This is a genomic window from Bacillus sp. 179-C3.3 HS (genome assembly GCF_047229225.1).
Lineage (GTDB): Bacteria > Bacillota > Bacilli > Bacillales > Bacillaceae > Bacillus.
The window spans coordinates 288357-332404 of record NZ_JBFEFT010000001.1 but is presented as its reverse complement, the minus strand read 5'-3'; the positions used below and the strand labels follow the sequence as shown (position 1 = coordinate 332404).

Annotated in this window: 37 protein-coding genes and 1 pseudogene (1 of these 38 only partly in view); 19 read left to right on the top strand and 19 right to left on the bottom strand. The window is 40.4% G+C overall.

Annotated elements, in window-relative coordinates:
• Nucleotides 1-92: 92 nt before the first annotated feature.
• The 6 genes from tagH to tagD all read right to left on the bottom strand — a co-directional run bounded on the left by tagH (nucleotide 93) and on the right by tagD (nucleotide 9094).
• The gene (gene tagH / locus AB1K80_RS01670) at nucleotides 93-1694 is read right to left on the bottom strand and encodes a teichoic acids export ABC transporter ATP-binding subunit TagH (protein ID WP_412854873.1); all 1602 of its coding nucleotides are present in this window, start codon (nucleotides 1692-1694) and stop codon (nucleotides 93-95) included.
• Between the two features lie 19 nt (nucleotides 1695-1713).
• Entirely contained in the window at nucleotides 1714-2541 is an 828-nt protein-coding gene (locus tag AB1K80_RS01665; RefSeq protein ID WP_412854872.1) for an ABC transporter permease, read from the bottom strand.
• A 126-nt stretch (nucleotides 2542-2667) separates the two neighbouring features.
• Nucleotides 2668-4011: a glycosyltransferase family 2 protein gene (locus tag AB1K80_RS01660; protein WP_412854888.1), complete on the bottom strand. Its 1344-nt coding sequence runs from the start codon at nucleotides 4009-4011 to the stop codon at nucleotides 2668-2670.
• A 223-nt stretch (nucleotides 4012-4234) separates the two neighbouring features.
• Entirely contained in the window at nucleotides 4235-6493 is a 2259-nt protein-coding gene (locus AB1K80_RS01655; protein WP_412854887.1) for a CDP-glycerol glycerophosphotransferase family protein, read from the bottom strand.
• A gap of 72 nt (nucleotides 6494-6565) precedes the next feature.
• A complete protein-coding gene (locus AB1K80_RS01650; RefSeq protein WP_412854871.1) occupies nucleotides 6566-8575 on the bottom strand; it encodes a glycosyltransferase in 2010 nt (669 codons plus the stop codon).
• Between the two features lie 129 nt (nucleotides 8576-8704).
• The gene (tagD, locus tag AB1K80_RS01645; protein WP_008343212.1) at nucleotides 8705-9094 is read right to left on the bottom strand and encodes a glycerol-3-phosphate cytidylyltransferase; all 390 of its coding nucleotides are present in this window, start codon (nucleotides 9092-9094) and stop codon (nucleotides 8705-8707) included.
• A 368-nt stretch (nucleotides 9095-9462) separates the two neighbouring features.
• Here tagD and AB1K80_RS01640 point away from each other — a divergent pair, with 368 nt between their 5' ends.
• Both AB1K80_RS01640 and AB1K80_RS01635 read left to right on the top strand, forming a co-directional pair.
• A complete protein-coding gene (locus AB1K80_RS01640) occupies nucleotides 9463-10233 on the top strand; it encodes a WecB/TagA/CpsF family glycosyltransferase (protein ID WP_412854870.1) in 771 nt (256 codons plus the stop codon).
• 11 nt (nucleotides 10234-10244) lie between these two features.
• On the top strand, nucleotides 10245-11432 hold the full coding sequence (locus AB1K80_RS01635) for a CDP-glycerol glycerophosphotransferase family protein (RefSeq protein WP_412854869.1): 1188 nt from the start codon (nucleotides 10245-10247) through the stop codon (nucleotides 11430-11432).
• Nucleotides 11433-11449: 17 nt separating this feature from the next.
• Here AB1K80_RS01635 and AB1K80_RS01630 read toward each other — a convergent pair whose 3' ends face one another.
• From AB1K80_RS01630 to AB1K80_RS01615, 4 genes are all read right to left on the bottom strand, one after another.
• Nucleotides 11450-14080: an SPOR domain-containing protein gene (locus tag AB1K80_RS01630; protein ID WP_412854868.1), complete on the bottom strand. Its 2631-nt coding sequence runs from the start codon at nucleotides 14078-14080 to the stop codon at nucleotides 11450-11452.
• A 222-nt stretch (nucleotides 14081-14302) separates the two neighbouring features.
• Nucleotides 14303-14908, bottom strand: coding sequence for a bifunctional 4-hydroxy-2-oxoglutarate aldolase/2-dehydro-3-deoxy-phosphogluconate aldolase (locus AB1K80_RS01625; protein ID WP_412854867.1), 606 nt, complete (start codon nucleotides 14906-14908; stop codon nucleotides 14303-14305).
• The gene (locus AB1K80_RS01620) at nucleotides 14880-15896 is read right to left on the bottom strand and encodes a sugar kinase (RefSeq protein ID WP_412854866.1); all 1017 of its coding nucleotides are present in this window, start codon (nucleotides 15894-15896) and stop codon (nucleotides 14880-14882) included. The genes AB1K80_RS01625 and AB1K80_RS01620 overlap by 29 nt, the downstream gene beginning before the upstream one ends.
• Before the next feature lie 85 nt (nucleotides 15897-15981).
• Nucleotides 15982-16992, bottom strand: a complete 1011-nt coding sequence (locus AB1K80_RS01615; protein ID WP_412854865.1) for a LacI family DNA-binding transcriptional regulator — start codon at nucleotides 16990-16992, stop codon at nucleotides 15982-15984.
• 254 nt (nucleotides 16993-17246) lie between these two features.
• On the opposite strand from AB1K80_RS01615, the gene kduI reads away from it, so the two are divergent.
• The 6 genes from kduI (at nucleotide 17247) to AB1K80_RS01585 (ending at nucleotide 23338) form a co-directional block, all read left to right on the top strand.
• Entirely contained in the window at nucleotides 17247-18074 is an 828-nt protein-coding gene (gene kduI, locus AB1K80_RS01610; RefSeq protein ID WP_412854864.1) for a 5-dehydro-4-deoxy-D-glucuronate isomerase, read from the top strand.
• A 4-nt stretch (nucleotides 18075-18078) separates the two neighbouring features.
• Nucleotides 18079-18852, top strand: a complete 774-nt coding sequence (gene kduD / locus AB1K80_RS01605; protein WP_412854863.1) for a 2-dehydro-3-deoxy-D-gluconate 5-dehydrogenase KduD — start codon at nucleotides 18079-18081, stop codon at nucleotides 18850-18852.
• A 278-nt stretch (nucleotides 18853-19130) separates the two neighbouring features.
• Nucleotides 19131-19415: an LCI fold-containing protein gene (locus AB1K80_RS01600; protein ID WP_412854862.1), complete on the top strand. Its 285-nt coding sequence runs from the start codon at nucleotides 19131-19133 to the stop codon at nucleotides 19413-19415.
• A 210-nt stretch (nucleotides 19416-19625) separates the two neighbouring features.
• Complete coding sequence (locus tag AB1K80_RS01595; RefSeq protein ID WP_412854861.1) at nucleotides 19626-21092, top strand: spore germination protein; 1467 nt, start codon at nucleotides 19626-19628, stop codon at nucleotides 21090-21092.
• A gap of 3 nt (nucleotides 21093-21095) precedes the next feature.
• A complete protein-coding gene (locus tag AB1K80_RS01590; protein WP_412854860.1) occupies nucleotides 21096-22196 on the top strand; it encodes a GerAB/ArcD/ProY family transporter in 1101 nt (366 codons plus the stop codon).
• A complete protein-coding gene (locus AB1K80_RS01585; RefSeq protein WP_412854859.1) occupies nucleotides 22193-23338 on the top strand; it encodes a Ger(x)C family spore germination protein in 1146 nt (381 codons plus the stop codon). The genes AB1K80_RS01590 and AB1K80_RS01585 overlap by 4 nt, the downstream gene beginning before the upstream one ends.
• Before the next feature lie 57 nt (nucleotides 23339-23395).
• Here the strand turns inward: AB1K80_RS01585 and AB1K80_RS01580 are convergent, their stop codons facing one another.
• Both AB1K80_RS01580 and AB1K80_RS01575 read right to left on the bottom strand, forming a co-directional pair.
• Entirely contained in the window at nucleotides 23396-24781 is a 1386-nt protein-coding gene (locus AB1K80_RS01580) for a glycosyltransferase (protein ID WP_412854886.1), read from the bottom strand.
• A 139-nt stretch (nucleotides 24782-24920) separates the two neighbouring features.
• Nucleotides 24921-26285, bottom strand: a pseudogene (locus AB1K80_RS01575) (sugar porter family MFS transporter).
• Between the two features lie 269 nt (nucleotides 26286-26554).
• On the opposite strand from AB1K80_RS01575, the gene AB1K80_RS01570 reads away from it, so the two are divergent.
• A complete protein-coding gene (locus tag AB1K80_RS01570) occupies nucleotides 26555-27520 on the top strand; it encodes an LCP family protein (RefSeq protein ID WP_412854858.1) in 966 nt (321 codons plus the stop codon).
• Nucleotides 27521-27693: 173 nt separating this feature from the next.
• Entirely contained in the window at nucleotides 27694-28554 is an 861-nt protein-coding gene (locus AB1K80_RS01565) for a Cof-type HAD-IIB family hydrolase (RefSeq protein WP_412854857.1), read from the top strand.
• 71 nt (nucleotides 28555-28625) lie between these two features.
• On the opposite strand, the gene AB1K80_RS01560 is transcribed toward AB1K80_RS01565, so the two are convergent.
• The 5 genes from AB1K80_RS01560 to pgsB form a co-directional block, all read right to left on the bottom strand.
• Entirely contained in the window at nucleotides 28626-29846 is a 1221-nt protein-coding gene (locus tag AB1K80_RS01560; protein ID WP_412854856.1) for a C40 family peptidase, read from the bottom strand.
• Nucleotides 29847-29947: 101 nt separating this feature from the next.
• The gene (locus AB1K80_RS01555) at nucleotides 29948-30118 is read right to left on the bottom strand and encodes a hypothetical protein (protein ID WP_412854855.1); all 171 of its coding nucleotides are present in this window, start codon (nucleotides 30116-30118) and stop codon (nucleotides 29948-29950) included.
• Complete coding sequence (locus AB1K80_RS01550) at nucleotides 30115-31284, bottom strand: CapA family protein (RefSeq protein WP_412854854.1); 1170 nt, start codon at nucleotides 31282-31284, stop codon at nucleotides 30115-30117. The genes AB1K80_RS01555 and AB1K80_RS01550 overlap by 4 nt, the downstream gene beginning before the upstream one ends.
• A gap of 18 nt (nucleotides 31285-31302) precedes the next feature.
• Nucleotides 31303-31752: a poly-gamma-glutamate biosynthesis protein PgsC gene (gene pgsC / locus AB1K80_RS01545; RefSeq protein WP_007497520.1), complete on the bottom strand. Its 450-nt coding sequence runs from the start codon at nucleotides 31750-31752 to the stop codon at nucleotides 31303-31305.
• Between the two features lie 15 nt (nucleotides 31753-31767).
• Entirely contained in the window at nucleotides 31768-32949 is a 1182-nt protein-coding gene (gene pgsB / locus AB1K80_RS01540; protein ID WP_412854853.1) for a poly-gamma-glutamate synthase PgsB, read from the bottom strand.
• A 746-nt stretch (nucleotides 32950-33695) separates the two neighbouring features.
• Here pgsB and AB1K80_RS01535 point away from each other — a divergent pair.
• The 9 genes from AB1K80_RS01535 to rbsB all read left to right on the top strand — a co-directional run bounded on the left by AB1K80_RS01535 (nucleotide 33696) and on the right by rbsB (nucleotide 43135).
• Nucleotides 33696-35177 (top strand): spore germination protein, encoded by a 1482-nt coding sequence (locus tag AB1K80_RS01535; protein ID WP_412854852.1) that lies wholly within the window; start codon nucleotides 33696-33698, stop codon nucleotides 35175-35177.
• Complete coding sequence (locus AB1K80_RS01530; RefSeq protein ID WP_412854851.1) at nucleotides 35167-36264, top strand: GerAB/ArcD/ProY family transporter; 1098 nt, start codon at nucleotides 35167-35169, stop codon at nucleotides 36262-36264. The genes AB1K80_RS01535 and AB1K80_RS01530 overlap by 11 nt, the downstream gene beginning before the upstream one ends.
• A complete protein-coding gene (locus AB1K80_RS01525; protein WP_412854850.1) occupies nucleotides 36254-37396 on the top strand; it encodes a Ger(x)C family spore germination protein in 1143 nt (380 codons plus the stop codon). Before AB1K80_RS01530 ends, AB1K80_RS01525 begins: the two co-directional genes overlap by 11 nt.
• A gap of 106 nt (nucleotides 37397-37502) precedes the next feature.
• The gene (locus AB1K80_RS01520) at nucleotides 37503-38483 is read left to right on the top strand and encodes a LacI family DNA-binding transcriptional regulator (RefSeq protein WP_412854849.1); all 981 of its coding nucleotides are present in this window, start codon (nucleotides 37503-37505) and stop codon (nucleotides 38481-38483) included.
• Nucleotide 38484: 1 nt separating this feature from the next.
• On the top strand, nucleotides 38485-39363 hold the full coding sequence (rbsK, locus tag AB1K80_RS01515; protein ID WP_412854848.1) for a ribokinase: 879 nt from the start codon (nucleotides 38485-38487) through the stop codon (nucleotides 39361-39363).
• Nucleotides 39360-39752, top strand: coding sequence for a D-ribose pyranase (gene rbsD, locus AB1K80_RS01510; protein ID WP_412854847.1), 393 nt, complete (start codon nucleotides 39360-39362; stop codon nucleotides 39750-39752). Before rbsK ends, rbsD begins: the two co-directional genes overlap by 4 nt.
• 15 nt (nucleotides 39753-39767) lie before the next feature.
• Entirely contained in the window at nucleotides 39768-41249 is a 1482-nt protein-coding gene (locus AB1K80_RS01505) for a sugar ABC transporter ATP-binding protein (protein WP_412854846.1), read from the top strand.
• A 1-nt stretch (nucleotide 41250) separates the two neighbouring features.
• A complete protein-coding gene (gene rbsC / locus AB1K80_RS01500; protein WP_412854845.1) occupies nucleotides 41251-42204 on the top strand; it encodes a ribose ABC transporter permease RbsC in 954 nt (317 codons plus the stop codon).
• Between the two features lie 13 nt (nucleotides 42205-42217).
• A complete protein-coding gene (gene rbsB / locus AB1K80_RS01495) occupies nucleotides 42218-43135 on the top strand; it encodes a ribose ABC transporter substrate-binding protein RbsB (protein ID WP_412854844.1) in 918 nt (305 codons plus the stop codon).
• 41 nt (nucleotides 43136-43176) lie between these two features.
• Here rbsB and AB1K80_RS01490 read toward each other — a convergent pair whose 3' ends face one another.
• Both AB1K80_RS01490 and alsR read right to left on the bottom strand, forming a co-directional pair.
• Nucleotides 43177-43779 carry a flavin reductase family protein gene (locus AB1K80_RS01490; protein ID WP_412854885.1) on the bottom strand — a complete coding sequence of 201 codons (603 nt, stop codon included), beginning with the start codon at nucleotides 43777-43779 and terminating at the stop codon, nucleotides 43177-43179.
• 73 nt (nucleotides 43780-43852) lie between these two features.
• Nucleotides 43853-44048: the end of an acetoin biosynthesis transcriptional regulator AlsR gene (gene alsR / locus AB1K80_RS01485; RefSeq protein WP_412854843.1), read on the bottom strand. Its footprint extends 692 nt past the window's final position; only the last 196 of its 888 coding nucleotides appear in the window; the start codon falls outside the window, past its right edge; its stop codon occupies nucleotides 43853-43855.

Below are 44048 nucleotides of genomic sequence, written 5' to 3'. Positions count from 1 at the left end.
ACGCACCAAAAACATTTGGTAGCATGTCAGCCTAATAAGGGTGTTTTATTTGTGTCTCATTCTGCTATGTCAGTCTAAGCCTCGGCAGCTTTTTATTGAATCATGGATACTGACAGCGTGTGCTGTTCATTATCAACGACATATAGATTGTTTTCGCCCTTTATCACGAATTTCGTCTGTTTCTCGTTCATCATGACATTCTGATCAGATAACCCAAGTGTAGAAGGGGATATTGTCATCAACTCATGGAACACAATGGTATCCGCACGACCATCTCGAATGACATAATCCGTTTTTTCTGTAGTCAATCGTTGAACAGTGTCTCCTTGATCGCTTTTTACAGAGATCAGTGTTGGCATTCTTTGCTCGAGTACAGATTCCTCTTTTCCAAGGAAAGAGAGTAAATACTGATAGGAAGATGCTGATGCAGGTGATACATAAGAACTGAACTGATCTACTCCAATCGATAACGACTTCAGTTCATCAGCATTTTGCAGGCCATCAGGCTTCACATAATACGTGTCCGAGGCGATTTTGATTTGAACGGTTTTTTTATTTTCAGCCATCGCTTGAACTTCTTGTCCAAAAGATAGAGTAGCAGTTGCCTTTTTCATGTCTTGATCTTGAAAAGCAGTTATTGAATCCACTACAACAATCGCTCGTCTGTCAATTTTCTTTAGATCAGAGGCACCTTTCGTCTGAGAATTCGTTGCTTGCTCGGGTGTCTCTATTTTATTTGGTGAAATGGCACCAAATGTTGCGAGTGTACGAAGCAGGTGATCCGAAAACATTGACAGCGCAAGTAAGATGGTCAAGACTGTTAAAACCGCTACTTGAAACGCTGGTCCAAAAAATGTGCGTCTTTTCCCGCTATCTTCATACCGCGTGAGTTTTTCGGTCTTTTGGACACCTTTTCGGCCTTCCTTATGCTTCCGTTGATATTCTTTTTTCTCTTTCTTAGAAAGCTTGTTAAACCATTCAACAAACTCTTTGTACTCTTTTACTACCTTTTTTGTTTCATCAAACATACGCAACTCGCCATAATGCATCCAAGCGACCCGATCACAGATTTTTTGAATTTGGCTAATGGAGTGACTGACAAAGAAGATGGTCTTTCCTTGCTTTTTAAATTCTGTAATGCGATCGACACACTTTTGATAGAACGTTTGATCACCGACAGATAACGCTTCATCAATAATCAAGATATCTGGATCAATATGCGCCGAAATGGCAAAGCCTAATCGGGATTTCATTCCACTAGAATAGCTTTTTACCGGCTGATCGATGAAATCACCAATATCCGCAAATTCCACAATTTTTTCATAAAGATCATCGATTTCCTTGTTCGTCAGACCCATCATTAAGCACTTTAATCGAACGTTGTCTTTCCCGCTCAACTGATTGTTCAGCCCTGCCGCAATGGCAATTAACGAAGGCTGACCGTCCATTTCAATCTCACCACTAGTCGGGGGAATGATTTTCGCAAGAAGGTTTGACATCGTTGATTTTCCAGACCCGTTGATCCCGACAAAACCAATCGTCTCGCCTTCATAAACATCAAAGGAAACGTTACGAACAGCAAAGAAGCCTTTTTCATTTTTATTAGGAAAAAACAGTCCTTTGACTTTATCCGACTGTTTTTTATATAGGACGTATTGCTTGGATACATTTCGAAACGAAACTTTTAGTTTCATCGTATAATCTCCTTACCTTTTAAAGAAAATCAACAAATTTATTCCTAAATTTCATATGAAGCAACGAACCGACTGTTAAGAGTAGAAGGGTAATCAGCCAAAAATAAAGCGTATATTTCACATCTTGGAAGAACCATTCTCCCTTTAACAAACTGTTTCTGAATCCATCAATAATGTAGAAAAGAGGATTTAATCTTAAAATATCTCCGATCCACGCCTTGTCCCCAGTGAGTTTCTCTGATATATTCCAGAAAATCGGCAACAAGAAGAACAGTAAACGTGTCACTGATTGCAAAAGGAAGTGATAGTCTCTCACAAGTACACTAATCGTTGAATTAAACAAACTAAATGAAAACATAAACGCAATCATACATATAAAATAGTAGATATATTGTAACCAATGCGCGTCAGGGTATAAGCCATAAGATATCAACACAATCAAATAGACACCCATCATAACAAAGTAGCTAAATAAATTAGACATAATCACTACAGAGGGCAATGCACTAATCGGGAAATTCATTTTTGATACCATATTTATGCGTTTAAACACACTGTTTGATCCATCAAGAATCGTCGGACTGATAAAAAACCACGGAATTAATCCGGCAAGCATCCATATGATAAATGGAACCTCAATGTCGCCTATGACAATTGGTTGTCCTCCGCGAATTCCCAAACCAAAAACAAACCAGTAAGCCAACATTTGAATCAATGGATTTAAAAACTGCCATAAAACACCTAAATAATTCATCTGATATTTTGATTTCGTTTCATAAACAGCAAGTCGCATAATCAGCGGAAACGAGCTGATTTGCTCCTTCAAGATCGTCAACATTGCATTCATTCTAATCTTCCTTAGATATAAGTTTTTGGGCTTACTTTTTTAAAAGCACCGCTCATTATTGTAACAGATGTTGAGGAATATTTCACTGATCTCCCTCTTACAGTTAAAAGTTTAATACAATTCGGATTATTTTTTTAAGAAGATTATTCTGCCTAAAATCTTATCTAATAACTTTGTAATTAAATTCACTTCATTCATATAAATACTTTTTCCGTTCGAAGCTAGTACAAAAGAAAATTTCATGGCATGAAGAGGGATTTTAGCTTTAATTAAGGAATTGTGCCTTTTTCTAACTACCTTATCCCAAATTTTCAAGTCTTTTAAATCTTCCTCATATACAACTTTTAAGTTCTTATTTCTCGAGATTATGCAAATATGATCATTATCATTCATAGAATAATGTTCACCGCTTAAAATTCCGAAAATTTCAAAAAAACCTCTTTTTAATTTCCATTTAACGATAATTACTTTTTCTTCTGTAACTTCACCCAATTTTATTATTTTATCGAAATGAACACCTTTTCTTTTTAAAGTGATTAAATACTCTTTAATATACAATTTGAAGTTTTGTTCAAAAATAATTTTTTCATCAATATATTGTAAAACTTCGCATAATTTCTCGAAAAATTCTTTTCTCTCCAAATCATCTAAAACCTCGTATATAATAGAATTATATTTTTTAAAAAAGTAAAGCTTCATATGATAAATAATTAGATATTGAATGTAATCAATTACATAGCCGAATTCATCTATTGAGATTTTTATTAATTTTAAATATCCTTCTTGTAATAAGTTCGTATATCTATCTTTCTTATACCACGTAATATCTACTAAGGAATTATTACTTTTTCTTTTCCGATAAAAGTATTTACCTTCATGAACTAATCCATATTCTTTTTCCTGAATTAATATTTGATTTATTAATAAGGCGTCTTCCCAAAAGCTGAGGTTTGGATTAAAACCAAAATTTTTATCGTCTAAAATACATCTGCGAAAAAAAACTCCACCGATGTGATAATGTACAAAATTAAATTTTTCAAAAATATTCACTACATTTGTCTTCTCTTCAAACCGATAATTCAGACTATGTGATCCTTTTCTTGAATCGAAATAATATATAGGCAATACAGATATATTCACCTTCAAGTTACTTTCAAAAAACCTATAAACTTCTCTAAGTGTGCTCTTTGAAATTTTATCATCTGAGTCAATAAATCCTATGAAAGAAGATGATTTAGAACATTCTTTAATCCCAACATTTCTAGCAATGCTTACGTTAGGCTTGTCAATATGTCTAACTTTAATATTTTTTGGGTACTTTTTCATATAATAATTACAGATTTCTAATGAATTATCATCGCTGTTATTATCTATTAATATAATCTCAACATTTTCTTCGAAATTTAGAGATTGTCCTAGTATACTATCAATCGCTTCATTCAAATAAGTGCCTGCATTATAGACTGGCATCACTATAGAAAAGAGCATACGCAACCTCACTTTTCATTATCATAAAATTTTATTAACAATTTTTATAAATTATAGCATGCTCTCATATTTAAGTTAAGTCGGTTTCTTTTTAGTTTTATAATACTTTCACTCTACATTTCCAATAAAGATCATAAATTATACATAAAATGAAAAAGTATTACCGTGATAAAAGGATTATCGCGATAATACTCTTTGTTTGATATTATTCAAACACCACTTCCACCACTCGCTTCGATGACTCGCCGCTCTCTAAATAGCAGAACTTATCATAAAACGGTGCGAATGAAGCTGGTAATGTAAAGTTTGGCTGTTCTGTTTCTCTTACCCAGTCAATAACGCTTGCTGTATCTTTCACAAGAGGTCCTGGTGCTTCTTGCTCAAAATCGAAGTAGAAGCCTCTTAGCTTGTCGCGATATGTCTCAATGTCTGGTACATAGAACAGCATCGGACGTTTGAGGTTTGCGTAATCAAAGAATACAGATGAGTAATCTGTGATCAGTAGATCTGAAATCATGTAAAGGTCTCTGATGTCTTCATAGTGAGAGAAGTCATAGGCAAAGCCTTCATACGGACCTAAGTCAAAGTTTTCAGCGACTAAGTAGTGCATGCGAAGAATAATGATGTATTCATCGCCGATAGACGCTCTTAGTTCATGAAGATCTAAATCTAGATCAAACTTGTATTGTCCTTTTTTATAAAATTGATCATCTCTCCAGGTTGGTGCATACAAGATCAATTTTTTATCAAGTGGCAGGTTCATCTTTTGTTTGAGTGCTTTCATTGTCTCTTCATTGTTTCCATTGTGAAGGAAATCATTTCTTGGGTACCCTGATTCAATCATGGTTTTTTCGAATTGAAACGCACGTGTAAAGATTTCAGTCGAGTATGCATTTGGTGAGATGAGGTAATCCCAATTTGATGCTTCTTTTGTGAAATTCTTTTTGTATTTTTTCGTGTTGGTTCCAGGCATATGCACTTCATCCATGTCCATCGCCAGTCGTTTTAAAGGCGTACCATGCCATGTTTGCAAGTATGTTGTATGGTCTGGCTTCGGAACCCAAAGCGGTAAACGGCTATTCACTACCCAATATTCCGCTCTTGCCATGGCAAAAATCCATTTTAAAGATAGGCGATTGATATAATAGATATCTCTTTCTTTTAATGGTGCTTCATGCCCTTTTTTGACACTCCAGATCAATGTATAGTCTGGGTGATTTTCCTTCATATACTCATAAATACCACGTGGATTACAACTAAATTGTTTTCCATTAAAGCTTTCAAACACAACGGTTTTCTTTTTCACAGACAGTTTACTTGCCAGCTTAAAGGTCGTTTGGAATGTCCTTGTCACAAGACGGTTACGGACTTTTTTGATTTTGCCGACCTGTTTTTTAAATTTCTTCCACTTGCCTTTGACGTAATACTTGGCTCGGGTTTTCATTGTGTAATCATTCATTCGGATGCCAAGCGTTTGTCTTTTTTTATTTCGATATACTTCATATCTAAAAGGAATTTCATTCTTCTGTTGAATTTGGACAAGACCCTTTAATTGTTTGGATCGATCTCCTAATACAAGAGACGGTGTCGTTAAGGTCTCTTCTACTCCATTCACTTCACAGATGAATTCAACATACATTCTATAGATGTATCGCTTATCAGTTGAATACGTTAACGAGTCCAAAGGAACCTCTACTTTAAAGGGATATACCTCTGGCTTTACCCCGTCTGTTCTAACACGATCTATCTCATGTTTTGGCTCCAGGTTTACGGAGAAACGGTGCTCAATTACGGGCTCACTATTCATTTTCACTAACAATTGCGCGTTTTTCATTCGATACGCGTGTTCAGCACTTATCACACCACAATACCCATCGATACTAAGGGTGTTGTTCTTATCGAGTGAGATGTGCTTTATTTTCGTGATCTTCATTTCTCGCTTCACTTTAATAGAGATATTCCCTTTGTCTGTACGATATGGAACCGCAAGTAGCAAAGTGTCTTTATTTTCTATGAAGCTGAGTTCAGGCGTTTCAATGTCTAGCTTCAGACGACACTTATAATAAGCCGTTTCGTCTTCATCTATGACCTGCTCTTCTTCTTCTCCTAATTCAATCTCTTCGTCTTCTCCATCAGAATCATATGAGGAGTCTTCCGTTTCATCTTCACTCTCATTCTGGTCAGTCATTTCAGAAAAGTCCGTCACATATAAATTATACGTCTGGCCTTGTTCCATTTTATTCGAAAAAGAACCTTCATGCAGAACCGTTTTAAAACGATTTTCATCTAGATGTTCAAGCGGCAGATACACTTCCTGCTTTGACACTCTTTCCCGCATCTGCAAGTAAAATATGCGATCTTCTAGTGGTCTTTCATCATCTATTCTCAACACGATTTCCAATTGTTGATCATGGTTCCTTAAACTTTCAACAACACTCTTCTTCTGAACGGTCTCTTCAATCATCAATCATTTATCTCCTCTGTTCATTGAAATCTTCACTCATACTCATACACGATCTAGTTTCATCAAAGGTTTCTATTTTTCGTTCGTTTTCCAAGAATAATTCCCTTTCACTGTCTTGTAAGAAACACCATCAATCTTTGACACGCCTTTTTCATTGTATAAATGTTCGGCAACTGGCAAACGCTGAATGGTTTCATTGCATTCTTCGTCTCTCATTCTCACGTAGAAATCAACATATTTTGTTTTGTTTCGCTTTAATGCTGCCTCTATAAATGCATGTCCAATTGGGAAGGATACTTCTAGATTCTTGATCCTTTTAGAAAATAGCTCTGCATAATTATCTCGATCATATCCGACAAGCTCTAATATAACCTTTTCCTGCTTTTGAATTACGCCTTCCATCTGTAATTTCAATGAAAGTACATGATGCTCACTACTCATGTCTACCAATTTGAAATGAGTGGATTTCATCATCTGTTGTATTCGATCTCTTTTTTCACGCATGTCTATCATGTTGTGAAGTGCCGTTGTCCAATTTTCATAATAGTTCGCGATTGAATACTCTTCGGCAATCTCCTGGCAATTTTCCGAAAAGGTTCGATACTGTTCGTCGCTTTTTAGTAATTCAATGATTTTATGAGCTAGCTGCTCCACTTCATACTGCTCTACGACAAAGCCATTAAAATCATTTTTCACAAGCGTGCTAGCACCATAATCGTAATTATAAGTAATGACAGGGCATTTGTTAACAACTGATTCCATGATAGACAATGGACATCCTTCAAAAACAGAAGTAGAGATAGACATTCTAGCTGTTCTAAACTCTGCATCCGGATCTTGAGTGAATCCTTTCAAAAAGACATTCTTTTCTAAGTTTAATTGTTCAATTTCCTGTTTTAACTTTTTTTCTTGGGGACCGGAGCCAAAGATTTCAAGCCTCGCATTTGGTACTTCTTTTACGACAAATTGAAAAGAACGGATGGCATCGATCACATTCTTAATTTTCGTTAACCTCGCCATCATGAGGACCTTATTTGGGTCATGAACATAATGATCTTGCACTTGATGTGACGCACGATCTAATGTATGTGGCGTTAAATAGAATATATTTTGATGACCGAATTGTTTTGCGACATCTCTTTGTTGCTCTTCAGTGATAAAGAAGACGGCATCTATTTTTTGTTTTCTGATTTGGCTAAATAACTCCTTGTAATCAGAACGTAATGTTGTCTTTTCTGTTTCGTAGTGTTTACTGTGAATGATGGCTGCGTAGTAAGATGAGCTTCTTTTTTTCATTTGAAACACATACTTATCCTGCTTCCGGCTATCAACTAAGAAGAGCTTTTTCCGATCATTTTGATGCTGAATATTCATCAGCCACTCTTGTCTTAATGCCTTTTCACTTTTAAAGGTTTTGATTCCTTCCTGTGCATACCATACGAGTTCTTTTAATTTGTTTTTAGACGTTTCTTCAAGATATTCATATGCTTTTTTCATATACACATGCGTGTGCTGATCAATGAATATCTCTTCATACACTTCGCCTGTTTCTAGAGAGAAAAAAGACACTTTATGCAACTGCCCTTGTGTATTATATTCCTCACGCTTCTCCATTTGTTCATTTTGATGAAAGAACTCAATCGTCTCGATTTGATTTGTTTGTTCATTCCTCATGAGTCGTACAGATGGATCTTCATGGTTAAATACCACTTCATTGATATTGTCAGCTTGAAACGATGTCTGATACTGCTCTGCTGGTTTACGATTTGGTATAAGAAAGTCTATATACATATTTTTGATCTGGGTCATGTCAGGATTGACGATTTGCTTGTCGATGATACCTTTCACTTTCCGAGAGAATTCAGGATCATATGAAAAAGTCAAAAAGTGAGTTGGAATATTCTTTAATCCAAATAGTTTCGCACGTAGTAATAAAGACTTCGTCAAACCACCATATTTTTCTTTAATTTTCCCGGTAATAAAGTAATACTCCATTTCCGGAAGTTGTAGTTGCGGCTTCGTTTGACTGTGATTATTGTTATGTGTCTTTCTTCTAAGTTTGTTTAACCAATGTTGTATCAAAACATTCAACCTTTCAGTGGTGTCCATTTTAATAACTAATGCTTCGGTTTTTAAATAAATTTTAAAAGGTTATGTTAACATGAAAAAGTACTTCTCACCAAATGTTAAGAAGTACTTTTTTTCAATCTATTATAGTCCCGCAATTTCTTCCTTAATTTGTGTAGTAGAGATACCTTCTGTTCTCTTCAAATACACGACTTCACAATGCTCTTTTAAGAAATCAAATTTACCTTCCCAGTCATCTCCCATGACAAATACATCAATGTCATGCTCTTGTACGTCACGGACTTTTTGATCCCAGCTGTTTTCCGGAATGACTTCATCTACATAACGAATGGTCTCTAAAATCAGCTTTCTATGCTCGTAGCTATGATAAGCCTTTTTTGATTTTTGTAAGTTAAACTCGTCTGTAGAGATCGCCACAACCAAATAATCTCCAAGCTGCTTTGCGCGCTCCAGTAGCTTAATGTGCCCCCAGTGTAATAAATCAAATGTTCCGTAAGTAATAACTTTCTTCATTTCAAACTTAACTCCTTTCTTTCGTCCTTATTCGTCTGCCTTTGTGCAGTAAAGTTTATCTGTCATCCTATATCATCGATCAAGTTTTTTCGCTCTTCGGAACCTCATTATATCACAGCGCCCATTAAACGTTAAGCAGATGTAAAGACAAACTATTTCCAGTTTATTGGGCATTGGAGGAAAACCCCGAAAAATCAATGTTTCACTTGATATCTGTCAAATCATTTTATTAAATTGTCACGAAATTCAAAGGTTTGTAAAGTTATTGTTAATCTTTCATAGGCGAACTGTGATAAAATGATCAGTAGACGAAAAATGAATTTACAATGGACGTTTATAGATAAAAAATGGAGAAGGAGGTCAAAGTCATGCAAACAGAAGTTGTTTCTAACCTTTCGTATGTGAACGGCGATTTAGATGAATTTATGAGCTATCTCAACCAGCATCATCTGTCACAACGAAGAGGCGCTATGATTGCGACAGTGAACCCAGAGATTGGCTATGCGGTCATGAAGGATGCTTCGTACCATCAAGTCGTCTCTTCAGCGGATTATGTATTGCCAGATGGTGTAGGTGTCGTACTCATGTCACGCATAACACAAAGTCCTCTAAAGTCTAGAATTGCAGGCTTTGATGTCTTTATGTCTATGCTGGATCTTGCAAACAATCAATCTAAAAGAATCTTTTTATATGGCGCGAAAAAAGACGTGCTTGAAGCAGTTAAGCAGCGAATTGATACAGAATATCCAAATGTGGTCATTGCGGGTAGTTGTGACGGCTATCAAGCGGATAAACGATTTGTGGCGAAACAAATCGCGCGGTCAAAAGCAGATATGGTATTCGTTGCTTTAGGTTATCCTCATCAGGAAAACTTCATTTATGAGCACCGCCATTTATTTCCTCAGGCTGTCTGTATCGGTTTAGGTGGAAGCTTTGATGTATTCAGCGGAATGGTAAAGCGTGCACCACGTTGGATGATTAACACAAATACAGAATGGCTGTATCGATTGATTGTCAATCCATGGAGATGGAAACGGATGCTGAATATCCCAAAATACGCCTTTGCCGTATTGAAAGAAAACAAAGAAAAGAAACGTTACTATCCTGAGCAAGTAAAGGATCAGACAAAGCAGCTGTGAAAGACTGACATATGATGAATATACATTCGATGATTATCTCATGTTATGCGGCATTCGTCTCTTTCATTGGATGGCTAACAAGCGGCGTGAAACCACGTGAAAACCAAGTGACGCTGCTTGTTTCATTTCAAGAAAATGCAGCTGCTCTCATTCATTCCTATCAGCAACAAGCGAATATGACGATGAAACTGACCGTTCTTTACACAAAGCACGCTTCTACATTGAAGAAGGACGATCCTCATCTGTCATTTCGCTATTTTAATGAAAAAAATCCCATCCATCTCATCAGATGTATTTATACACTGCATAAGAGTAAAGTCGTCGTAACCGACAACTATTTTCTCATGACGAGCGTATTGAGACACCGTGCTGATACCACTTGTATTCAAGTTTGGCATGCAAATGGCGCTTTGAAGAAATTCGGCCTTGAAGATGCATCAAACGCTAACCGGAGTCCACGCGATATCAAGCGTTTCAAACGGGTCTATGCGTCATTCGATTATATCGTCACCGGATCGGAACAAATGAGTGAGATGTTCAAAAAATCTTTTGGCGTGACGGACGAACGTTTTCTACCTACTGGTGTACCGTTTACGGATGTTTACTATGATCAACATCCACCTGACATTGTGACGAACGATCTACCAAAAGGAAAAAAGGTGCTGCTTTACGCCCCGACCTACCGTGATTTTGCAATGGATCGCCTTGTTCTTCCTTTTTCAAAAGAACAGTTGCAAACAGAGCTAGGCGGTGACTACATTTTGCTCGTGAAACTGCATCCGGCGGTGAAACATCTAGCCAATACCGAAGCAGATGATGAGTGGATATTTAATGTGTCTGATCAACCGCTCTATCCTTTACTCCATGCCTGTGATGTACTGATTACAGATTACTCTTCTATTGTGTTTGAATATGCATTGCTTCAAAAGCCCGTCCTATTCTTCACATATGATTTAGAAACTTATCGTCAAAAACGGGGCTTAGTGGATCACTACGAAACCATGATTCCCGGAAAGGCTTGTGTAAGCAGGGAGATGCTTTTAGAGGAGCTTTTCTGTTTAAACGAATCGATGAATCAGGACAAGTTAAGGACCTTTGCAGAGGATTGGAATCAATATTCAAAAGGACAATCCAGTGAACAGCTGTTATCATTTATTGAACAGCAGCTCTTAAACAAAAAACGTCCGGCTTCTCAATAAGAAGCACGGACGTTTTTTTATTTATTATATACTGGGATATCATAATACAACGTATAGTTATCAAGTAAACTATAGAGGCTGTACATCCGATTGACTTGCTTGGAAGCCCACCCGATATCAGTGGCATATTGATGACTGGCTGTAGCAGACCAGCGCATTTTGTACAACGTATCTTGTTTATATGTCGCGTGGTGGATATAGCTAGTCCCAATGAATTTTGCCCCGCCAATAATCGCAGCTTCTGGCGTAAACCACTTCTGTTCATATGCATATTTTGCGCCAAAATAGTTTGGATTGCTATCATATGCGCCAATGCCATACATATTGTAAACAATCTTATCGTTAAATTTTGTACCGTTCGCTAAAATCGACCGTCCGTTACCCGTTTCAAGTAACGCATGTGAAATAAGATAGATTTCATTGATCCGATACGTTTTTGCCGCTGTGATAAACGCTTGTCCTTGTCCAGCAAGTATGCCTTTTCCAGCGAGAATCTTTGAATTGACTTCTGCCGGATTCAGATTCGCAGCTTCAGAGAGTTTTAGAAACTGAAAATAGGACTGGGTTCCCTCGACGATATTCACCGGATCCACATACTTTATCACCTCTGCTGCACTTGCATTTCTCCAGCCAAGATTGATCTTGATCCAGTCCCCTTCCTTCCCAAGCTGTTTCACTTTTGCTCCTTTATTGAGTATTGCCACAATGTTGCTTGCCGAACTTGAATTTGGTGTAGAACGTACATTTAAACCGTCCGTATTCACTGTTGATGTCGCTTCATTGACGTATGCCGCATACACATAAGCCGCTCCATCTGTCTGCGGTGACACCCTCATTTGTTTGGTCACCATTTCATTCACTGTTAAGTTATACTTCGTTTGCATCACCATCGGGCCATTTTTGATTTTCGTTGATGTCGCGGTCCAGCCATATTGATTTTTCACAAAAGCAATGGCTTCATTCGCTGCTGGTAGACCTGTAAAGTTCTGCGTAATGATGATTTTGTATCCCGGTTTTGTTGTCGTGGTTGAAACGACTGCTTCGTTCCGCTTTTTGAAAAATGCGATGCCTTGATCTCGTAGGGCAGTGGTCGCAATGGAACCTGTTTTGATTTGATACTGTCCGTAATCAGTCGCACCTGTCTTTTGAGCGACTGCCTTCGTATGTTGTTTCGTCAAATAGTTAAGTGCTTGATTCGCTTTCGTTTGGTTGACGGTTGCTTCCGTTGTCACCCGATATTGCTTGGCCGTCCCTGCAAGTGTTTTAGAACTGCTGGCGACGCCTTTTATTTTCAAAATGTCTTGTACCTGTTTTACTTTGTTAAGGTCAAATACAGGTGATGTTGTAAGACGATACGTTTGACTAGTCGGTTGCCCTTTTCTTGTCGTGATGGTACTTGTGATGTTTTGCGTCTTTAAGTAAGCAACACCTTGATTGATTTTCACTTGATCGGTTGCCTGATTGACAAACACTTGATAGGTGCTATCAGCTATTTTCCCTGTTTTCTTTGTTGTCGCAGACACCTTTTTCTTCTGGAAGAAAGTCGTCGCTTTTTTCGCTTGCACATCTCCCAAAAGTGCTCCAGTTACTACTTGATATGGCTGGGCAGAAGAGATTTTTTTAGATGTATAGCGCCATTTCTTTTTCTTGAAAAAAGCGACTGTTTTTGCGTGAGCTGAATCGTTTAATTGATTGAACTTCACGATATAATGTTTGGTTTTCCCTACGCGCTGCACAGCACCTGCTACGCCAGTTTGTTTCTTTATTTGCGACGCAGCTGATGTGGCTTCTTTGCTGTTTTTAAAATAGCCTGATTCTAAGCGATACACATTCTTAACAGTACCAGCCTTCTGAATCTTACCGCTCAATTTCGCTTCCTTTTGCAGTTGCGTCAGAAGTGTTTTTGCTTTTGACTGATTAGCCAAAGCAGCAGTTGTGACGGTGTAATATGGTTGACCGGCTTTTATCATTCGAAGTGTTGCATTTAATCCAGATTGCTTTTGGAATCCTTGTAAGATTGTACTCGCCTTACTTTGTCCCACAATACCGCCTGATACAAGCTGATATAAAGTGTCAGCTGTTCCTTCTGTTTGGTATGTACTGGTGACTCCGGCCTGTTTTTGAAGTTCTGTTTGAATCTCTTTGACTTTCGTTTCTGAATCAATGGCGCTTGAAATCACCTGATAGGAAGGCTGATCTTGATTGATGACTTCATACGTGCTTTTGAGTCCTGATGCTTTTGTTAGATCCGATGAGAGCTTTTGAGCCTGCTGTTCATCTTTGATTGGATCAGACACAACCTTTTGTAAAGGCAGGCGGTTACCAACTGGTGAGACGGTACCGTTTATTCCCAGCTCTTTTTTCAACGCGGCTACACTTGTGTTGGCAGCGGATTGCGAGTCATACCCTGAGGCAGTGAGCTGATAAGTCGACGTATTGCCTGACGTTTGATAAGTCGCTGTCCATTTTTTATCTTTTTTCAATGTATCAATTGCTTTTTTCACTTCTGATTCTGTTGTAAATACCTTTGAGGTGTTAATCGTATAAATAGATTGATCGACATAGGAGGCTGCTTGCACATCTTTGCCTGTGTGTAATGTCATCCCAAAGGCAGCTGTGAGTAACACCATCTTGATGGATTTTTTCACGTTACTTTTCCCTCTCTTAACTTAGCATATTGTTCTACTAATCTCTTTATCGACCAAATCCAAAGGTCTTTCAAGTCATTTATGCAATCGTTATATAGAGGAGGAAAAGTTCATTCTATTGTCATAGCGAAACGGTGATCATCACCCACAATGAGAGGAAAACTGATCTCTTTTACATAAACAAACACAACCGACTATTGGGCCGGTTGTGTTTGTTCCATATCATATAGGGGAGGAAAGGACAGCTTTCAACTCTTCCTCTGTACTGCTTTCTAACTGGCTGCCAACACCTACAGCTATTGCACCAGCCTTCAACCATTTCGGGACATCGACGGGATGAATACCGCCTGTCGGAATAAATTCAACCTCTGGAAACGGTCCTCGCAAATTTTTCATGTAGGATAAGCCGAAGGAGCCGCTAGGAAAGAGCTTTAATAAGCAATAACCGTTTGCTTTTGCCAGCATGATTTCACTTGGTGTCAGCACACCGGGTACATAGAGAATATCGTGAAACGAGACGTGCTCACCGATCATCGGAAGGTACCCAGGGCTTACAATAAATTTAGCCCCTGCATCCATGGCTGATTGCGCCTGTTCTAACGTTGTAATCGTACCTGCCCCTACAATCAATTCGCGATCTTGCCGGAAAGAGGCGATAATGCGTTCAGCATTCGGTGTGGTGTAGGTCACTTCAATGGCGCGAATCCCTTTTTTCTGTAAACGGTGAATCATCTCAATGGCTTCCATTTCACTATCAGCTCTAACCACTGCAATGAGTTTGCATGCCGCCAATTGCTCTTTAACGATCGATCGTTCTGATTTCCCCATTTATCTCATCCCCCTCCACGTGCACCCGTCTTTGATCACGCTTCGCTTTTTGTAAAAATGCTTGAAGCTCCTCTCTCGTCGGGAGTCCATCCTTGTCTCCTGGAGACATCACGGCAAGCGCCCCAATGGCATTCCCCCTTGCGACAGCTTCTTCAAATGATAAGCCGTCTAGTAGCGCACTAATGACGCCAACTGCAAATCCATCACCAGCTCCGACCGTATCAACGACGTGGTCGACTTGAAACCCTTCCACTACCCCTTGACCGGCTGCACTTTTATAATAGGCGCCTCCTGCCCCGAGCTTCACCACGACTAGCTTGACACCTTTTTGTAGATACACATCCGCAATTTCTTCAGGGTGTTGAAGACCGGTGAGCTGCTTTCCTTCTGCAAGCCCTGGGAAAAACCAATCCACTTGAGAAGCAAGCTGGTTCACTGTATGAATCATGTCTTCCTCCTCTTCCCATAACTGAATTCTTAGATTCGGATCAAATGAAATGGTTTTCCCTGAATCTTTCATCACTTGTAGGGCATGAAGAGAAAACGCTCTCATTTCATTAGAAAGTGCAGGAGGAATTCCTGTCATATGCAGATGACCTGCTCGCTTGAAATAACTGAAAGGGAAGTCGCTTGGGTTCATCGTACTTGCTGCAGATCCCTTGCGATAATAAGTGACATCCGGATCTCCATCGAGCACTTTTGATTTGAGCAATATCCCTGTCTTTGCCCCATCATTTGACCGGAGCACTGCCTCTGTGTTGACACCTTCTTGTTGAAGCTCCTCTAGAATGTATGTGCCAAGTGAGTCTGCCCCAACTTTACTCATCCAGCCAACATCAAACCCTAACCTCGCCAAACCGACTGCTACATTACTTTCTGCACCAGCAAGCGCTTTTTGAAATGTATTCACTTGATGAAGCTCTCCCACTTCCTTTGCGTAAAACATGGCCATCGACTCTCCAAATGTTACTGCATCCAACGCTTTCACTCATTTCTCCCCTTCCTCAGTACCGGTTTCAAATGATTTCAAAAAGAGAGAAGTACGCACATCTGTATACTCCTCTGTCCAATCTTTATAATGATTTTCTGACGATGATTTCTCCGTCCAGTTGAATGGTTTGAGGCGCACTCTCATCCCCTTCAAGACGCATTTTAATTTTTTGCATCGCTGCTTTCCCCATGTCATGAGACGGTTGTGCCACCGTTGTGATGCCTGGACCAATCAGTTTATACCACTCTGTATCATCAAACCCCGCAATGCCTATTTCCTCTGGAATGCTAATCCCTAGCTCCACCAGTTCACTGATCAATTTGAGCATCAGTAAGCCATTTCCTGCTAAGATCGCTTTTTTCTGGTTGACTGTTTGTAAAAAGTGGCGAACTTCCTCTCGCATTTGTTCCTTTTGTTTCAGATCAATTTCTACAACGATCGGCTTCTTATTTTTACTTAATACAGTCTGCACATATGCATCTTTCCGCTCTTCTCGTGGGCTAATTCCTTCCACCGGTTCAGAGAAAAAAGCAATTTGTTCATAGCCTTTCTCATCCATTTGTTGAAGAAGACGGATGGTAATATCACGGTTATTCGTTGTCACTGTGTCGACTTTAAGTTCTGGCAATTTACGATCAACAAGCACAATAGGAATACCGCTTTTCTTGAAATCTTGCAAAATGTCATTGTTTTGACCCGTTGTATTGATGATCAGCCCCTCAATATAATGGGCATTCAGCTTTAAGAGCATTTCTCGTTCCTTCTCCGGACGATTATCTGTGTTACAGACCATAATGCTATACCCGTATTGATCACAGATTTCCTCAACCCCGCGAAGCGTAGCCACAGAAAATGGATTCGTTATGTCAGCAACAATAAAACCAATGACCTTGCTTTTTCTCACTTTGAGCCCTTGCGCTAACTGACTCGGACGATAATGAAGCTCATCAATTGCCTTCTTAATTTTTTTTACTTTTTCCGGAGAAATTTCATTCGTTTTGCCATTGATATACCGGGAAACTGTCGATTTAGAGACACCGGCATAAGCGGCGACTTCGTTAATTGTCACTTTTGTTTGCTTTTTCTCTTTCATTCAGATAACTCCCATGTTTCACGTCTCATTTGTTTCGAAACCGATTTCAAATCATTTCAAAAAAATCATACCACAACTTTTTTAAAACAAGAAGGTTTTTTTGGAAGAAATGCCAATCCCCCTTCTTTATTAACAAAAAAGAAAACGATTTCAAAAAGGAGGTTGACGCCACTCCCTTTTTCCTCTAATATTTTCCTTGAAACCGATACCAAAATAAATCAAATGATGTTTAGTTGAAAAGGGAGGCTATCAGAATGGAAAATCGTTATGCTGTACATCCTGAGCAGGTCAAACGCTTTACGACAGAAGAGCTTCGTCGTCATTTTCATATTCCTACGTTATTCGTGAGTGGTGAGTTGAAACTATACTATTCGCATGAGGATCGTGTAGTCATTGGCGGGGCGATGCCGAAAACAGAACCAATCAAGCTGGATGCTGGTGACTTTTTACGCACAGATTATTTCCTTGAAAGACGGGAAATTGGGATTGTCAATGTCGGAGAGCAAGGCACCGTAACCGTAGACGGAGAGTCTTTTGTGTTAGAGCATAAAGACTTCTTATATATTGGACTTGGACATAAAGATGTACAATTTGCTAGTTCAGCAGATCAGCAGGCCAAGTTCTATCTCGTATCAGCAAACGCTCATCGGGCATATCCTACTCAAAAGGCAGCCATCGCTGAGTTAACTCCGAATCATTTAGGTGAAGCATCCGCATCAAATGTACGAAACTTGTATCAAGTGATCCATGCAGATGGTATTCAAAGCTGCCAATTAATGATGGGGATCACACAGCTTGAAACGAATAATACATGGAATACAATGCCTGCCCACATACATGATCGGCGCATGGAAGTGTATTTATATCTTGATGTGGATGAAGATGCACGCGTCTTTCACTTTATGGGAGAGCCGTCAGAAACGAGACATCTTGTTGTCGCAAATGAGGAAGCTGTCATTTCACCAGCTTGGTCCATTCATTCTGGCTCAGGCACAGCAAATTATTCCTTTATTTGGGCGATGGCTGGCGAAAATTATACATTCAAGGATATGGATTTTGTCCCAATGGACCAGTTGAGGTAGCCGAATGACAACAACATCATATGTATCGTCCCTCTTTTCACTTGAAGGAAAAACAGCACTTGTCACAGGTCCTGGAACTGGCATCGGCCAAGCGATTGCAGTGGCCCTTGCACGTTCTGGCGCTCATATCATCGGCACGTACCATCACACACCACTTGAAGAAACCAAATCTCTTGTGGAACAGGCAGGCAGATCATTTCATGCGTATCAAATTGATTTTGCTGATCCATCTTCTGCCCAAAAGGATGTTGATGCCATTTTAGACACGCATTCCATTGATATATTAATCAATAATGCTGGCACGATTAAAAGAGAGCAAGCCGCTCATTATGCTGAAGAGCATTGGCATCAAGTCATCAATGTGAATATGAACAGCCTCTTTTTCCTGACACAAAAGGTAGGACAGCAGATGCTGCAAAAAGGGCACGGAAAGATCGTCAATATTGCCTCCCTCTTATCTTTCCAAGGTGGGGTCTTTGTCCCTGCTTATACAGCAAGTAAGCATGCTGTCGCTGGACTGACCAAAGCCTTTGCCAATGAATGGGCGAACCATCATGTGCAGGTGAATGCAATTGCTCCTGGTTATATTGCAACAAACAACACACAAGCCATTCGTGACGATGCCAACCGGAATGAAGAAATTCTCAAACGAATTCCTGCCGGACGATGGGGAAAACCGGAGGACTTGGCGGGTGCAGCCATCTTCCTTAGTTCACCTGCTTCAGACTATATGAATGGTCACATATTAGCCGTTGATGGCGGGTGGCTTGCACGATAAGTATATTGAGAGGATTCCTGTAAGGGAGTTCTCTTTTTTATTCGAAAAAGATGTGTTTGAGAGAAAATACTTCTGACTCTTTTGTATCATTTTATTTCCAAGACAATACGAGTTTTACGTTCAAACTCAACCCATAACCGATTTAAAGTCAAAACATGAAATTTGAATCATTTAAATTCCTTTTTATAACAAATATGGTATTTTAGACCCTTTTATTGAATGAGCTCCCCTTCTATAATAAAGTTGTATTACAAATTTTGGGAATGGAGATGATTCACATGAAATTGAGAAAAACAATAACTGGAGTTGCTTTATCTTTAGGATTGCTTTTACCTGTTTCTGGACAAGCTCTTGCGACCAATGATTTAACAGATGCGGATTTGCGTACGAAGGCTACATCAATTGTAGATTGTTCTGTAACTCCTTTTAAAGGCGGGGGTAATAGATTATGTATGTATTCAGATAATGGCTCTTTTGCAAATAGTTTTGATCGCTTCGGTACTACATTTTATCTTAAAGGTAAATCTGGAAATTATGCATTTTATGAAAGTGCAAGTAGATAAGACGACGATGGGGGCTTTTAGCCCCCAAGTCTAAAAAAATCTTGCGAGCACAATTGATCAATATATTGATGTGTCATACATACATTGTGGAGATATGAATTTTTCTACAATCTAAGAGAATTCCTTTAAAGGAGTTCTCTTTTTTCTGTTTGCATAATTTTTCTCAATTCGAGTCAACCTATAGAAAACAAGACACGAGGGTGAGGCATTGTGAAAAGTCGTATTGAACAAGATGTAGAGATTGTCATCAAGCGCGTCAAAAGCTTTGTCGGGAAAAGTGATGACATCGTGTTCCATTCTTTTTCATTTGGTCCTTCCGCTATCTCGTCATGTCTTGTGTACGTGGAAGGCCTCACAGAATTTGAAATGTTATCGAAACAAATCATTTCACCTCTGCAAAAAGAGCTGGACATCAACGAAGTTCAGCACACCACGCTGAGCGCTCTCTCTCAACAGTTCTTCGGCATACAAAATGATGTGCTAGAAGATATGAACCTTGCCATCGAGCAGTTATACAAAGGCAAGGCTATTTTATTTGTAGATGGAGCGTCACAAGCACTTGCCTTTCAAACGAACCTTTTTCAATTTAGGGAAGTAGAAGAGCCCCAATCTGAAGTACTTGTGAGAGGACCACGCATTGGGTTTATTGAGAATCTTGAAAAGAATACGGCTTTGCTCCGTGAGCGGGCAAACGATCCCAATCTCGTTATTCAAAAACTCAATGTCGGTGCCCGTAATCATAAATTTGCTGCACTTGTGTACGTTCGAGATATCGCAGATCCAACACTCGTGGAAGATGTGGTCTCACGAGTCAAACAAATCAGGATGGATGATATCCCTGAAACGGGCTATATTGAACAACTGATTGAGGACAGCCACCTCTCTATTTTCCCGCAGATTCAAAACACAGAGCGACCAGATCGGGTGATTGCCGCTGTCCTTGAAGGAAAAGTCGCTATTATGCTTGATGGCACCCCTTTTGCCCTTATTCTTCCTATGACCATAACCGCCTTGATGCAATCGCCTGAGGATTATTATCAAAGATGGACAAGTGCGACTCTTTTGCGATTACTCCGATATATCTCCGTGCTGTTAACAGTTTTTTTACCCGGTCTCTATATCGCTCTTGTTTCCTATCACCCTGGTTTGTTACCTACTCAGATGGCGCTCACAATTGCAGGAAGTCGGCAAAATGTCCCCTTTCCGCCTGTAGTCGAGGCAATTCTCATGTCTTTTACCATTGAACTGTTGCGTGAAGCTGGACTTCGTCTTCCTAGAGCAATTGGGCAAACGATTGGACTCATTGGCGGTGTCATCATTGGTCAGGCCGCTGTACAGGCAAATATCGTCAGTGCCTTAATGGTCATTATTGTTTCATTAACGGCATTGGCGGATTTTACAGCACCTTCATATGATTTTAGTTTCCCGCTACGTATTCTTCGTTTTATGGCGATTTTCAGCTCTGCGATGTTTGGGCTATATGGTTTAATCATGTGTTATTTATTTGTGCTTTGTCATCTCATGCAATTAAAGAGCTTTGGTTTTGATTATTTTACACCTGTTTTGTCTGCTCCATATTCGGATTTAAAAGATATGTATGTTCGATTACCTGTTGGACTATTGAAAACAAGACCGAAAACAGCGAGGACTGCAAATATTAAAAGACAAGGAGAGTAAACCATGTACAGAGCTGATAAGCTATCATTGTTACAAGTCACCATATTGTGCAGTTCTACAATGATAGGCGCTGGCATCTTAACGATTCCTCGCAGTTCTGCCCAATCAGGGGCTCCGGATGGTTGGATCATTATATTAGTTCAGGGCGCCCTCTTTGCTTTCGTTGCTTTTTTGTTAGGATGGATTGCAGAGAAGAATGCGCCGGATACGATCTTCGATTCAAATAAAAAAGGAGCTGGTGTCTTCTTCGGCACGCTCTTGAATTTGGTGCTCATTGCTTATTTATTAGGCATCGTTGGGTTTCAGGCACGTGTACTTGGCGAGGTGGTTCAGTTTTTCTTGCTTCAATCGACTCCAATGATGGTCATTGTCATGATTTTTTTACTTGTGGCGATTTATCATTTGAAAAGCGGCATCTTCCCCGTGGTGAAGCTGGTGACATATGTTTATCCAATTACGATGGTCATTTACATTGGGTTGATGTTGTTTAGCCTCAAAATATTCGATTTCGATTACTTACGTCCTGTTATGGCACATGGGTTTGAAGATTTTAATAAACTCTTTTCGAAAACATTCATTCAATTTACAGGCTTTGAAGTCATTTTGTTTATTGTCCCGCTCATGTACAAAGAGAAGTGGAAAAAGGCAAAATGGGCTGCTGCCATCGGAGTTGGTATTACAACTCTTGTTTATTCTCTGACGCTTTTTGTCGTGATTGGCTCTATGACAGTTGGAGAAACGAAGTCGCTCACCTGGCCTACTGTTTCACTCATTCAAGCGCTAGAAATCGAAGGTGTTTTCATTGAACGCTTTGATATTTTTTTACTGACGATTTGGACATGCCAGCAGTTCATTTGTATGCTCGGCTTTTTTCAATTTGCCATTAAAGGCTGTTTCACAGTCTTTCAAACGACGAATATCACGAGACTGCTATGGCTATTATTCTTGATTACCTCTGTATTATCACTTTTTCCAAGAAGTATCAATGAGGTGTTTTACTACTCTACTTTACTCGGCTACGCTTTGTTTGTCATCATTGCCATTCCAATGCTTACCGCCGCACTGATGATCATACGTAAAAAATGGGGAGGTCGATCTGCATGAGTCGGTGGCGTCTATGTTTCATATCTCTGTCCTGCATTTTTCTCCTTCTTTCAACAGGTTGTTGGGACCTAAAGGATATTGAAAAATTATCATTTGTGCGCGGCGTCGGCATTGACGAATCAGAAGATCAAGGGGTCAAGCTTACCTATCAAAATCTTGTTCCAAAAACGAGCGGTACACAAGAAGCTGATTCTCCCGGTTATGTGAATGTGGTATCAGAGGGGAAAAGTGTACTAGAGGCTGTCAGTAATGTTGCCTTAAAGGATTCTCCGGTATACAGTGATCATCTTAAAATCTTCTTGTTTGGCAAAGCGCAAGCAGAGCATCATGATATGCTAGGAACGATCAATCATTTTATACGAGATGATGAGGTTCGGAGAAGCAGCTACCTCCTCGTATCCCGTCAAGAGGCATCTGAAGTGATCAACCAACGCTTAAAAGCACAGCAAAAGACTCCTGTAGAGCATATATTTGAAACATCAAAGAGCCGGCGTTTTAACGGGAAAATCTTGCGTCCAACACGAATTGGCCGAGCGTCTGATTACTTTCAAATGGGCATTAGCTTTCTTGTCCAAAGTGTCGATGCCATGAATGGTGAACTCATCTATGATGGGGCAGGAATCATTCATGGAAAATCGCGAAAACTGATTGGGTTTATCTCTGCAAATGATGTCCAATCATTAAATTGGGTCATGAATCAGATTTCAGGCGGTGTTGTCCCAGCTACCTATAAAGGGTTTCACACAACATACGAAATTAAAAAAGCATCTTCTAAAGTTGAACCCCATCTAAAAGACGGAAAGATTTCCTTTACTGTCCGTATCAAAACAAATGGAAAACTATCGGAAGATCAATACCCTCTAGAAAACTCATACGACCAAAAGTACATTCAGCGTTTTGAGCATCTGTTTGAGAAAGCGATCAAAAAACGCATTCATAAAACCATGACCCACATTCAGAAGGACATTGGTGTTGATCCCATTTATTTCAGCCGACATGTTCGTATCAAGTACCCAGATTATTGGGAGAAACATCGAGACGAGTGGGACAAACTGTTTCAAGAAGCAGACATCGACTACGATATTGAAGTCACTATTTTAAACTTCGGGGCTGAAGGAGCATCAAAATTGTTTAAATGGTAACAATCAAAAGGACTAAAACGGGGAATGTTTTAGTCCTTTTTGAATACATCCATCTCTTTACATTTCCTTTTTACGTGCCACGATTAAAAGTTGATATAGCTTCACTTCGTCAGATAAAGATTTTGTCTGAAAACCAAGCGACTCTCCTACTCTCGCCACTTCATCAAAAAACAGTTGAACATGTTGATCAATTGGTACATTGATTTGTTTTTCTACCATCCGGTCAAACATATGATCCGGAAATAGCGCCCGCATTGTTCTTGGTGTGAAAAACCTCAAGTGCGTCCGATCTAAAATCCCCATCTCTTGATACGTGAAATCACCGGTCAATAATGGGAGTAAAACCTCCGCATGCATCATGTTGGGCAAGCAGCAGATGATCACCCCGCCCGGTTTGAGTGATGTGTATGCCTCGGAAATTGTGTGCCACGGGTCTGAAATATGCTCTAATACATCGGAAAAAATGATGGCATCAAAAAAAGCACTCTTGTCTGCCCATTGGTACTCGTCTACCTTCACCTGTGCAACCTCACGATAATACGCTTTGGCGATATTCGCCTTGAGTGTGTCAGACTCAACTCCGTACATGTCAACTGATTGTCGATTAATGATTTCAACACCTGTTGCACCTGCGCCGCACCCAACATCTAATACAACGTTCGCTTCTTTCGGGAGGAGTGACGCAAAATACGGATGAGGTGTAATCACATTTAAATCAATCCCCCACTTATCTAAAAATCGCACCCGATTTTCTACAAATAATGTAGAGATGTTCGTCTCTTGATTTGCTTGGAAGGTCGCATGTCCTTGATGATGTACAAATGAGTCATGTACAATTTGCAACTGATACCCCTTCATCAAGGCACGCATACATAGATCATCATCCTCAAAAGACCCATAGATAAACCGCTCATCGAATAGCCCAATTTCTTCAATCAGTTCCTTTTTGACGAGTAAACAAAAGCCTACCAACCTATGTACATATGTCCTCTTCCCTTTTTGATCTGCTGTATATTGCTTTGCAAACGCCGGAAGCTCATCCACATCGGCATAAGATGGCTGTACCATTTGAGGACCACTCACATAGTTCGACACAGGCCCTACCATTCCGATTCGTTCTGATGCAAACAGTGCCTCTTTCAAGGGAGGTAGCCATTGTTCCGTCACGATCGTATCATTATTTAAAAAGAGAATACTGTCTCCTGTCGCTCGTTTTGCCCCTTGATTACACCCTTTTGCAAAGCCTAGATTCTTTTCATTTTCAATGACAATCACATCTTTGAGCCCTCTTATATAGTCTTTCGTTCCATCTGTTGAGGCATTATCAACAATGATCAGCTCATATTCGTCACGTCGGGTATGCTGCCGAATGCTATCAATACATTGTTTTGTTAAATGAAGCTCGTTGTAGGTCAATATGACAATGCTTGTGATCCCTTTCATCTCATTTCCACCTTTCGCTCGCCTTTTCCATATGTATGTTGCATTCAGCACGTTCAGAAGATAAGAGATCGTCCTTTTCTTAATGAAACGTTTGTTTAAACAAATAAAAACAGCTACGATCCCGTAGCTGTTTCTCCTTTTATACCGTTTCACCTTCGTCCTTCACGATTGCACGGTTTCTCTTTTTCAGATCCTCTTCAATTTCTTCAAGGCTTTTTCCTTTCGTTTCTGTCACTAAGTATTTCACGAATAAGAAGGCACCTATACCGATGACCGCATAAATGAGGAAAAGGTTACTAATGCCCATCATATGAAGTAAAGCCGGGAATGTCAGTGAGATGATCAAATTCCCTGTATGAAGAAAGAACGTCGATACACCTGTACCTATTCCGCGTACATGCACAGGATAAAGCTCTGGTAGCATGACCCAAACGACCGGTCCCCAGCTCACCGCAAACATGACGATGAATATTCCTAAACAAACAACCGTTGTCCAACTTGCAGCAGTAGACCCCTCAAAAAATCAATTGACCACTGACAGGACAACCAAACTTAGCGTCATCGTCACATTTCCAAATAGAAGCAATTTCTTCCGTCCCACTCGATCAATGATTTTTATGGCAACAAACGTCATGACGACATTCACTGCCCCAATGCCTACGGTTCCTAAAATGGCTGCTGAATCGCCAAATCCGACACTTGTGAATGTTTTTGGCGCATAGTAAATAATGGTGTTTGCGCCAATAAACTGTTGAAAGAAGGCGAGTCCAACACCAGCAATGAGCGCTGGGCGTACCCATGGTTCCAATAATTCTTTGAGCCCACCCTTTTCTTCATTTTCTGCTTTTTGAATCTCAGACATTTCTTCATTCACTTCTTGCTGATTCTTTCTCAGTTTTGATAAGATTCGTTTCGCTCGATCTTCGTGTCCATTGATAAATAGCCAGCGTGGACTTTCTGGCATAAATAAGATACCGATTAATAGTAGAACAGAAGGAATGACAGCAATCCCCATCATGAGACGCCACGCCTCTGCATCTGCTAAAACATAGTTCACCATGTAGGCAAGGAGAATACCGAATGTAATCATGAGTTGGTTTAAAGAAGACAGTGCGCCCCTCGATTCTTTTGGCGCAAGTTCAGATAAATATAGAGGAACTATCGTCGTCGAACACCCGACAGCAAGCCCTAAAACAATTCGAAATAGCACCATCACTTCTGTATTTGGTGCAAGGGCTGTTCCAAATCCACCGATTATAAATAAAACGGCAGCAGACATGATCGCTTTTTTCCGCCCGAATTGATCGGTTAGCTTTCCAGATAGAGAAGAACCGAGCATTGCACCAATTAAAATGGCGCTCACGACGAGTCCTTCTGTAAAAGCATTTAACCCTAAATCTTCTTTCATAAATAAAATGGCGCCAGAAATGACTCCTGTATCATAACCATATAAAGCGCCTCCAAGCGCGCCGAAAAAATAAAGCCAGCTATTCCGTTTGTCCATGACCATAACCCCGCTTTTTTAGAAATTCACTGGATGATTGTCTCTGGAAAGACATTTTCCTCACTTCTCGTCATTTCAAACATGTCGATGTTTTATGACAAACATATTACATTTGTGTATCACCGAAACCTTTTTCGTATAGGAAACGTCCAGTAATTGTTAGCGAAAAAAAATGTCGCATGATATCCTTTTTTAAGGTATATTTGTTTTAGTTTGTAAATACGAAATGAACATCTTTACGATAAAATCATAGCGAGGGTTTAGAATATATGGATCAATCACGAAGTAAACACAGACGCAAAAAGCGTTTAAGACCATGGGTGAAAGTCACCTTATTTTTATTCAGTTTAGTTTTATTAACAACCGCTTCTGTTACAGGCTATGCCTACTATAAATTGACGAGTGCTGCAAAGAAAGCACAAGTTTCTTTAGATCGCGGGTCACAATCCGTGAAGCGTATTGCAGCATTTGATCCAGGGAAAGACAACTTCTCTGTCTTGCTGCTTGGAGTTGACAGTAGACCTGGTGAAACAGTGAAACAAGCACGAAGCGATGCATTGGTCTTGGCCACTGTTAACCGTACAAATAAAACAGTCAAATTATTAAGCGTACCAAGGGACTCATACGTCAATATTCCAGGTTATGGATACGATAAAATTACACATGCACACTCATTTGGCGGTGCAGACTTAACAGTGAGTACAGTCGAAGGTTTACTAGACATTCCAGTCGACTTTGTCATCGAAAGTAATTTCAAAGCATTTAAGGAAATTGTCAACGAACTAAACGGTGTATCCATCGATATTAAAGATGAGTATCTCGTGAAACAGATTCAAAAAGATACAAAAGGCAAAGTCGTACTTCAAACAGGAACACATACGCTAGATGGTGATCAAGCTCTTGCCTATGTGAGAACAAGGAAAGCAGACAGTGATTTATTGCGTGGGCAACGTCAAATGGAAGTATTAAAAGCAATCTTTGATAAATCAAAATCCGTGACGTCGATTCCATCTTATGACAATATCATTGATACACTTGGTGAAAATGTCTCAACCAACCTTTCAATGAACGAATTAGTGGGCCTTTTCCCGCTCTTCACTTCATTGTCATCCATTGAAACCATTCAGCTAAAAGGATCTGATTATCAGCCAAACAGCATCTATTATTTCCAGCTAGATCAAAATCATCTAAATGAAGTGAAAACTGAATTGAAGCAGCAACTTGAACTACCTTAAACAAAAGCGTCCCACTCGGGCGCTTTTTCTCATCTCATCATTGATCATTTGATGTTTTTTGTTTAGCCTTAAGGGAGAGGAATGAAATGTCCTCGCTTTTTCATGAGAATGATGGAAATCGTACATACTTTGTTTAAGGAATGATGGCTTGATTGAAGGAGGATATGACAGCTATGAAAAAAATGATCGCAATTGACTTAGACGGCACACTTTTAAATACGAACAGTGAAATTTCGCCCGCAAATCGTCAAGCACTCATCCGTGCAAAGGAAGCTGGATATATTGTGACCATTTGTACAGGACGAGCTACGTTTGATGTGAAGGAACTGATTGGAGACTTAGATATCCCGATTATTGCGGCAAACGGTGGAACAGTCCATACAGAGGGATATCAGCTTTTCAGTCGAATCACACTGAACCAAGAAGCTGGGAAGCGTGCAGCAAAAGCGCTCGTTGATCGACATATTTATTTTGAGGTCTATACTGACGATGCATTGCTCTCTCCATTTGACGGAAAAGAAAAGTTAAAAGCAGAATTCGATGTCATCAAAAGTGCCAATCCGAATGAAGATTTAGAGGAATTATGGAAAGGCGCGATGACGCAATTCAAACAATTCGGCATCAAGCCAGTGGATGATATCCGCGACATTTTTGAATCGAATGAACCGACATATAAATTGCTTTGTTTTTCATTTGATATGAATAAATTACAGGAAGCACGGGCGCTTCTAGCAGAAATGCCTGAACTGTCGTTAACCACGTCTGGGAAACATATCATTGAAGTACTGCCAAAGGAATCTGGGAAGGGACCTGCCCTTAAAAAACTCGCCGCCCATTATGGTGTCGATCGCTCTCATATCTATGCGATTGGTGACAGCCCGAATGATCTGTCCATGTTTGAGGAAGCAGGTCACAGAATTGCGATGGGGAATGCAGTCGATGTCATTAAAGAAAAGAGCACAGTGATCACAAAAGGAAATCATGAAGATGGCGTTGCCTATTTTATTGATCAACTTTTACAATCAAATGAATGAAAAAAAGACGCTTGTCTGATCACAGCGTCTAGTGAGAAGTCCGATACACGCAAGAATCGGGCTTTTTCTATTTATTTGATTCTAACAGCCGTTTCATATTTATCCTTCCAGTACGTACTTGTTTTCATATTGGTCATCACAACGCCTTTTGAGGCCGTTACATGAATGACTTGATTTGATCCTGCATAAATAGCTGGAATCAATGAAGTGGCTTTGAAAAAGACAAGATCTCCGGGCTTCAGCTCTGAACGTTTCACAGGCTTCCCTTCTTTGACTTGTCCTGACGCATAGCGAGGTAACTGAATGCCATACACTTGTTCATAAATATACTGTGTGAAGCCAGCTGTATCAAAGCCATTCTTAGGGGTCGTCCCACCTTTGGCATAAGGTGCTTCGCCAATATACATAGCCGCCTTAGATACAATTGGGTTTTCTTTCGCTAGCTTCAGCTTCGTGAATCGCTTCGCACCTGTCCACTTTCTCTGCCAATACGAATCAGACAAATACGAAATCGTCACACTTTCAGATCGACTTGCATGAATAAAACGATTTCCCCCAACATACATCCCTACATGAGAAATCCCCTTTTTATACGTATTGCTAAAGAACACAAAGTCCCCTGGACGAATGTTGTCTATTGCCACGCTTTCTCCAACCATCCATTGCTGTTCAGCACTTCTAGGTAAATAAATGCCGAGCGATGTTTCAAATAAATACTGCAAAAAGCCCGAACAATCGAAGCCAACCTTTGGGTCTGCTGCTCCAAACACATAAGGAACCCCTATATACTTCAGCGCCTCTTTGGTTAGGCGATCGTCAGAGATTTCTTGTGAATCAGGCAACCGTTTGACAGCAAAATATCGCTCTTTCCAATACTTGCTTTGGCTGACATCTGTTTTCATCACACCTTTACTCTGCGTCAAATGTATGACTTGTTGATTGCCAACATACAACGCCACATGTGTTGGGACTGCTTTTGTTTCTTCCAGTTTACGAAAATACACCAAGTCCCCAGGTTTTGCTTGTTCCCATGACACTTTTTTTCCGATCTGATATTGATCAATGACCTTCCGTGGCAAATCAAACGATCCCGACGTTTTGAATACATATTGAATGAATCCAGATGAATCAAAGCCCGTTTTTGGATCTGTTCCACTTGTTTGATATGGTGTGCCAATCAGCGATTTCGCTTTTGCGACAGGCGACTTTGTTTGTGCAGACAGCTCTGATTGAGACATGAACAACAACCCGATCAATGTACACCCTCCAATCAACATCCCTTTCCAATTCATCAACCCTCACCCCTTTCTTTTATTATTTCGTCATCCCCCTTTTTAAATGAACTTTTTTTCGACAAAAAAGAGCACGCCCATGCGTGCTCCGCGTGACTCTATTATTTACTTTCTTCCACTTTCGACTGTTTTTGTTGTTCAATTTTCTGCATTTCAACCGAGATCTTTTGTTTCTCTTGATCTGTAAGGCTATCACTAAATTTAAAAGCAGACATAAAGACAAATACTAAAATTAACGCAACAAACGGCCAGCTTGCTTTAAGGAATTTCATTTGGTGGTTTCCTTCCCTTCGTTTTCTTTTAATGTTTGAACTTTATCTGAATGATCAACTTCAAAGAAGATATGCCCATCTTTTTCTTTCCAATCCGCGTTTGTCCCATTGGTCAATTGACGGATAATGGATTTTGATTCAAGTGAGCCAGCCTTTACTGGCGCAGGCGTTGCTTCCTTAATATACATAGGAACGACTTCAAATGTCGCTTTACCGTCTTGATTTAAATGGTACTGAACAAGTGCAGAATCCCGTGTTCTTGACCAGCCTTGGTCAAAAATAAAGTTCCCCAAGCTATAGAAGATCGCTGTTCCATTGTAGACTTCCATCGGCTCAAGCACGTGTGGGTGTGCACCAATAATGATATCAGCACCCGCTTTAGACATAGCTCTTGCCAATTCTCTTTGTCTTTCGTTTACTTCATTGTTGTACTCTTGTCCCCAATGGGCATGAACAACAACAATATCTGCTTGATCCGCAGCCTGTGAAATCATCGGAATAAAGATAGATGGATCTGCTGGCAGGATACCGGCCTTGCGATTCGTTGCTTTGAAATTTTCCCCGTACACATCTGTAAAACCAAGGGTCGCAATTTTTAATCCGTTGACCTCTTTGTACGAAATGTTTTGCTTCGCATCTTGCAAGTTACGTCCTGCACCTGTATAATCCATGCCCGTTCTTTCGAATGAATTGATGGTGTTGTTCAGACCTTTTTCACCATAATCTGCCGCATGGTTATTCGCAAAGTTTACGACAGAGAAATTCAAATTCTTCAACGTTTGGACAGATGCTTCATCTGTTTTCAAATGAATATTCTTTTGTGCTGCTTGCTCTTCGTCTGATGCAACTGGATGCTCGAAGTTACCTGTGACATAGTCAGATACATCAAAATAAGGTTTGGCATAGCGAAAGAGATGCTCTTTTCCATAACGATCGGTCACTTTCTCTACATTTCGTCCAAACATAATGTCACCAACAAATGTCGCAGTTAGCATATGTTCTGGATTCTTTTCTACTGTTGGCACTTGCGCTTTCCCGATAAATGTAAATAGGAATGTGCAAGCAATGACAATCGGTAACGCAATGAGTACATGTTTATTCGTCTTTTTCTTTTGATTCTTTGTGATTTTCAGCAGCTTTTCCTGAAAGCTCAATTTTTTATTCATCATTCGACACACCTTATCTTAAAATAGATAGTACACATACATGATGGCAAATGTTGCACCGCTTAGAAGTAACGTGCTTCCAAGGGTAATCGTAAGACCTTGCTTTTGAATGGTGTTCGCAATCAGTCCAGGTACGATGATTCCAATTCCGCGGAATTCTGCTATTTCAAAAGGGACGACTGGATAAAAGAAATCGAATATGAGCTTTAAGGCAATCCCTGTGATAAGCATCGCAGCAAACTTTCTACGTCCGTATAAAATCATAAATTTTGATAAACCAAATCGAACAATGACATACGTAAGCAAGCTGACTGATAAGACGACTAAAATGAAGACTGGTTGGTTAAATACAAGTGCGAGATAACCTGGTACGACCAGTCCAGCTGGTACAATCCCTGTTTTTTCTGCAAAGATGAGGCTTAATAGAACACCTAAAATTAATGAGATATAAAGATCTGATCCGAACATTTTTTATATTTCCTCCTAGCTGACAAGCTGCTTAATTTTGTATTCTTGAATTTTTTCGATTAAAGGTTCAGCGGCGCCATGGATATTACCGACTCCATAAACCACTCGATTATGAAGCTTTTTCTCAAGCATATTCATAATTTGTTCTGTAGATTGATATTCAAGGTTGTGTAAGTGGTCAGCCGGAATTTTTCCTTCTTCGTATGCCTTCACAATTGGGTCAGTCGTTTCACCAATTAAGACAAGGTCACTTGCTTCAATATAAGGAAGAACATCCTCCGCAAATTGGATCGTTCGATCAACACGATCCGCTCGGCAGTTCATGATGATAATCGGTTCGTCTGTTGGATATCCAATTTCTTTCACACGCTTCCAAATGTTCAATGTAGATGCCGCGTCATTTGCCGCAAATCCATTTACAAAGTGTCCAGGTGCTTTTGCGTCCATTAATGGAAGAATTCTCATCGCTCCTGGATCAGGCGGCGCATTTAACATTCCTCTGAATGCTGTATCTTCATCAATCCCTAATGCTTGTGCCACACCAAGTGCAAGCGATGCATTATCAGGGAACACCATGTACTCAAATTTCCGTAAATACTCATCGGTAATCTTGGAATTATCCGCAACAATGACTTCAGTGTTGCGCTTCTTCGCAATCTCTTTGAAGAAATCCGTATATTCACTATCCGTAATAACCAAGTGTCCATTGTAAGGAATTGTGGCTGTAAAGGCTTCTGCTATTTCATCAAGTGTCGGCCCCATCACATCCATATGATCTTCAAGAACGTTTACGATCACGCCAATATTCGCTTGAAGCAGCTCTTCCTGAAAGATAATTTGGTAATCTGGATTTACTGCCATACATTCACTGACGATGGCATTCGCTCCTCTTTCAACTGTTTCTCTCATTACTTCCTTCTGCTCACCGATATTCGGTCCTTGCGGCTTCCTTTTAATCGGCTTCTCCTCTGGCGTATCCCAGTAAATCATTCTTGCATCCGTTCCGGTTGTTTTGCCGACAGTTTTATAACCTGCCTCCATTAAAATACCGGTTGTCAATCTCGTCACGGTCGACTTTCCACGAATACCATTAATATTGACCCGTACCGGCAGGGCATCGATATTCTTCTGATGACGCTTCTTTTCAATAAAGCCAATCCCTAACATGATGACACAGGCTATAACGATTAACCACATCGCTATCTACATCTCCTTTTTTTATGAGTGTGATATGTAAATTCAATCATCAGTATATCGGTTCAGCATAAAATCACAATCGGTATTATGTAACAGAATCTTTCACGCTGTCATATGCCAAATTCCTCTAATCATAAGGCGGTTCTTCCTAGCCCTTTCATAAATAAAAAGGTCAAAAGGAGGACTTTATTCTGTTTGAATTTTCTGCCTTTACGAGAGAAAGCGTTACCATTCATAACCGAAATATCTTTTGTCCTTTTCTCCCTAAATTTTTTGACAATTATTAAGATGTATTTTGAATCAATGTTTAAAAACCTGTTTACCTCTACAATATCAGTCATACCAACGCTTTAACGGAATAGTGCGTGGTTTAGAATGATTTTGTTTTTTAAATGAACAGGTTAGAAAGTCATCCTGCACGCACAGATTGCTTAATGTTGACCCATGACAAATGTCACCTCCATCAAAATCAAGTGATATGCTTATTTTTAGGTCACGAAAATTTGGATGTAAATGTCAAATGTTGATCACTTTGAATCATCGTTATTTTACGGTTTTCGCTTCCAATGACCTAAAAATTGAAATAATCATCATTTGTTGTTATTAACATTCATCATTTTTTAACATTTTTAATATGAATTCAGCTGAAAGTTGTCGAGGCATGTCGCCGTTTCTCTCGTCCTGACGAATAAAATCAACGGATCCGCTTAAACTATGGTTAAAATTTCTGAGAGAGGAGGCTAAAGATGCCAAACTTGAATGAGCAAACTCGTTTGCACTTTTTATCAGGCAGCTTCGAGGAGAAGATCCGCATTGTACAAAATATCTTTCAGCAAAGTGGAGACTTCGAATACAGGGAGCTCATGGTCAATGAAACAAAGTGTGTGATGTTTTTTATCAAAACGAGAATAGATGAAGGCAAGCTAAACGATTTTATAATGGGCAATTTATTAGGTCCACCCGGCAAGCAAGATTACACAAAATCGCTTAGTAGTCTTGAAACAGGTGATTTGACGCTCATCATCGACAGCATTATTGCAGGGAGCATTGCCTTTCTTGATGAAAATTCATCACAGGTGAAATTATTCTCCGTCGGGCAGCCACCACTTCGCTCTATATCTGAGCCATCTTCAGAAAATGTGATTGCGGGGGCACATGATGGATTTGTGGAAAGTTTGGACACGAACATCTATTTATTGCGTTCCCACTTAAACGATCGACAGCTTGCTGTGAAATATCATAAAGTCGGTACGAAATCTGAGACAAACATCGCTATTGTGTATATTTCAGATATTGCAAACAAGGAAAACGTCGATGAAGTCACAAGACGGATCAACTCAATCAAAGTAGATACCATCATTAGTCCAGGATCCATCATCGAAGCCATTGAAGACAATTCATTTTCTATTTTTCCCCAGTTAATTGATACGGAGCGTCCGGATAAGGTGAGGTCATCAATTCTTGAAGGAAGAATTGTGGTGTTAATGGATGGCAGTCCAATGGCGATATTGTTGCCTGTCACGTTCTTTAGCTTCTTTCAATCACCGGATGATTATAATAACCGCTGGATTCCAGCGACATTTATTCGTATGCTGCGTTATCTCGCTTGTGTGATCGCTGTCATCTTACCTTCTTTTTATATCGCTGTCATTGGGTTTCATTATGAAGTTGTTCCAGATGAATTGGCCACAACGATGAAAAATTCGATTATCGGAATTCCTTTTCCTCCATTAATAGAAGCGATGCTCATGGAAGTCACCATTGAACTGATACGTGAAGCCGGAATCCGTCTACCAAAACCAATTGGACAAACCATTGGTATTGTTGGTGGTTTGGTCATTGGCGATGCTGTTGTTCAAGCTGGACTCATTTCAAACGTACTTGTCATTGTTGTTGCCGTAACAGCCGTGGCTTCGTTTGTGCTTCCGTCCTTTGAAATGACATCAACGATACGCATGCTTCGTTTCCCGCTAATGTTTATGGCCTCCATGTTTGGATTTATCGGCATTTCATTTGGGCTGTCCATCATTCTCATGAATTTATGCCGCTTGGAGTCTTTAGGCGTTCCATATTTATCACCACTTGCACCATTTAACTGGCAAGACTTAAAAGACACTGTCGTTCGTCTCCCTATGTGGATGTATAAACTACGCCCTGTTTATTTAAATCCACAAAAGAAGAAACAAATCGAAGAATTGAGAGGATGGAAAAATAAAGATGAAAAATAAAATCTCTGCATCACAAGCAGCCTTTTTTATCATCCAATCTCAAATTGGCATCGGTATTTTAGCTCTTCCTCATTTCCTCATGAAAGACATGGGTCATGATGGTTGGATGGCCATTATTTTAGCCGGCATTTTGATCCAAATCTTTAATACCATATTCCTTTACATCATCTACAAGTATCCGGATACCTCCTTCTTCGCGGTCATCATCGATGTATTCGGTAAAAAGATAGGCAAGGTATTGGTGGCACTTTACACCCTATACTTCGCTTCCGTTTGCATTATTGTGTTATCCATTTTCACAAGAGTTCTTGGCATTTGGGTCCTGCCGCTTACGCCAAACTGGATCATTAATCTACTGATGATTGTATGCGTGCTATATCTAGCCAAAGAGAAGCTTAGAGCCATTGCTAGATTTAATTTTATTTTGACCCCCTTTTTACTGATGTTGTCTCTTTTGATGCTCTATGCGTTAAAAGGAACCAATATCGACTACTTGTTGCCTTTATTCCAAACCGACGTGTCTCAATTCACAACTGGTTTAAAAGATGTCGTTTTATCGATGAACGGATTTGAAATGATCCTCTTGATCTCTCCATTTATGAGAGGTTCCGTCAAAGTACGATATAAGATCATGACATTTGCTAACGTATGTACGACGCTTTACTACCTATTTATTACATTAATATGTTTTATGTTTTTTAGCCCGACCGAGCTGAATGTCATTCCAAGTCCAGTCCTCTACTTATTAAAAACGATTTCCTTCGGAATCATTGAACGGACTGATTTGATTTTCCTCAGCTTTTGGGTGTTTATCATTTTTGCAACATTAAGTAACTATCTCTATTTTTGTGCCAATGGTTTAGCCTTCATACTCAACAAAAAAGAACATAGAAACTATGTATTCTATTTTTCCATTCTGATTTTTACCGTTAGCTGCTTTATTGCACACGATAATTTTAGGATTCAACGTTTTAATGACTTTACAACCTATAGCCAATTTTCTTTTATCTACACACTGCCCATTTTAATGGCCCTGATCGTGTTATTAAAACAACGCAAAAAGAAGGTGAAATCGCATGCGTCATAAATATGTGCTGCTCCTCATCATGTGTATGTCATTAAGCATGATGCCCGGTTGCTGGGATCAGAACCTATTAAAAAATATCGCCCTTGTTCTCACTTCCTCCATTGATGAAGGCGAAAACAATGATGTGCAATTGTCGATTACATACCAAAAAATACAGCCACCTCAAGGTGGACAACAAGGAGGTGCAGGCAGTTATAATACCACTCTTCTGACCACAAATGCCCCAACGATTCGCCGAGCGAGGACAGACTTTGGGCGAATGGTCGATCAAAAAATTGATATTTCAAAAATGAGGGTTCTGCTAATTAGTGATGAATTTTCTAAAAAAGAACTCCTTCCATACCTAGATGTCTTTTATCGTGATCCGAAAAGTCCCTTACTCGCGAATTTAGCCGTTGTAAAAGGTGGATCTTGTATTGATGTCATCAACAAACTCATCAAAGAACAGCTCGCTGTGAGTGACTATTTAAACAATCTGATTACGACGGCTTCGAGAGGTTCACAAGTGACGGCCGCCAATATTCATAGCATCCGCTCTAAAATGCTACAAATGGGTGAAGATTTCAGCCTTCCACTCATTTTATTTGATCAATCCAAACAGTTGATCAAAGTAGCAGGTGTCGCTTTATTTGATGATGAGGTGAAATCAGGTGAACTATACGGTCAAGATGCAATGCTACTCAACATCATGGATAATCGCATTGGAAAATATGCAAACTTCACCAAAAAGATCAGAAATGATATGGAGCTTGAGGAGAACAACTACATTACGATTCAAGTCACCGATTCCAATCGAGACATTCGTATTTTAAATTCGGACCATCGCAACGTCACCATCAGTCTCGACTTCAAGTTCAACGTTTCTGTGATTGAATATCCAAAAGACAACTTAGATAGCACAAAAAAATTAAAGGATTTAAACGACCGATTATCAACAATCATGACGAAGGAAGCTGAGAAAGTCATCGCTACCTTACAAAAGTCGAACTCGGATGTGTTGGGACTTGGGAGGAAATATCGCGTCAACCATTTTGAGGATTATCAAAAAATGAATTGGAAAACAGATTATCCCCATATTAAGATCATTCCTAAGGTCAAAGTGGATATTACGCAAACGGGCATTATTAGTTAAGAACAAAAAACACGTTTCTCTCTCATTTTTTAACATTGTCATTTCCACACTTTCGTGATAACCTATCTATGTAAACGGTTACACACTGATGAAGGGAGGCACTCCATTGGCTACAATCAAAGATGTTGCAAAAGCGGCGAAAGTGTCCGTTGCCACTGTTTCACGCGTGTTAAACGATACTGGATACGTCCATACGGATACAAAAACACGCGTGACACGAGCGATGCAGGAATTGAACTACTACCCCAATGAAGTCGCTAGATCCCTATTTAAAAGAGAGTCCCGATTAATCGGATTCATTTTACCAGATATCACAAACCCCTTCTTTCCTCAGCTAGCTCGAGGGGTTGAGGATGAAATACATGCCCACGGTTTCCGCTTATTATTTGGAAACACTGATGAGGATCGTGAGAAGGAACTGGCTTACTTGCAAACATTTAAACAAAATCAAGTAGTAGGTGTTATCGCGGTGACAAACGAGCCTGAAGCCGATCTGTACTCGGATGACTTACCCGTTGTATTTTTAGATCGTATCGCCTCTCATGCGCCATCTGTCTTTGCAGATGCTACTGCTGGCGGGAAAATGGCCGCAATGGAATTGATTCGACGTGACAGTCGTCAGATCACACTTCTGAAAGGCCCTGCCCACCTACAAACGGCACAGCAACGATTTCGAGGGGCACTTGATGTACTTACCGAGAAAGGCGTGGACTTCAACGTGATGTCGACCGCATCTTTCTCCTTTCAAGAAGCGAGAAAAAGCGCGAGTGCATTATTTCAATTATATCCTGAAACAGATGGCATCATTGCCAGTAATGACATTGTCGCAACAGCGGTCATACACGAAGCACTCCGCATTGGGAAATCCATACCACAAGAAGTACAAATCATTGGATTTGATGATATTCCGCAAAGCGAACTGCTCTTTCCTCCCTTATCCACCATTCGGCAGCCTGCCTATGACATGGGAAGAGAAGCAGCAAAACTTATCATCAAATCCATTCAGAAACAACCAATAGATCAACCCATTATTCAAATGCCCGTCTCTTTTATTGAACGAGAGACAACGAGAAAGGTGGATTCATAATATGAGTCAAATTGTCGTAATAGGAAGCTGTTCAATGGATTTAGTCGTGACATCAAACAAACGACCGAATGCAGGAGAAACCGTTTTAGGCGAGTCATTTAAAACTGTCCCAGGCGGAAAAGGAGCGAACCAAGCAGTCGCCAGTGCACGACTGGGTGCAGATGTATATATGATCGGACGTGTAGGCTCTGACGCTTATGGGCAGGAGATCTTAAACAATTTACAAGCCCAAGGCGTTCGTACAACACATATGAAACCGGTTACCGAAATGGAAAGCGGAACAGCTCATATTATTTTAGCTGAAGGTGATAACAGCATTGTTGTCGTCAAAGGAGCGAATGACAAGGTCTCACCAGACTACGTAAAAGACGCATTACGTTCCATTGAAGACATTGGGATCGTCCTCATCCAGCAGGAGATCCCTGAAGAAACAGTGGAAGCAGTCTGCGCCATTTGCAGCGAAAAAGGAATTCCATTGATCTTAAATCCTGCACCAGCTCGCAAAGTAAAAGAGCACATTCTAAAGCAGGCCGCCTACATTACACCGAATGAACACGAAGCAGCACTCATGTTTGAAGGTCTCACGATCAAAGAAGCGCTACGTGCCTATCCAAATCAACTATTAATTACAGAAGGAAAAAGCGGAGTTCGATACTTTGACGGCACAAAAGAAGTGCTTGTACCAGGCTATCCGGTCAAAGCCGTTGATACCACAGGGGCAGGAGATACATTTAATGGCGCTTTGGCTGTGGCACTCACGGAAGGGAAACCCTTATATGACGCCCTTGCATTTGCTAACCTTGCAGCATCTATCTCTGTCACAAAGTTCGGCGCGCAAGGCGGTATGCCAACGAGAGAAGAATTGGAGAGAACGACATGAAAAAACACGGGATCTTAAATAGCCACATCGCCAAGGTACTTGCTGACCTTGGACATACAGATACAATCGTCATCGCAGACTGCGGTCTACCTATCCCAGAAGGCCCAATCAAGATTGACCTTTCGTTATCCATTGGCACACCGTCTTTTCAGGAGGTCACCTCCCTTCTGCTTCAAGAAATGGCTGTTGAAAAAATCACGATCGCAAGTGAAATCAAAAACGCCAATGAACGAGATCACTCGTTTCTAAAAAATACATTCACAGGGCCATTAGTGGATGTAGACCACGAGACATTCAAAGACATGACCAAACAGGCAAAGGCAGTGATTCGTACAGGTGAAGCCACTCCATACGCAAACTGCATTCTTCAAGCCGGTGTCATCTTTTAAAAGGAGGAGCCAGATATGAACATTGAGATGCACAATATCCATAAGGCCTTTGGGAAAAACACCGTTCTCTCCGGGGTCTCCTTTGACCTCGTCACAGGTGAAGTACATGCGCTCATGGGTGAAAATGGTGCAGGAAAATCAACCTTAATGAACCTGCTGACAGGTCTCCATTCATTAGATGAAGGAACCATTCAAATTGACGGAAAAGAAACCGCTTTCAAAAACCCAAAAGAAGCCGAACAGCATGGCATTGCCTTCATTCACCAAGAATTAAATATTTGGCCTGATATGACGGTACTAGAGAATCTATTCATCGGAAAAGAGATCTATACAAAGTTCGGGCTCTTAGATACAAAGAAAATGAAAGCGCTCGCCAAAAAGCAACTAGACCGGCTATCTGTCAACCTGTCTCTTGATCAAGAAGCAGGAAGCTGCTCTGTTGGACAAAAACAAATGATAGAGATTGCCAAAGCATTAATGACCGATGCAAAAGTCATCATTATGGATGAACCAACAGCGGCACTAACGGATCGTGAAATAGAGAAACTCTTCCAAGTCATTGACTCGCTCAAAAAAGAAGGCGTTTCCATTGTGTACATTTCTCACCGAATGGAAGAAATCTTTGCGATCTGTGACCGGATTACGATCATGCGTGATGGAAAAACAGTCGACACGAAAGCCATTCCAGAAACCAATTTCAATGAAGTCGTTAAAAAAATGGTTGGCCGAGAATTAACAGATCGTTACCCAGAGCGAACACCTTCCACAGGTGACATTGCACTTGAAGTCAAACAAGCAACGAGAAAAGGCCATTTTGAAGATATCTCATTTTCAGTCAAATCTGGAGAGATCGTCGGGGTTGCAGGATTGATGGGGGCTGGACGGACAGAGATCATGAGGTCACTCTTTGGCCTTGATCCCCTTGATCAAGGAGAAATCTGGGTCCTTGGAAAAAAAGCGGTCATTAAAAAACCAAGTGATGCTGTCAAGCTTGGCATTGGATTTATCACAGAGGATCGTAAGGATGAAGGGTTGATGCTGGATGCATCCATCCGGGAAAACATCGGTTTACCAAACCTAGAGAGTTTCTCTCCAAAAGGGCTGATTGATAAGAAAACAGAACAAGATTTTGTCGACCTTCTGATCAAAAGGCTGACCATTAAAACCGCGTCTTCTGAAACCTCTGCCAGAAGTCTGTCTGGTGGTAATCAGCAAAAAGTCGTGATTGCCAAATGGATTGGTATCCAGCCGAAGGTATTGATTTTAGATGAACCGACACGAGGTGTTGACGTCGGAGCAAAACGAGAGATCTATCAATTAATGAACGAACTCACCAATCGCGGTGTCGCCATTTTAATGGTGTCATCTGAACTCCCAGAAGTATTGGGGATGAGTGACCGCATCCTTGTCATTCATGAAGGAACGATTAGTGGAGAACTCGATAAAACAGAAGCTACACAGGAACGTATCATGACATTCGCTACAGGAGGGAAGTAACATGAAACCACTTACTTCAAATGGACGGTTTGACAACATCATGCAAAAGCTAGGTCCATTCTTAGGACTCATCATCCTTGTCGCCATTGTGTCGATTTTGAACCCAGCCTTTTTAGAACCATTAAATATCTTAAACTTACTAAGACAAATTTCCATTAATGCGCTCATTGCCTTTGGTATGACCTTTGTCATTCTCACTGGAGGCATTGACTTGTCCGTCGGTGCCATCCTTGCGCTTTCCAGTGCATTAACGGCAGGCTTTATCGTTTCTGGTATGGACCCGATTCTAGCCATCATCATTGGATGTATCATCGGTGCGATTCTTGGAACGGTCAACGGTCTATTAGTCACTAAAGGAAAAATGGCGCCATTTATTGCCACTCTTGCAACGATGACGATTTTTAGAGGATTGACACTTGTTTATACAGACGGAAACCCAATTACCGGACTAGGCAATAACTATGCTTTTCAATTATTTGGACGCGGATATTTCTTAGGAATTCCAGTCCCGGCCATCACCATGCTACTAACATTCATTGTCCTTTGGGTTGTGCTTCACAAAACGCCTTTTGGTCGGAAAACATATGCCATCGGTGGTAACGAAAAAGCGGCTCTCATTTCAGGGATTAAAGTACCACGCGTGAAAATCATGATTTATGCATTAGCAGGTTTTATGTCTGCATTAGCAGGTGCGATTTTAACGTCACGTTTGAACTCTGCACAACCGACAGCAGGTACATCCTACGAGCTTGACGCCATTGCGGCTGTAGTACTTGGTGGTACAAGCCTATCTGGTGGAAGAGGACGAATTATCGGTACATTGATCGGGGTACTCATTATCGGTGTATTGAACAATGGAATGAACTTACTCGGTGTATCATCGTTCTATCAATCTGTTGTCAAAGGGATTGTCATTCTAATCGCAGTTCTATTAGACAGAAAGAAATCTGCTTAAGGAGGCAGCTGCTATGAAAAAATATTTAATACTGATCCTGACTCTCTCACTGTTCATCCTTTCTGCCTGTTCACTTCAACCGCCAGAGTGGGCGAAGTCATCAAAAAATGGACAGAAAGATGACATCAAAATCGGACTCTCCATTTCAACCTTAAATAACCCATTTTTCGTCTCATTGAAAAACGGTGTGACAAAAGAAGCGGAAAAACTCGGCATCGAAGTCGTCATTGCAGATGCACAAAATGATTCGGCGAAACAAACAAGTGATGTCGAAGATTTAATTCAGCAAGGGGTTGATGCATTGCTCATTAACCCAGCTGATTCATCTGCCATCTCGACTGTGGTCGAATCAGCGAATGCGTCAGACATACCTGTCGTCACATTAGACCGTTCAGCAGAAAGTGGAAAAGTAGAAGCACTGGTTGCCTCAGACAACGTCAAAGGCGGCGAGATGGCAGCTGACTTTATCATCGACAAACTGGGCAAGGGTGCGAAGGTTGCTGAATTAGAAGGTGTACCTGGTGCTTCCGCCACACGTGAACGTGGGAAAGGCTTCCACCAAAAAGCCGACAAAGACCTTGATGTCATAGCCAAGCAAGCGGCTGACTTTGATCGAACGAAAGGATTGAATGTCATGGAAAACCTCCTACAAGGAAATCCTGATATTCAAGCAGTCTTTGCACATAATGATGAAATGGCTCTTGGCGCATTAGAGGCCATCCAAAGTTCAGGAAGAGACATTCTTGTCGTTGGTTTTGACGGAAACGAAGATGCACTAAGCTCGATCAAATCAGGAAAGCTATCGGCAACAGTTGCCCAGCAGCCAGAGCTCATCGGAAAGCTAGCCGTTGGTGCTGCACATGACGTATTAAAAGGCAAGAAAGTAGAAGAAATCATCGCCGCTCCGCTAAAACTGGAGCAAAAAGAATAAACACAAAAACCCCCGAACAATCATCTCGGGGGTTTTCCACATTATTCTGGTCTTTTGAGCACAAATGACGTACCTAAATGGGCATAATCATTCCCTGCCAAACGGGCAACTGGTTTTAACGTTTCTGTTGAAATATACCCTTTATTCATATCGTACACTGATTCATCTAAATGGGCACAAACGACTCGTCCAATGATATGATCAACAGTCGTCTCTCCTTCATCATTTTGAAACATTATGTGTTGTTCTAAACGACACTCAAAGCGAATACGGGCTTCTTGAATGCCTGGCACCTCAACCATCGTGCTCTTTACTTGATGAAGCCGAGTTCGATCCAATTCACTCTCTTCCACACGCAATGTAGCAGCCGTTTCATTCACATCCTCAATGATCGCTTCATCACTGACATGGATGACAAATTCCCCTCTGTCCGTAATATGCTTCGCTGTATCCTTCATCCGCCCTTGCCTGCGCCCTATTGAAACGGCAATGAGTGGCGGGTTGCCACTGATGACATTGAAGAAACTAAACGGTGCGGCATTCACGACATGATCCTTTGACAGACTGGTGATAAACGCAATCGGTCTCGGAACAATGGAGCCTGATAACAATTTATACGCTTCTTTTTGTGACATTTGATCCATTTGCAATGTAATCAATTCAACACGCCTCCTCTTTATGTACCGTCATCATAACATAGCTACTCCTCTATCCTGACTACTCTGCCTCGGGGCGATGGAGAATGTGGTGAACAAGATGAAATAAAGCAGGGTTATGGTTTTCTCTTCTATAGGAAATGGTCCATTCTGCCAAAATCTTTTCATCTTCAATTGACCGATAGACAACGTCTAGGTTCAATAATCGTCGCGCCGATTGTGGAATGATCGCAATTCCAATGCCTGCCGTGACAAGT

Bases quoted from the DNA above. Each gene is read 5' to 3' on its own strand.
- AB1K80_RS01580 (WP_412854886.1), bottom strand. From the start codon at position 24,781: ATGAAAGGGATCACAAGCATTGTCATATTGACCTACAACGAGCTTCAT.
- kduI (WP_412854864.1), top strand. From the start codon at position 17,247: ATGGAAAATCGTTATGCTGTACATCCTGAGCAGGTCAAACGCTTTACG.
- kduD (WP_412854863.1), top strand. From the start codon at position 18,079: ATGACAACAACATCATATGTATCGTCCCTCTTTTCACTTGAAGGAAAA.
- AB1K80_RS01560 (WP_412854856.1), bottom strand. From the start codon at position 29,846: ATGAATTGGAAAGGGATGTTGATTGGAGGGTGTACATTGATCGGGTTG.
- AB1K80_RS01660 (WP_412854888.1), bottom strand. From the start codon at position 4,011: ATGCCAGTCTATAATGCAGGCACTTATTTGAATGAAGCGATTGATAGT.
- AB1K80_RS01615 (WP_412854865.1), bottom strand. From the start codon at position 16,992: ATGAAAGAGAAAAAGCAAACAAAAGTGACAATTAACGAAGTCGCCGCT.
- rbsC (WP_412854845.1), top strand. From the start codon at position 41,251: ATGAAACCACTTACTTCAAATGGACGGTTTGACAACATCATGCAAAAG.
- AB1K80_RS01635 (WP_412854869.1), top strand. From the start codon at position 10,245: ATGATGAATATACATTCGATGATTATCTCATGTTATGCGGCATTCGTC.
- AB1K80_RS01530 (WP_412854851.1), top strand. From the start codon at position 35,167: ATGAAAAATAAAATCTCTGCATCACAAGCAGCCTTTTTTATCATCCAA.
- AB1K80_RS01590 (WP_412854860.1), top strand. From the start codon at position 21,096: ATGTACAGAGCTGATAAGCTATCATTGTTACAAGTCACCATATTGTGC.
- rbsD (WP_412854847.1), top strand. From the start codon at position 39,360: ATGAAAAAACACGGGATCTTAAATAGCCACATCGCCAAGGTACTTGCT.
- AB1K80_RS01600 (WP_412854862.1), top strand. From the start codon at position 19,131: ATGAAATTGAGAAAAACAATAACTGGAGTTGCTTTATCTTTAGGATTG.
- AB1K80_RS01585 (WP_412854859.1), top strand. From the start codon at position 22,193: ATGAGTCGGTGGCGTCTATGTTTCATATCTCTGTCCTGCATTTTTCTC.
- AB1K80_RS01655 (WP_412854887.1), bottom strand. From the start codon at position 6,493: ATGATTGAAGAGACCGTTCAGAAGAAGAGTGTTGTTGAAAGTTTAAGG.
- AB1K80_RS01555 (WP_412854855.1), bottom strand. From the start codon at position 30,118: ATGAAATTCCTTAAAGCAAGCTGGCCGTTTGTTGCGTTAATTTTAGTA.
- AB1K80_RS01490 (WP_412854885.1), bottom strand. From the start codon at position 43,779: ATGGATCAAATGTCACAAAAAGAAGCGTATAAATTGTTATCAGGCTCC.
- AB1K80_RS01625 (WP_412854867.1), bottom strand. From the start codon at position 14,908: ATGGGGAAATCAGAACGATCGATCGTTAAAGAGCAATTGGCGGCATGC.
- AB1K80_RS01665 (WP_412854872.1), bottom strand. From the start codon at position 2,541: ATGAATGCAATGTTGACGATCTTGAAGGAGCAAATCAGCTCGTTTCCG.
- rbsK (WP_412854848.1), top strand. From the start codon at position 38,485: ATGAGTCAAATTGTCGTAATAGGAAGCTGTTCAATGGATTTAGTCGTG.
- AB1K80_RS01550 (WP_412854854.1), bottom strand. From the start codon at position 31,284: ATGAATAAAAAATTGAGCTTTCAGGAAAAGCTGCTGAAAATCACAAAG.
- AB1K80_RS01570 (WP_412854858.1), top strand. From the start codon at position 26,555: ATGGATCAATCACGAAGTAAACACAGACGCAAAAAGCGTTTAAGACCA.
- AB1K80_RS01535 (WP_412854852.1), top strand. From the start codon at position 33,696: ATGCCAAACTTGAATGAGCAAACTCGTTTGCACTTTTTATCAGGCAGC.
- AB1K80_RS01565 (WP_412854857.1), top strand. From the start codon at position 27,694: ATGAAAAAAATGATCGCAATTGACTTAGACGGCACACTTTTAAATACG.
- pgsB (WP_412854853.1), bottom strand. From the start codon at position 32,949: ATGTGGTTAATCGTTATAGCCTGTGTCATCATGTTAGGGATTGGCTTT.
- tagD (WP_008343212.1), bottom strand. From the start codon at position 9,094: ATGAAGAAAGTTATTACTTACGGAACATTTGATTTATTACACTGGGGG.
- tagH (WP_412854873.1), bottom strand. From the start codon at position 1,694: ATGAAACTAAAAGTTTCGTTTCGAAATGTATCCAAGCAATACGTCCTA.
- rbsB (WP_412854844.1), top strand. From the start codon at position 42,218: ATGAAAAAATATTTAATACTGATCCTGACTCTCTCACTGTTCATCCTT.
- AB1K80_RS01505 (WP_412854846.1), top strand. From the start codon at position 39,768: ATGAACATTGAGATGCACAATATCCATAAGGCCTTTGGGAAAAACACC.
- AB1K80_RS01525 (WP_412854850.1), top strand. From the start codon at position 36,254: ATGCGTCATAAATATGTGCTGCTCCTCATCATGTGTATGTCATTAAGC.
- AB1K80_RS01640 (WP_412854870.1), top strand. From the start codon at position 9,463: ATGCAAACAGAAGTTGTTTCTAACCTTTCGTATGTGAACGGCGATTTA.
- pgsC (WP_007497520.1), bottom strand. From the start codon at position 31,752: ATGTTCGGATCAGATCTTTATATCTCATTAATTTTAGGTGTTCTATTA.